Annotated in this window: 34 protein-coding genes and 1 pseudogene; 26 read left to right on the top strand and 9 right to left on the bottom strand. The window is 64.4% G+C overall.

Going from position 1 to position 40,836, the window contains the following annotated elements; translation table 11 throughout:
• The first annotated feature begins 250 nt into the window (after window positions 1-250).
• Both BSIN_RS16620 and BSIN_RS16615 read left to right on the top strand, forming a co-directional pair.
• A complete protein-coding gene (locus BSIN_RS16620; protein ID WP_089341319.1) occupies window positions 251-2,326 on the top strand; it encodes a molybdopterin-containing oxidoreductase family protein in 2,076 nt (691 codons plus the stop codon).
• Window positions 2,327-2,508: 182 nt separating this feature from the next.
• Window positions 2,509-4,182: a long-chain fatty acid--CoA ligase gene (locus tag BSIN_RS16615; protein ID WP_089341318.1), complete on the top strand. Its 1,674-nt coding sequence runs from the start codon at window positions 2,509-2,511 to the stop codon at window positions 4,180-4,182.
• A 174-nt stretch (window positions 4,183-4,356) separates the two neighbouring features.
• Here BSIN_RS16615 and BSIN_RS16610 read toward each other — a convergent pair whose 3' ends face one another.
• On the bottom strand, window positions 4,357-5,517 hold the full coding sequence (locus BSIN_RS16610; protein ID WP_059515748.1) for a porin: 1,161 nt from the start codon (window positions 5,515-5,517) through the stop codon (window positions 4,357-4,359).
• 274 nt (window positions 5,518-5,791) lie between these two features.
• On the opposite strand from BSIN_RS16610, the gene coq7 reads away from it, so the two are divergent.
• The 18 genes and pseudogenes from coq7 to lpxC all read left to right on the top strand — a co-directional run bounded on the left by coq7 (window position 5,792) and on the right by lpxC (window position 26,047).
• On the top strand, window positions 5,792-6,418 hold the full coding sequence (gene coq7 / locus BSIN_RS16605) for a 2-polyprenyl-3-methyl-6-methoxy-1,4-benzoquinone monooxygenase (protein ID WP_059515750.1): 627 nt from the start codon (window positions 5,792-5,794) through the stop codon (window positions 6,416-6,418).
• 387 nt (window positions 6,419-6,805) lie between these two features.
• Window positions 6,806-7,234 carry a division/cell wall cluster transcriptional repressor MraZ gene (mraZ, locus tag BSIN_RS16600; RefSeq protein WP_038754498.1) on the top strand — a complete coding sequence of 143 codons (429 nt, stop codon included), beginning with the start codon at window positions 6,806-6,808 and terminating at the stop codon, window positions 7,232-7,234.
• A gap of 23 nt (window positions 7,235-7,257) precedes the next feature.
• Window positions 7,258-8,199 (top strand): 16S rRNA (cytosine(1402)-N(4))-methyltransferase RsmH, encoded by a 942-nt coding sequence (gene rsmH, locus BSIN_RS16595; protein WP_089341317.1) that lies wholly within the window; start codon window positions 7,258-7,260, stop codon window positions 8,197-8,199.
• A complete protein-coding gene (gene ftsL, locus BSIN_RS16590; RefSeq protein ID WP_089341316.1) occupies window positions 8,196-8,528 on the top strand; it encodes a cell division protein FtsL in 333 nt (110 codons plus the stop codon). The genes rsmH and ftsL overlap by 4 nt, the downstream gene beginning before the upstream one ends.
• Window positions 8,525-10,378 (top strand): peptidoglycan D,D-transpeptidase FtsI family protein, encoded by a 1,854-nt coding sequence (locus tag BSIN_RS16585; RefSeq protein ID WP_089341315.1) that lies wholly within the window; start codon window positions 8,525-8,527, stop codon window positions 10,376-10,378. Before ftsL ends, BSIN_RS16585 begins: the two co-directional genes overlap by 4 nt.
• Window positions 10,375-11,919: a UDP-N-acetylmuramoyl-L-alanyl-D-glutamate--2,6-diaminopimelate ligase gene (locus BSIN_RS16580; RefSeq protein ID WP_089341314.1), complete on the top strand. Its 1,545-nt coding sequence runs from the start codon at window positions 10,375-10,377 to the stop codon at window positions 11,917-11,919. Before BSIN_RS16585 ends, BSIN_RS16580 begins: the two co-directional genes overlap by 4 nt.
• Window positions 11,916-13,322, top strand: coding sequence for a UDP-N-acetylmuramoyl-tripeptide--D-alanyl-D-alanine ligase (locus BSIN_RS16575; protein ID WP_089341313.1), 1,407 nt, complete (start codon window positions 11,916-11,918; stop codon window positions 13,320-13,322). The genes BSIN_RS16580 and BSIN_RS16575 overlap by 4 nt, the downstream gene beginning before the upstream one ends.
• A 17-nt stretch (window positions 13,323-13,339) precedes the next feature.
• Window positions 13,340-14,509 carry a phospho-N-acetylmuramoyl-pentapeptide-transferase gene (mraY, locus tag BSIN_RS16570; protein ID WP_059515762.1) on the top strand — a complete coding sequence of 390 codons (1,170 nt, stop codon included), beginning with the start codon at window positions 13,340-13,342 and terminating at the stop codon, window positions 14,507-14,509.
• Window positions 14,510-14,534: 25 nt separating this feature from the next.
• The gene (gene murD, locus BSIN_RS16565) at window positions 14,535-16,049 is read left to right on the top strand and encodes a UDP-N-acetylmuramoyl-L-alanine--D-glutamate ligase (protein ID WP_089341320.1); all 1,515 of its coding nucleotides are present in this window, start codon (window positions 14,535-14,537) and stop codon (window positions 16,047-16,049) included.
• On the top strand, window positions 16,046-17,335 hold the full coding sequence (ftsW, locus tag BSIN_RS16560; protein ID WP_059515764.1) for a putative lipid II flippase FtsW: 1,290 nt from the start codon (window positions 16,046-16,048) through the stop codon (window positions 17,333-17,335). The genes murD and ftsW overlap by 4 nt, the downstream gene beginning before the upstream one ends.
• Window positions 17,332-18,435: an undecaprenyldiphospho-muramoylpentapeptide beta-N-acetylglucosaminyltransferase gene (gene murG / locus BSIN_RS16555; protein WP_089341312.1), complete on the top strand. Its 1,104-nt coding sequence runs from the start codon at window positions 17,332-17,334 to the stop codon at window positions 18,433-18,435. Before ftsW ends, murG begins: the two co-directional genes overlap by 4 nt.
• Window positions 18,432-19,829: a UDP-N-acetylmuramate--L-alanine ligase gene (gene murC / locus BSIN_RS16550; protein WP_059515768.1), complete on the top strand. Its 1,398-nt coding sequence runs from the start codon at window positions 18,432-18,434 to the stop codon at window positions 19,827-19,829. The genes murG and murC overlap by 4 nt, the downstream gene beginning before the upstream one ends.
• A 1-nt stretch (window position 19,830) precedes the next feature.
• A complete protein-coding gene (locus BSIN_RS16545) occupies window positions 19,831-20,769 on the top strand; it encodes a D-alanine--D-alanine ligase (protein ID WP_089341311.1) in 939 nt (312 codons plus the stop codon).
• Between the two features lie 25 nt (window positions 20,770-20,794).
• Window positions 20,795-21,547 carry a cell division protein FtsQ/DivIB gene (locus BSIN_RS16540; RefSeq protein WP_069233746.1) on the top strand — a complete coding sequence of 251 codons (753 nt, stop codon included), beginning with the start codon at window positions 20,795-20,797 and terminating at the stop codon, window positions 21,545-21,547.
• 26 nt (window positions 21,548-21,573) lie between these two features.
• Window positions 21,574-22,806, top strand: a complete 1,233-nt coding sequence (ftsA, locus tag BSIN_RS16535; protein ID WP_059515773.1) for a cell division protein FtsA — start codon at window positions 21,574-21,576, stop codon at window positions 22,804-22,806.
• Between the two features lie 183 nt (window positions 22,807-22,989).
• Window positions 22,990-24,186 (top strand): cell division protein FtsZ, encoded by a 1,197-nt coding sequence (gene ftsZ, locus BSIN_RS16525; RefSeq protein WP_059516068.1) that lies wholly within the window; start codon window positions 22,990-22,992, stop codon window positions 24,184-24,186.
• 186 nt (window positions 24,187-24,372) lie between these two features.
• Window positions 24,373-24,879 (top strand): annotated as a pseudogene (locus BSIN_RS16520) (peroxiredoxin).
• 250 nt (window positions 24,880-25,129) lie between these two features.
• Window positions 25,130-26,047, top strand: coding sequence for a UDP-3-O-acyl-N-acetylglucosamine deacetylase (gene lpxC, locus BSIN_RS16515; RefSeq protein WP_059569006.1), 918 nt, complete (start codon window positions 25,130-25,132; stop codon window positions 26,045-26,047).
• A 224-nt stretch (window positions 26,048-26,271) separates the two neighbouring features.
• Here the strand turns inward: lpxC and BSIN_RS16510 are convergent, their stop codons facing one another.
• On the bottom strand, window positions 26,272-26,748 hold the full coding sequence (locus tag BSIN_RS16510) for a DciA family protein (RefSeq protein ID WP_089341310.1): 477 nt from the start codon (window positions 26,746-26,748) through the stop codon (window positions 26,272-26,274).
• A gap of 282 nt (window positions 26,749-27,030) precedes the next feature.
• Here BSIN_RS16510 and secA point away from each other — a divergent pair, with 282 nt between their 5' ends.
• From secA to BSIN_RS16490, 4 genes are all read left to right on the top strand, one after another.
• Window positions 27,031-29,826: a preprotein translocase subunit SecA gene (secA, locus tag BSIN_RS16505; protein ID WP_089341309.1), complete on the top strand. Its 2,796-nt coding sequence runs from the start codon at window positions 27,031-27,033 to the stop codon at window positions 29,824-29,826.
• Window positions 29,827-30,050: 224 nt separating this feature from the next.
• On the top strand, window positions 30,051-31,292 hold the full coding sequence (argJ, locus tag BSIN_RS16500; protein WP_089341308.1) for a bifunctional glutamate N-acetyltransferase/amino-acid acetyltransferase ArgJ: 1,242 nt from the start codon (window positions 30,051-30,053) through the stop codon (window positions 31,290-31,292).
• A 25-nt stretch (window positions 31,293-31,317) separates the two neighbouring features.
• Window positions 31,318-32,187 (top strand): ATP-binding protein, encoded by an 870-nt coding sequence (locus BSIN_RS16495; RefSeq protein WP_089341307.1) that lies wholly within the window; start codon window positions 31,318-31,320, stop codon window positions 32,185-32,187.
• Complete coding sequence (locus BSIN_RS16490; protein ID WP_089341306.1) at window positions 32,184-32,630, top strand: NUDIX domain-containing protein; 447 nt, start codon at window positions 32,184-32,186, stop codon at window positions 32,628-32,630. The genes BSIN_RS16495 and BSIN_RS16490 overlap by 4 nt, the downstream gene beginning before the upstream one ends.
• Window positions 32,631-32,830: 200 nt before the next feature.
• Here BSIN_RS16490 and BSIN_RS16485 read toward each other — a convergent pair whose 3' ends face one another.
• From BSIN_RS16485 to BSIN_RS16455, 7 genes are all read right to left on the bottom strand, one after another.
• On the bottom strand, window positions 32,831-33,034 hold the full coding sequence (locus BSIN_RS16485) for a DNA gyrase inhibitor YacG (protein ID WP_059515789.1): 204 nt from the start codon (window positions 33,032-33,034) through the stop codon (window positions 32,831-32,833).
• Between the two features lie 32 nt (window positions 33,035-33,066).
• Entirely contained in the window at window positions 33,067-33,822 is a 756-nt protein-coding gene (zapD, locus tag BSIN_RS16480) for a cell division protein ZapD (protein WP_059515791.1), read from the bottom strand.
• 166 nt (window positions 33,823-33,988) lie between these two features.
• Window positions 33,989-34,594, bottom strand: a complete 606-nt coding sequence (coaE, locus tag BSIN_RS16475) for a dephospho-CoA kinase (protein WP_089341305.1) — start codon at window positions 34,592-34,594, stop codon at window positions 33,989-33,991.
• A gap of 3 nt (window positions 34,595-34,597) precedes the next feature.
• Window positions 34,598-35,509 carry a prepilin peptidase gene (locus BSIN_RS16470; protein ID WP_059516072.1) on the bottom strand — a complete coding sequence of 304 codons (912 nt, stop codon included), beginning with the start codon at window positions 35,507-35,509 and terminating at the stop codon, window positions 34,598-34,600.
• A 44-nt stretch (window positions 35,510-35,553) separates the two neighbouring features.
• Window positions 35,554-36,777, bottom strand: coding sequence for a type II secretion system F family protein (locus BSIN_RS16465; RefSeq protein WP_089341304.1), 1,224 nt, complete (start codon window positions 36,775-36,777; stop codon window positions 35,554-35,556).
• Window positions 36,774-38,078, bottom strand: a complete 1,305-nt coding sequence (locus BSIN_RS16460) for a GspE/PulE family protein (protein ID WP_089341303.1) — start codon at window positions 38,076-38,078, stop codon at window positions 36,774-36,776. The genes BSIN_RS16465 and BSIN_RS16460 overlap by 4 nt, the downstream gene beginning before the upstream one ends.
• 108 nt (window positions 38,079-38,186) lie before the next feature.
• A complete protein-coding gene (locus BSIN_RS16455) occupies window positions 38,187-39,485 on the bottom strand; it encodes an HlyC/CorC family transporter (RefSeq protein ID WP_089341302.1) in 1,299 nt (432 codons plus the stop codon).
• Window positions 39,486-40,040: 555 nt separating this feature from the next.
• On the opposite strand from BSIN_RS16455, the gene BSIN_RS16450 reads away from it, so the two are divergent.
• Window positions 40,041-40,289, top strand: coding sequence for a hypothetical protein (locus BSIN_RS16450; protein WP_089341301.1), 249 nt, complete (start codon window positions 40,041-40,043; stop codon window positions 40,287-40,289).
• Window positions 40,282-40,485 (top strand): hypothetical protein, encoded by a 204-nt coding sequence (locus BSIN_RS25450; RefSeq protein WP_143757477.1) that lies wholly within the window; start codon window positions 40,282-40,284, stop codon window positions 40,483-40,485. The genes BSIN_RS16450 and BSIN_RS25450 overlap by 8 nt, the downstream gene beginning before the upstream one ends.
• Window positions 40,486-40,836: the final 351 nt, after the last annotated feature.

Here is a 40,836-nt window from a genome sequence, read left to right as displayed (position 1 = left end):
TAACCGTGTAGGTCACGGACTCCACCACGCCATCACCATCATGCCTCACGCGCGCGCGAATGGGGGACTGGCCTACCCGAGCCGCTTACCAAGGTCCCGTCTTCTGCTCCGAAACAGAACCTATTCGCTTCTGACTCGAACGGTGCGCTCGCGGGCAGGTCAAGATTTCGCTGCCGCTTACCTGGAACCCGAAATTTAGTAAGTTCAAAGCGTAAAATCGCCGGACCCACAGAAACTGAGTCGATAAAACATGTCCGCCCCAATCCAAATCGCTCAAGCTGTTTGCCCGCATGACTGTCCAGATACCTGTGCAATGCGCGTCACCGTCGAGAACGGTCGAGCGGTCAAGGTTACGGGAGATCCGGATCATGCGCCCACTCAAGGCGCCCTATGCACGAAGGTGAGCCGATACGCGGAGCGCGTTCATCATCCGGAGCGACTGACCGTACCGCTCAAGCGAGTGGGACGGAAAGGAGAAGGGCGCTTTGAGCCGATTAGCTGGGCGGCAGCGAACGAGCTGGCGGCCGAACGGCTCTCGGAAATCGCACGCCGCGCTCCGGAAGCGATCGTACCTTATAGCTATGCCGGAACGATGGGGCTGATTCAAGGCGAAAGTATCGCTCAGCGTTTTTTTAATGTTTTGGGCGCGTCACTGCTCGAACGGACGATCTGCTCGGCTGCGGGTGCCGCAGGACTTCAGTATACCTACGGTGCCAGTATCGGCATGCATGTCGAGTTTTACGAAGAAAGCGAATTGATTTTGATTTGGGGGGCTAACCCGATCGCGTCGAATCTGCATTTTTGGACGCGCGCTCAAGAAGCCAAACGTCGGGGGGCGCAATTGATCGCGATCGATCCGTACCGGTCGCTGACGGCCGAAAAATGCCATCGCCACATCGCGCTGAAACCGGGCACGGACGGCGCGCTTGCGCTTGGCATGATGCACGTGCTGATCAGCGAGGGGCTCCTCGATCATGATTTTATTCGCGATCACACGCTCGGTTTCGACGCATTGAAGGCGCGGGCGATGAGTTACTCCCCGGAGCGAGTCGCGCAGATCTGCGGAATATCTGCGTCGGAAATCATCGAACTGGCTCGTATTTACGGCCGTACGCGCAAGGCCTCCATTCGTCTGAACTACGGCATGCAACGTGCACGGGGTGGTGGCAACGCGGTACGCGCGATCGCTTCGCTGCCCGCGCTCACCGGTGCATGGCGGGAGCGCGCGGGCGGCCTGCTGTTGTCTTCGGCCGAATGGGCGCCGATTAACCATGCGGCGCTCAGACGTCCGGATTTACTGCCTGGTTGGCCGAACAAACTACCACGTTCGATCAATATGAATGCAATTGGCGACGCGTTGTTGCATCCGGGCGGAGAGGATTTCGGTCCGAAGATAGAGGCGATCATCGTCTACAATTCGAACCCGGTGGCGGTGGCGCCCGATTCCGGCAAAGTGGCCGCGGGTTTTGCGCGAGAAGATTTGTTCACGATCGTTCTCGAGCATTTCAAGACAGATACGGCTGACTACGCCGATCTTGTGCTGCCGGCAACGTCGCAGCTCGAACATCTCGATGTCCATAAATCGTATGGCCATACGTATGTGATGGCGAATCTGCCATCGATTGAGCCGGTTGGGGAGGCCCGGCCGAATACCGAGATCTTTCGCGGTATCGCGCGCCGAATGGGACTCGACGAGCCCGCACTGTATGAAGACGATGAAACACTCGCACGCGCATCGCTGCACTGGAATGATCCGTCGCTGCAAAGTGATTGGGATACGCTCAAGCAGGCGCGCTGGATCAAGCTGAAGCTCGCCGATGCGCCGTTTGCGAACGGCGGCTTCCGGACGCCATCCGGGAAATGCGAATTTTACAGCGCACGTCTCGCACAGATGGGGCTCGATCCGGTGCCCGACTATCTGCCACCTTATGAATCGGCAGACGGCGCACCGGAACTGGCAGCCCGCTATCCGCTCGCGATGATTTCCCCGCCGGCCCGTCATTTTCTAAATAGTACGTTCGTCAACGTCGCGAGCTTGCGTTCGGTTGAAGGCGAGCCTTATCTCGACATTCACCCAGCTGATGCTATACGGCGCGGTATCGAAGAAGGCGATATCGTGCGGATCTTCAATGACCGCGGCTCGCTGCAGGCGAAGGCGCGGGTAACCGAGCGCGCGCGCGAAGGGCTCGTCGTCGGCTTATCGATCTGGTGGAAGAAGCTTGCGCCGGATGGACGGAACGCGAATCAGGTGACGAGCCAGGCGTTGACCGATCTCGGGCGTGGCGCGACGTTCTACGATTGCCTGGTTGACGTGGAGCGTGTGTAAAGGGTGGGGGGAAACCGCGGAAAAGGCGCACGGATGAACGAACGACGCCGCACGCCGCGCCCGCCCGGCAGCGTTGGCAAAGTTGGAAAGGAGTGTCTAACTGGATTGTCTCCGAGGGACCGACCGGCTACGATGCAATTTTTAGCACGACCATTCGAAAAATGAGCCTGGAGACGCGTTGCATGGAGAAGATTTGGCTGAAGTCGTATCCCCCCGGCGTGCCAGCCGAAATTGACGCGTCCCCGTATTCGTCCGTTCCTGATCTGCTAGAAGAAAGCTTTCGCCTCTATCGCGAACGGCAAGCCTTTATTTGCATGGGCAAGGCGATCACTTATGGCGAACTCGACGCGCTATCGCAAAAGCTCGGCGCGTGGTTTCAGTCGCGCGGGCTTGCGCCGGGCGCGCGGATCGCGATCATGATGCCGAACGTGCTGCAATACCCGGTGACGATCGCGGCAGTGCTGCGCGCGGGTTATACGGTCGTCAACGTCAATCCGCTCTACACGCCGCGCGAGCTTGAACATCAGCTCAAGGACAGCGGCGCGCAAGCGATCGTGATCCTCGAGAATTTCGCAACGACGCTGCAGGCGGTGATTGCCGGCACGTCGGTCAAGCACGTCGTCGTCGCGGCGATGGGCGATCTGCTCGGTTTCAAGGGCTTGATCGTCAATTATGTCGTGCGCCGCGTGAAGAAGTTGGTGCCGGCGTGGCACCTGCCATCGTTTACGCGCTTCAATGCGGCGCTTGCCGAAGGCGCCAAGCAGAGTTTCAAGCCGGCCAAGCTGAAGCCGGACGACGTCGCGTTCCTGCAGTACACGGGCGGCACGACCGGCGTGGCGAAGGGGGCGACGCTGCTACACCGCAATATCGTCGCGAACGTGTTGCAGGCGCAGGCTTGGCATCAGCCGGCCTACACGCTGCGTCCGGAAGTGGCGCAGTTCAATACCGTGGTTGCGTTGCCGCTCTATCACGTGTTCGCGCTGACCGTTTGCGGGCTGCTGACCTTGCGCACGGGCGGCACCGGCATCCTGATTCCGAATCCGCGCGACATCGCTGGCACGATCAAGGAACTAAAAGGTATCCAGATCATCACGTTTCCGGCCGTCAATACGCTTTATAACGCCCTGTTGAATCACCCGGACTTCGACCAGCTCGATTTCTCGAAGCTCGCGGTCGCCAATGCGGGTGGTATGGCGGTTCAGGAAAGCGTGGCGAAACGCTGGTACGAAAAGACGAAAACGCCGATCGTCGAAGGCTACGGGTTGTCGGAAACGTCGCCCGTCGCAACCTGCAATCCGGTCACGGCAACCGAATACAGCGGCACGATCGGTTTGCCGTTGCCGTCGACCGAAATCGCGATCCGCGACGATGCCGGCGCCGACGTCGCGCTCGGCCAGCCCGGCGAGATCTGCATTCGCGGCCCGCAGGTGATGGCGGGTTACTGGAATCGGCCGGACGAAACCGCGCAGGTAATGATGCCGGACGGCTTCTTCAAGACGGGCGACATCGGTGTGATGGACGAGCGCGGCTACGTGAAGATCGTCGACCGGAAAAAGGACATGATTCTCGTATCGGGCTTCAACGTGTACCCGAACGAGGTGGAGGATGTGGTTGCGTCGCATCCGGGCGTGTTCGAGGTGGCGGCCGTCGGCGTGCCCGACGAGCATTCGGGCGAAGCGGTGAAGCTGTTCGTCGTGAAAAAGGACCCGGCGCTCACGGACAAGGAAATTCTCGCTTACTGCAAGGAGCGCCTGACCGGCTATAAGCGGCCCAAATACGTCGAATTCCGCACTGAGCTGCCGAAGACCAACGTCGGCAAGATTTTGCGCCGCGAGTTACGTGACGGCAAGGCGTGACAAGCGCCGCGTGCCGCGCGTCGTTGAGCGGCTCATTGTGTGCCGCGCGTGTGGGGCGGCGCATTCGTTTTCAGGCACGATCTTTTTCGCGTAGCGGCATCGTCAATAAAAAAGGCGCCCTCGGGCGCCTTTTAAGCAACTGCGGGATATTCATCACCCGCCAATGCGCATATATCAGAACTTGTGGCGGATGCCGACTCGCGCCGTGAACTGATTGCGGTTCGACGACGGCGTGATGCCGTTGATCGCAGCGGTTGCCGGCCCAATGGTATTGCCGTTGGCTTCGATCACGTTGCCCGATGCGTGCTGGTACACGCCGATGACATAGACGTCGGTGCGTTTCGACAGGAAATAATCGACGCCCGCCGAGCCCTGGTGATATTTTGCCGCCGACTGGCCCGCGATCTTGCTGCCTTGCGTGTAGTCATACGCGGCGCCGGCGACGAGGGCCGGGGTCAATTGATACTTGAAGCTGACTTCGCCGTTGTTGAACGTCGCGGTTTGGTTCGGGAACACGGCGCTCGAGAAGTTCATGAACTTGATGTTCGAGTACGTCGCGCCGATCGTGGCAGCGCCGATCGTGTACGCCGCGGCCGCGCCGATCACCTGGTACGTATGCGCGGAAGCGTAGCCGGCATAGACGGGAGACGTCACGGCAGCCGGGGTGCTCGACGTCGTGTTGTTGCCGAACAGGCCGCCCGATGTCGACGGCGTGCGCGCGTTCAAATAGCCGACACCCAGCGAGAGCGGGCCGTTCGTGTAGCCGGCGCCGAGCGACCAAGTCTGGTTGCGGCTGAAATCGCCGGCGATGCCGCCGAGGCTGTACAGGCCGCCGAACGTGAAGCCGCCGTAGTTTGCGCTCGTGAACTTGATTGCGTTGTTCACGCGATAGGCGTTGTTGAAGTTGTCGAGGTCGCCGGGGTGCGCGGCAATGTAGCCGCCCCACTGATCGCCGACGGCGAGCGGGCCGACGAAATCGACGACAGAGTCATATTGGCGGCCGAGCGTGACCGTGCCGAAGCCGCTCGATAGGCCGACATAGGCCTGGCGACCGAATTCAAGGCCGCCTTGATTGATTTGGCCGGTGCTGGCGTTGAAGCCGTTTTCGAGCACGAAGACGGCTTTCAGTCCGCCGCCGAGATCTTCGGTGCCGCGCAGACCCCAGCGGCTACCCTGCATGACGCCGCTCGTCAGGTCGTACTTATGCTTGCCGCCCGCATTCGTATTGATGTTGAAGCCTTCGTCGATGATGCCGTAGAGCGTCACGCTGCTTTGCGCGTGCGCCGCGCCAGCAAACGCGCTCAACGCGACGAGCGCGAAAAGCGATTTCTTCATTGAAAGATCTCCAAATATGAAATTTTTTGTGGCGGCCATCGTATGTATTGAGGTCTCGGGCCTGCTCGAACTTCGACAGAAGCGCTCGTAATTTAGCAAATGGACTAAAGGCGACAAAGGGAAAGCGCGACATGAGATTCCTCATGTTTCCTTTATGCAACAATGGGTAAAATCACGGGTTAACCGCTATTTCCGGCGCTACCGTAATAAGCATAAGCAATTGATTTGTTACGCTTTCCTTACGAAAAGCGGCGCGTCGGCATGGAGAAACGCAATGGTGTTCGACGAGTTGATCAGTGAATTTGACCGGGGCTTGCGCTCGATGACGGGCGTGAGCCGAATGAGCCGGCCGGTGCCCGCGCCTGCCGTTGAGGCGAGCGCCGAACTTACCGCTGCCGAGCGCAAGCATGCGGCGGGATTGATGCGGGTGAATCATGTCGGCGAGGTATGCGCGCAGGCGCTTTATCAGGCGCAGAAGCTCACGACGTCATCGAGTGCGCTCAAGGAAATGTTCGACGAGGCTGCGTGCGAAGAGGAGGATCATCTCGCGTGGACCGCGCACCGCCTGAAGACGCTCGATTCCCGGCCGAGCTTGCTGAATCCGCTGTGGTATGCGGGCGCACTCGCGATCGGCGTCATTGCCGGGCGGTTCGGCGACAAGGTGAGCCTTGGGTTCATGGCTGAAACGGAGCGTCAGGTCGAGAGCCATCTCGACAGCCACTTATCCGCTTTGCCGGCGGCGGACGTCGAGTCGCGCGCGATCGTCGAACAAATGCGCATCGACGAAATCAAGCACGGCAAGACGGCGACCGAAGCGGGTGGAATCGAGCTGCCGCGGCCGGCGCGTATGCTGATGCGCGCCGCGTCGAAAGTGATGACAAGCACTGCCTACTATCTTTAAATAGTCGGTCCGGAACGGCCGTATTCGTGCCGCTCCGGACGCTGACGATCCCCGCCGTTTTTCCTCCGCTGTTTTCCCTTCTGAAATCCCTGCCGCCGCGCCGACCTGGGGCGTGCTTCTCATGTACCACTTTCACAAATTGCACTAGTCCATTCATTTATAACGTTTTTTGGCATGACGGGTGACTTGATGTGATGCGCGTAAGTCCTTGTTCTGAATAACAAAATTCGTCAAAAAATCGGCCGTCTCCCTTGACCGTCCATAGGCCTTCCTCTAAAGTGGGAGACAGTGTGAGAAAGTGTATTTTTGTGTGATTTGCCGGGGTTTTCCGGCTAAATTTTCAGCGTTGGGCGGGTTCTTCGGCGCCCTGATCGGGAGAGCGGAAACGTGTTTCAAGGGGCGTCGGCGCTGACGCTCGATGCGAAAGGACGGATGTCGGTGCCGTCCCGCTATCGCGAGGCGCTGCAAGGACAGGCAGAAGGACGGGTGACTGTGACCAAGCACCCGGACGGCTGCCTGTTGCTGTTTCCGCGTCCTGAATGGGAAGTGTTCCGCGCGAAGATTGCCGCGCTGCCGATGGACGCGCACTGGTGGCGCCGCATTTTTCTGGGCAACGCGATGGATGTCGATCTCGACAGCGCGGGCCGGATTCTCGTGTCTCCCGAGCTGCGGATGGCGGCCGGGCTGGAAAAGGAAGTCATGTTGCTGGGAATGGGAAGTCACTTCGAGCTGTGGGATGCGCAGACCTACATCGCGAAGGAGCAGGCAGCGATGGCGCAGGGCATGCCCGAGGCGCTGAAGAATTTCACGTTCTGATTGCGGTGAGGAAGGCGCCCGCGATGGGAAACGAATTGCAGCATCGCACGGTGCTGTTGGATGAGGCGGTCGATGCGCTCGTGGCGCGGCCCGACGGCATTTATGTCGACGGCACGTTCGGGCGCGGCGGTCATAGCCGCGCGGTGCTCGCGCGGCTCGCGCCGGCAGGCCGGCTGATCGCGTTCGACAAGGATCCGCGTGCGATCGAAACGGCTGCGGGCATCGGAGACGCGCGCTTCGAGATTGTTCACGACAGCTTCGCGTCGCTCGCCGGCGCATTGGCCGAGCGTGGAGTAGGGCGGGTGTCGGGCGTGTTGCTGGATTTGGGCGTGTCGTCGCCACAGGTCGACGATCCGGAGCGCGGCTTCAGCTTTCGGGCGGACGGCCCGCTCGATATGCGGATGGACCCGACGCGTGGTGAATCGGCGGCTGAGTGGCTCGCGCGAGCGTCGGTGCAGGAATTGACGGAGGTGATACGGGATTATGGGGAAGAACGGTTTGCTTTTCAGATTGCAAAGGCGATTGCTGCTCGCCGGGCAGAGTCCGGCCGTCTCGGGCCTCTCGACAGCACGCGCGAGCTTGCCCAAATCGTGGGTCACGTCGTCAAGACCCGTGAGAAGGGCAAGGATCCGGCAACCCGCACCTTTCAAGCTATACGGATTCACGTCAATCAAGAGCTTGCGGACCTGCAAGTCGTTCTAGAGGCAGCATTGACGGCGTTGGAGCAAGGGGGGCGGCTCGTGGTCATCAGCTTTCATTCGCTGGAGGACCGGATCGTCAAGCGATTCATGCAGGCACATGCGAGTGCGCCTGCTGTCGATCGTCGTCTGCCGATCCGCGCCGTCGATCTGCCCAGTCCGCCGCTCAAGCTGCTCGGCCGCAAATTCCCGGGCGACGCGGAAGTTTCCGCCAATCCGCGCGCCCGCTCGGCGGTGATGCGCATCGCGGAGCGCGTCGCGCCATGAGCCGCCTCAATATCTTTCTGCTGATCATCGTGATGGGGTGCGCGCTGTCGGTCGTCAATTCGACGAACCAGCAGCGGCAGATCTTCATTCAGCTGCAACGCGCGCAATCTCAGGAGCATCAGCTTCAGCAGGACTACGCGCAGCTTCAGTATCAGCAAAGCGCATTGTCGAAGACATCGCGCATCGAGCAGCTCGCGACGAGTTCGCTGAAGATGCAGCCGATCTCGACGGGACGCACGCAATATCTGACGGCGCCGTCCGGCGACGCGAAGGCGGCCGATGCGCCGCCGCCGTCCAGCGCCGTCGCGGCTCAGGGAGGCGCGCGATGAAGCCGGCGTCCAAACGTGCGCAAGGTGTGAAATTCGCATCGAGCCCCGTGTTGTCGGTGCACCTGCCGATGTGGCGCTCGAAGTTCGTCGTGTTCCTGCTGTTCATGGCGTTCGTCGCGCTCGCCGCGCGTGCGTTCTGGATTCAGGGGCCCGGCAACGCGTTCTATCAGAAGCAGGGCGAGAACCGTTATCAGCGCACGCTCGAGTTGCCGGCGACGCGCGGCAAGATTCTCGACCGCAATGGCCTCGTGCTCGCGACGAGTTTGCCGGTGCGCGCGATCTGGGCGATTCCGGCCGACGTGCCGGACGATTTCGGCGGCGACAAGCTCGTCGCGCTCGGCAAGCTACTCGGGATGACCACGAAGGAACTGAGGGCGAAGCTGTCGGAGGACAAGACGTTCGTCTACGTGAAGCGTCAGGTGCCGCTCAATGTTGCCGATCAGGTCGCGAAGCTCGACATTCCCGGCATCTATCAGCGTGGCGAATACAAGCGCTTCTACCCGGAAGGCGAGATCACCGCGCATCTGATCGGCTTCACGAATGTCGAGGATGAGGGACAGGAGGGCGTCGAACTCGCGGACCAGAAGCTGCTCGCCGGCGCATCCGGCAGCCGGCGCGTGATCAAGGACCGGATGGGACATATCGTCGAGGATGTCGACGAGCAGCTTCCTCCGCATGACGGGACGGACGTGGGGCTGTCGATCGACAGCAAGATTCAGTACATCACCTATACGAATCTGAAGGCGGCCGTCGAAAAATTTCATGCGAAGGCGGGCGCGGCGGTCGTGGTCGACGTGCGCTCGGGCGAGGTGTTGTCGCTCGTCAATTATCCGACTTACAACCCGAACGACCGCTCGCACCTGACGGGCGAGCAGTTGCGCAATCGCGTGTTGACCGACGTGTTCGAGCCGGGCTCGATCATGAAGCCGCTCACGGTGTCGCTCGCGCTCGATTTGCATCGCGTGACGCCTTCGACGCTCGTCAACACGGGCAATGGTCATTTCGTGCTCGACGGCGCGCCGATTACCGACGATGCGGGGTTCGGCACGCTGACGGTGGGCGGCGTGATCCAGAAATCGAGCAATATCGGCGCGACGAAGATTGCGATGACGATGCGGCCCGAGGAAATGTGGAATATGTATACGAGCATCGGGCTCGGGCAGGCGCCGAAGGTCGGTTTTCCGGGCGCGGCGGCCGGGCGTTTGCGGCCGTGGAAGAGCTGGCGCCGGATCGAGCAGGCGACGATGTCGTATGGCTATGGGTTGTCGGTGTCGCTGTTTCAGCTTGCGCGCGCGTACACGGCAATCGCGCACGACGGCGAACTGATGCCGCTCACGATCTTCAAGACCAGTGACGAGCAGCCGCCAAGCGGCCCGCAGGTTTTCGCGCCGACGACCGCGCGCGAAGTGCGCGCGATGCTCGAAACCGTCGTCGCGCCCGGCGGCACGTCGCCCGATGCGGCGGTGCCCGGCTATCGCGTCGGCGGCAAGAGCGGCACCGCATACAAGCAGGTCGGCCGTGGCTATGATCACAAAAAGTATCGCGCGTCGTTCATTGGCATGGCGCCGATGCCGAATCCGCGCATCGTCGTCGCGGTGTCGGTCGACGAGCCGACGACGGGCAGCCACTTCGGCGGCCAGGTGTCCGGCCCCGTATTTTCGGCGATCGCAGGCGATACGCTGCGCGCGCTGAATGTGCCGCCCAACATGCCGGTCAAGCAGCTCGTCGTGTCCGGCGACGCCGCGAGCGGCGCGAACGCCGCCGCGCCGCACAAGCTGTCTGCCGTGGCGCCGGCCAAGCGCATCACCGTGTCGAGTACGACACATAACCATCCTGGAGTTGTTCGATGAGCGCCGTGCGCAGTTCTCATCCGGCGCATTCCCAAATCGCGGCCGCGCTTGCGTGGCTGTGCGCGCATGCGGCGGCGGGCGCGCAGTTGCACGCCGACACGCGCAGCGTGCAGGCAGGCGACGTGTTTTTCGCGTATGCGGTCGACGGTGCGGACAATCGCCCGTTCATTGCCGACGCGCTCGCGCGTGGCGCGGCCGCTGTGTTGTATCAACCGGAAAATTTCGATGCCGCGAAACTCGATCCGGCGGTGTCTCTCGCCGTTCCCGCGCTCGATGCGCTCGCGGGCGAGATAGCGAGCGGCTGGTATGGCGATCCGAGCGATGCGTTGCTCACGATCGGCGTGACGGGGACGAATGGCAAGACCTCGTGCACGCAGTGGATCGCCGCGGCGCTGTCCGCGCTGCGGCGGCCGTGCGCGGTGATCGGCACGCTCGGCAGCGGGATGCCGGGCCAACTCGCGCATACGGGTTTCACGACGCCCGATGCGCCGCAACTGCAGCGCAGCCTCGCGAAATTGCGCGACGCCGGCGCCCAGGCGGTGGCGATGGAAGTATCGTCGCATGCGCTGCATCAGGGGCGCGTGAACGGCACCGCGTTCGACATCGCGGCCTTCACGAATCTCACGCAAGACCATCTCGACTATCACCGTACATTCGAAGCCTATGAGGCGGTGAAGGCCCGGCTCTTTGCGTGGCCCGGGCTGCGGGCGGCGGTCGTCAATCGCGACGATGCGGCTGGCCGGCGTTTGCTGGCGTCGCTCGCCGGCCGCGTGAACACGCTCGCCTATGGCATCGGCGCAGGTACCGATGCCATAGGCGCGGATCGCGAACTTGTCGCGACCGATATCCGCGCGACGGCGACAGGCACCGCGTTTCGCGTGACGTCGCCGTGGGGCGACGCGGACGTCGAGGCCAGCACGCTCGGCGCGTTCAACGTAAGCAATCTGCTCGCGGTGCTTGGTGCGTTGCTCGCGGCCGATGTGCCGTTCGACACGGCGATTGCCGAACTCGAAGGGCTCGAACCGGTGAACGGCCGGATGCAGCGGCTCGGCGGCCGGCTGCAGAATGACGAGCCGCTCGTCGTCGTCGATTATGCGCATACGCCCGACGCGCTCGAGAAAACGCTCGATGCGCTGCGCCCGATCGCACAGGCGCGCGGCGGCGAACTTGTCTGCATGTTCGGCTGCGGCGGCGATCGCGACCCGACGAAGCGCCCGCTGATGGGCGCGATCGCCGAGCGTCTCGCCGACAAGGTCGTCGTGACGAGCGACAACCCGCGCAGCGAGGATCCGCAAAGGATCATCGAGCAGATCGTCGCCGGGATGCGGGAGCCCGCGCGCGCGCGCCGGCTCGAGGATCGCGCCAGTGCGATCCTGCAGGTGGTGCGCGGCGCCGCGCGCGACGATGTCGTGCTGCTTGCCGGCAAGGGGCACGAGGCGACGCAGGAAATCATGGGCAGGAAGCGCGTGTTTTCCGATCAGGACCATGCGCGTCTCGCGCTGGCCGCACGCACGACGCAGGTGCGCGGAGGCGGCGAATGACGATGCTGACTTTGCGCGAGGCCGCCGCGATGATCCCAGGCGCAACCGTGCTGGGCGACGAGCACGCGTCGTTTGCGCGAGTGTCGACGGACAGCCGCACGGCGGGGCCGGGCGATCTGTTCGTCGCGCTGAAGGGCGAGCGTTTCGATGCGCACGATTTCTTGAACGACGTTGCCGCTCGCGGGGTGAGCGCGGCGCTGGTCTCGCGCAGCCCGGCCGAGTGGCATTTGCCTGCGCTGAAGGTTGCGGATACGCGCGCGGCGCTCGGCGCGCTGGCGCACGGCTGGCGCACGCGCTTCGCGGTGCCGGTCGTCGCGGTGACGGGCAGCAACGGCAAGACGACCGTCAAGGAGATGATCGCGGCGATCTTTTCGGCGGCGGTCGGCGAGCAGGCGCGGCTTGCGACGTCGGGCAATTTGAACAACGACATCGGCCTGCCACTCACGCTGCTGCGTCTGTGCGCCGCGCACCGGCTCGCGGTTGTCGAACTCGGGATGAACCATCCGGGCGAGACCGAAACGCTCGCGCGGATCGCCGCGCCCACGGTCGCGCTCGTCAACAACGCGCAGCGCGAGCATCAGGAATTCATGGCGACGGTCGAAGCGGTCGCGCTCGAGCATGCCTCGGTGATTCACGCGCTCGGGCCGGACGGTGTCGCCGTATTTCCGGCTGACGACGCGTATGCGGGCATTTGGCGCGTCGCCGCGACCGGCAACCGGATCGTCGATTTCGCGCTGCACGGCGCCGTGCCCGCGACGTCCGCCGCCGTGACGGGCACGCTCGACGGCAACCGTTTGGCAATCGAGACGCCGGACGGCAGCATCGACGTGCAATTGCGCGCGCTCGGCGAGCACAACGCGCGCAACGCGCTCGCGGCGACGGCGGCGGCACTCGCGGCAGGCGTGCCGCTTGCCGCGGTCAAGGCCGGGCTCGAGGCATTCGAGCCGGTGAAAGGGCGGTTGCAGGTCAAGCGCGCGACCGCCGGCCTGCTCGCCGGTGCGACGTTGATCGATGACACCTACAACGCGAACCCGGATTCGATGCGCGCCGCGATCGACGTGCTCGCTGCGCAGTCCGCCCCGCGGGTGCTCGTGATCGGCGAGATGGGCGAGGTCGGCGACGAAGGGCCGGCGTTCCATCGCGAGATTGGCGCATACGCGCGCGAGCGCGGAATCGATGCGCTCTTCGCGCTCGGCGCGGCCACGCAGCCGGCATGCGATGCGTATGGCGCCGGCGCGCAGCGTTTCGACGACGCGCAGGCGCTGATTACCGCGCTCGGCGCGGCGGGCTTCGGCGCGCGCGCGACGCTGCTGGTCAAAGGCTCGCGGTATATGAAGATGGAGCGCGTGGTCGACGCGCTCGCGAACGCAACCGCGCCGGGCACTGCGCCCGGCGCACACTGAAGAAAGGAAGTAAGAGCATGCTGCTGGCGTTGGCGCAATGGCTGCAAAGTGACGCAAGCTTTTTGCGCTTGTTCACGTACCTGACGTTCCGGGCGGTGATGGCCACGATCACGGCGCTCGTGATCGGCCTCGTCTGTGGTCCGTGGGTGATTCGCAAGCTCACCGAGATGAAGGTCGGCCAGGCGGTGCGCAAGGACGGTCCGCAAACGCATCTCGTGAAATCGGGCACGCCGACGATGGGCGGCGTGCTGATTCTGATCGGCATCGCGGTCGCGACGCTCCTGTGGGGCGATCTGACGAACCGTTTCATCTGGATCGTGATGCTCGTCACGTTCGGCTTCGGCGTGATCGGCTGGGTCGACGATTACCGGAAGGTCGTCTACAAGGACCCGCGCGGGATGTCGTCGCGCGAGAAGTATTTCTGGCAATCGGTGATCGGCCTCTTCGCGGCCGTTTATCTGGCATTCAGCGTGTCCGAGGCGAATAACGCGCGGGTGTTCGATCTGTTCATCGCGTGGGTGCAAAGCGGGCTGTCGATGGGGCTGCCCGCGCGCGCGGATCTGCTGCTGCCGTTTCTCAAGTCGATCAGCTATCCGCTCGGCGTCTGGGGCTTCATCGCGCTCACGTATTTCGTGATCGTCGGCGCAAGCAACGCGGTGAACCTGACCGACGGCCTCGACGGCCTCGTGATCATGCCGGTCGTGCTGGTCGGCGCGTCGCTCGGCGTGTTCGCCTACGTGATGGGCAGCGCCGTCTATTCGAAATATCTGCTGTTTCCGCACATTCCGGGCGCGGGCGAGCTGCTGATCTTCTGCTCGGCGATGGGGGGCGCGGGGCTTGCGTTCCTCTGGTACAACACGCACCCCGCGCAGGTGTTCATGGGCGACGTCGGCGCGCTCGCGCTGGGCGGCGCGCTCGGCACGGTCGCCGTGATCGTGCGACAGGAAATCGTGCTTTTCATCATGGGCGGCATCTTCGTTGCCGAGACGCTGTCGGTGATGCTGCAGGTCACGTGGTTCAAGTACACGAAGCGCCGTTACGGCGAAGGGCGGCGCATCTTCAAGATGGCGCCGCTGCATCACCATTTCGAGTTGTCGGGCTGGAAGGAAACGCAGGTGGTGGTGCGTTTCTGGATCATCACGTTGATGCTCTGCCTGTTCGGTTTGTCCACCCTCAAGCTGCGGTAAAGGGAAGCTCAGGATGTTTGGCGAGATGTTCGGAGATCGGCAGCGGCCGATGGTGCTCGTGTTGGGGCTCGGCGAATCGGGCCTCGCGATCGCGCGATGGTGCGCGACGCACGGGTGCCGGCTGCGCATTGCCGATACGCGCGAGACCCCGCCCAATCTTGACGCGCTTGCCGCTGCGGGAATCGACGCCGAATTCGTCGGCGGTGCGTTTGCGCCGGCGCTGCTCGACGGCGGGATCGAACTCGTTGCGCTGAGCCCCGGCTTGTCGCCGCTTGCCGATGACGTCGCGCCGCTCGTCGCTGCCGCGCGCGAACGGGGCGTGCCGGTGTGGGGCGAACTCGAATTCTTCGCGCAGGCATTGAAGGCGCTGGGCGCGAGCGGCTACGTACCGAAGGTGATCGCGATTACCGGCACGAACGGCAAGACGACCACGACGAGCCTCACGGGACTGTTGTGCGAACGCGCGGGCAGGAAGGTCGCGGTGGCGGGCAACATCAGCCCGGCGATGCTCGACAAGCTCGCCGAAGCGATCGGCGCGGCCGCGCTGCCGGACGTCTGGGTGCTCGAGCTGTCGAGCTTTCAGCTTGAAACCGCGCATACGTTCGCGCCCGACGCCGCGGCGATTCTCAATATCACGCAGGACCATCTCGACTGGCACGGCGGCTTTGTCGCCTACGCGGCCGCGAAGGGCCGGATCTTCGGGCCGCGCACGGTGCGCGTGCTGAACCGCGACGACGCCGAGGTGATGAAGTTCGCGCCCGCGCCCGCGGCGGCCGATGCGCCGCGCGCCGTCACGTTCGGTTTGAACGAGCCGGGCGCCGACGGCGATTACGGTTTGTCGCGCGACAACGGGATCGCGTGGCTTGTCGAGGCGGTCGACCGCGACGCGGCCGACGCGGGCGCCCCGACGTCGCGGCGCCGCAGACAGGACGCCGCGCGCATGCCGGATATCGGCATGAAGCGCCTGATGCCCGCCGACGCGTTGCGCATCCGTGGGTTGCATAACGCGGCAAACGCGCTCGCCGCCTATGCGCTCGCGCGCGCGATCGATCTGCCGGCCGCGCCGCTGTTGCACGGCTTGCGCGAATACCGGGGCGAGCCGCACCGGGTCGAGGTGATCGCGACGCTCGACGGCATCGATTACGTCGACGACAGCAAGGGCACCAACGTCGGTGCGACCGTCGCCGCGCTCGACGGGCTGGCGCAGCGCGCGGTGCTGATCGCGGGCGGGGATGGCAAGGGTCAGGATTTCGCGCCGCTCGCGGCGCCCGTCGCGCGCTGGTGCCGTGCGGTGATGCTGATCGGCCGCGACGCGGGCGCGATCCGCGCGGCGCTGGCCGATGCCGGCGTGCCGCTTGCCGAGCATGCGACGCTCGAGGCGGCGGTGCGCGCGGCGAGCGCGCTCGCGCAGACGGGCGACGCGGTATTGCTGTCGCCCGCATGCGCGAGCCTCGATATGTTCAGGAATTATGCGCATCGGGCCGACGTGTTCCGTAGCGCGGTCGAAGACATCGCCTTGGAAAAAGGAACGACGTTATGAGCTGGTCCGATCGCTTCGTTTTCCGTTTCAACAACGCGCGCGACGCGGGCGGCGGCGCATCGCGCTCGGCGGCCCGGGGCGCGTCCGGTTCGTCGCGCATCACGACGGGGCTCGCAAGCGTCGTCAACGGCGCGCGCCCGACTCGCTCGCGCATGCTCGATTTCGACTATTCGCTGCTGTGGGTTGCCGTTGCGCTGCTTGGACTCGGGGTCGTGATGGTGTATTCGGCTTCGATCGCGATGCCGGATTCGCCGAAATACGCGTCGTATCACGATTATGCGTTCCTGCTGCGTCACGTCGTGTCGCTCGTCGTCGCGTTCGTCGCGGCGGTGATCGCGTTCCGCGTGCCGGTTTCGACGTGGGATAAATATGCGCCGCATCTGTTCCTGATCGCGCTCGTCGGCCTCGTGATCGTGCTGATTCCGCATGTCGGCAAGGGCGTGAACGGCGCGCGCCGCTGGATTCCGCTGGGCATCACGAACATGCAGCCGTCGGAGATCATGAAGCTCGCGGTGACGATCTATGCGGCGAACTACACGGTTCGCAAGCAGGAATACATGCAAAGCTTCGCGAAAGGCTTCTTGCCGATGGCGTGCGCGGTGGGCCTCGTCGGCGCGCTGCTGCTGCTGGAGCCTGACATGGGCGCGTTCATGGTGATCGCGGCGATCGCGATGGGCGTGCTGTTCCTCGGCGGCGTGAACGGCAAGCTGTTCGGCGGCCTCGTCGCGACCGCGGTCGGCACGTTCACGATGCTGGTCTGGCTTTCGCCGTGGCGGCGCGAGCGGATCTTCGCGTATCTCGATCCGTGGGACGAGCGCTATGCGCAGGGCAAGGCGTATCAGCTCACGCATTCGCTGATCGCGTTCGGGCGCGGCGAGTGGTTCGGCGTCGGCCTCGGCGGCAGCGTCGAGAAGCTCAACTATCTGCCGGAAGCGCATACCGACTTCATTCTCGCGGTGATTGGCGAGGAGTTGGGCTTCATTGGCGTGCTCGTCGTGATCCTGCTTTTTTACTGGATCGTGCGCCGCGCGTTCGAGATCGGCCGTCAGGCGCTTGCGCTCGACCGCACGTTCGCGGGCCTGATGGCAAAGGGCGTCGGCATTTGGTTCGGCGCGCAAGCGTTCATCAATATGGGCGTGAATCTGGGCTTGCTGCCGACCAAAGGCTTGACTTTGCCGCTCGTCAGTTATGGCGGCTCGGGCATTCTGCTCAACTGCGTCGCGCTGGCGGTGCTGTTGCGCGTCGATTATGAAAACAGGGTGCTGATGCGCGGAGGGAAGGTATGAGCGCGGCGCAGCGCACGCTGATGGTGATGGCGGGCGGCACCGGGGGCCACGTGTTTCCGGGGCTTGCGGTCGCGCACCGGATGCAGGCGCAGGGCTGGCGGGTCGTTTGGCTCGGCAATCCGGCCGGCATGGAGGCGACGCTCGTGCCGAAGCACGGCATCCCGATGGAATATGTGAACTTCGGCGGGCTGCGCGGCAAAGGGCTGAAAACGAAGCTCGCGCTGCCGTTCAATCTGCTGCGCGCGTGTGCGCAGAGTTTGGGCGCGCTGTCGCGCGTGAAGCCCGACGTCGTGCTCGGCATGGGTGGCTACATCACGTTTCCGGCCGGTCTGATGGCGACGTTGACGGGGCGTCCGCTCGTGCTGCACGAGCAGAATTCGATCGCGGGACTGACGAACCGGGTGCTCGCGAAGCTTGCGAAGCGCGTGCTCGTAGCGTTTCCCGGCGCGTTGCCGCATGCGCAATGGACGGGTAATCCGATTCGTGCGGAACTTGCGCGCACGGAATCACCCCAAGCACGCTATGCGGCGCGCAGCGGCAAGCTCAAGCTGCTCGTCGTCGGCGGCAGTCTGGGGGCCGCGGCATTGAATGAGGTCGTGCCGCGCGCGCTGGCGCTGCTCGCTGCCGGCGAGCGGCCGCAAGTGGTCCATCAGGCGGGCGCGAAACACATCGATACGCTCAGGGAGAATTACGCGGCAGCCGGGCTCGCGGCCGGCCGCGACGTCGAGCTTGTGCCGTTCATCGACGACATGGCGAGCGCGTATGCGAGCGCCGATCTGGTGATTTGCCGCTCCGGCGCGATGACGGTCGCGGAAATCGCGGCGGTGGGGGTGGCGGCGCTGTTCGTGCCGTTTCCGTATGCGGTCGACGATCATCAGACGACCAACGCCGCGTTCCTGGCCGAACAAGGCGCGGCAGTGCTGGTGCAGCAACGCGACCTGTCGGCCCAACTGCTCGCCGATTGGTTGCGCGGCCAGTCACGGCAGTCGCTTGCGGCGATGGCCGAGCGTTCGCGCTCGCTCGCCAAGCCGGACGCCACCGACGAAGTCGCGCAGGTGTGCGCGGCGGCGGCGGGCGCGAGGCTGGAAGGAAAGCAATGAAACACATCGTCAAACATATTCATTTCGTCGGAATCGGCGGCGCGGGCATGAGCGGCATTGCCGAAGTGCTCGTGAACCTGGGTTACCAGGTGAGCGGCTCCGATCTCGCGCGCAACGCGGTGACCGAGCGCCTCGAGGCGCTCGGCGCGCGCGTGTCGATCGGCCATGACGCGGCGAACATCGAAGGTGCGAATGCGGTGGTCGTGTCGAGCGCGGTGCGCTCGGACAATCCGGAGGTGCTCGCCGCACGCCGTCTGCGCGTGCCGATCGTGCCGCGCGCGGTGATGCTCGCGGAGCTGATGCGCCTGAAGCAGGGGATCGCGATCGCCGGCACGCACGGCAAGACCACCACGACGAGCCTGGTGGCGAGCGTGCTCGCCGCAGGCGGGCTCGATCCGACGTTCGTGATCGGCGGGCGCCTGACGAGCGCGGGCGCGAACGCGCGGCTCGGCACGGGCGATTTCATCGTCGCCGAAGCGGACGAGTCCGACGCGTCGTTCCTGAACCTGTATCCGGTGATCGAGGTGATCACGAACATTGACGCCGATCACATGGATACCTACGGCCACGATTTCGCGCGGCTCAAGCAGGCGTTCATCGAGTTTACGCAGCGGCTGCCGTTCTATGGCAGCGCGGTCGTGTGCGTCGACGATCCGAACGTGCGTCAGATCATTCCGCTGATCTCGAGGCCCGTGGTGCGCTATGGGCTCGCGGCGGACGCGCAGGTGCGCGCGGAGCAGGTCGAGGCCCGCGACGGCCGGATGCATTTCACGGTGCGGCGCGAAGGGCGCGCGCCGCTGCCCGTCGTGTTGAATCTGCCGGGGCTGCACAACGTGCAGAACGCGCTCGCGGCGATCGCGATCGCGACCGATCTCGGCGTCGACGACGCGGCGATCCAGCAGGCGCTTTCGGAATTCACCGGCGTCGGCCGGCGTTTTCAGCGCTACGGCGAAGTGCCGCTCGCGCACGGCGGGGCGTACACGCTGATCGACGATTACGGTCACCATCCGGTCGAGATGGCGGCGACGATCGCCGCCGCGCGCGGCGCGTTTGCCGGCCGCCGGCTCGTGCTCGCGTTCCAGCCGCACCGCTACACGCGCACGCGCGATTGCTTCGACGATTTCGTCAACGTGCTGTCGACGGTCGACGCGCTCGTGCTGACCGAAGTGTACGCGGCGGGCGAAGCGCCGATTCCGACCGCGAACGGCGACGCGCTGTCTCGCGCGCTGCGCGCGGCGGGCAAGGTCGAGCCGGTGTTCGTCGACACGATCGACGCACTGCCCGAGGCGATCGCGCGCATCGCGACGGCGGGCGACGTGGTGATTACGATGGGGGCGGGCTCGATCGGCGGGGTGCCGGGCAAGCTCGCGCGAGACACACAACAGAAGGGATGACATGAGCGGGATCGATCCGAAACGTTTCGGCAAGGTGGCAGTGCTGCTCGGCGGGCAATCCGCCGAGCGCGAGGTGTCACTGAATTCCGGCCGGCTGGTGCTGCAAGGCCTGCGCGACGCGGGCATCGATGCGCATCCGTTCGATCCGGCCGAGCGGCCGCTGTCGGCGCTGAAGGACGAGGGCTTCGCGCGTGCATTCAACGCGCTGCACGGCGGTTATGGCGAGAACGGCCAAATCCAGGGCGCGCTCGATTTTTACGGCATTCGCTATACGGGCAGCGGCGTGCTCGGCTCAGCGCTCGGGCTCGACAAATTCCGCACGAAGCTCGTCTGGCAGCAAACGGGGATTCCGACGCCGCCGTTCGAGACCGTCATGCGCGGCGACGATTACACGGCGCGCGCGAACGACATCGTCGCGAAGCTCGGCTTGCCGCTCTTTGTGAAGCCGGCAAGCGAGGGCTCGAGCGTCGCGGTGCTGAAGGTAAAAAGCGCCGATACGTTGCCTGCCGCGCTGGCGGAGGCGGCGAAACACGACAAGATCGTGATTGTCGAGAAGAGCATCGAAGGCGGAGGCGAGTACACCGCGTGCATTGCCGCGGATCTCGATCTGCCGCTCATCAAGATCGTGCCCGCCGGCGAGTTCTACGACTATCACGCGAAGTATGTCGCGGACGATACGCAGTACCTGATTCCGTGCGGAATCGACGCGGCGAAGGAAGCGGAATTCAAACGCCTCGCGCGCCGCGCGTTCGACGTGCTCGGTTGTACCGATTGGGGCCGCGCGGATTTCATGTTGGATGCCGACGGCAATCCGTACTTCCTCGAAGTCAACACCGCGCCGGGGATGACCGATCACTCGTTGCCGCCGAAGGCGGCGCGCGCGGTCGGCATCAGCTATTCGGAGCTGGTCGTGAAAGTGCTGTCATTGACGCTCGATTGATTGGATGCGGGACCGGATTTGAACCATGTGGAATAACGTTCGCCAACTGAACCTTGCCGCCAGCGCGTTGTACGCGCTGCTGCTGCTCGTGTTGGCGGCGGCCGGCTGCTACTGGCTGATCCAGCGCCCGGCGTTCGCATTGCGCGAGATCCGGATCGACGGCGACACCGAGCACATCAACACGCCGACCGTGCGCGCGGGTGTCGTCGGCCGGCTCAAGGGCAATTTCTTCACCGTCGATCTCGATCTCGCGCGCGCCGCGTTCGAGCAGATGCCGTGGGTGCGCCATGCGAGCGTGAGGCGGGTTTGGCCAAACGCGCTGGCCGTGACACTCGAGGAATACAAGCCGCTCGGCACCTGGGGCCACGATCAGCTCGTGAGCGTAGACGGCGAACTCTTTACCGCGAATCAGGGCGAACTCGAAGACGAATTGCCCGCGTTCGATGGGCCGGAGGGCAGCGCGAAGGAGGTGGTCGCGCATTATCGCGATTTCGTCAAATGGTTTGCGCCGCTCAACGCGACGCCGGAGGAAGTGACGCTGTCGCCGCGTTACGCATGGACGGTGAAGCTGTCCAATGGCATGCAGGTGGAGCTTGGCCGCGAGCGCAACAACGACACGCTGTCGGACCGGGTCCGCCGCCTCGTCTCCGCGTGGCCGTCCGTCACGCGCCGCTGGGGCGGCGATATCGAGTATGCGGATTTGCGCTACCCGAACGGGTTTGCGATCCGGGCGGCCGGCATGCGGTTTCTGAGCGACGCCGACAAAGGCAAGAAGTAACACGACATCACACGCAAGAGCACTCTATGAGCAAAGACTACAAGGATCTGCTGGTTGCCCTCGACATCGGTACGTCGAAGGTGGTGGCCGTCGTCGCCGAGCTGAAGGGCGAGGGTCACTATGAGGTGATCGGCCTCGGCCAGAGCGAGTCGAAGGGGCTGAAGAAAGGCGTGGTGGTGAACATCGAGGCCACCGTGCAATCGATTCAGCGCGCGCTCGAGGAAGCGGAGTTGATGGCCGACTGCAAGATCACGAACGTTTTCACCGGGATCGCCGGCAGCCACATCCGCAGCTTCAATTCGAGCGGGATGGTCGCGATCAAGGAGAAGGAGGTCACGCAGACGGACGTTGCGCGCGTAATCGAGACCGCGAAGGCGATCAACATCCCGACCGACCAGCAGGTGCTGCACATCCTCACGCAGGAATTCATCATCGACGGCCAGGAGGACGTGCGCGAGCCGATCGGCATGAGCGGCATCCGGCTCGAGGTGAAGGTCCATATCGTGACGGGCGCGGTGAGCGCCGCGCAGAACATCGTCAAGTGCGTGCGCCGCTGTGGGCTCGAAGTGAACGATTTGATCCTGCAGCCGCTTGCATCGTCGCTTGCGGTGCTGACCGAGGACGAGAAGGATCTCGGCGTGGTGCTCGTCGATATCGGCGGCGGCACGACCGACATTGCGATCTTCGCCGAAGGCGCGATCCGTCATACCGCGGTGATCCCGATCGCGGGCGATCAGATCACGAGCGATATCGCAATGGCGCTGCGCACGCCGACGCCGGACGCGGAAGACATCAAGGTCGGCTATGGAATCGCGAAGCAGGCGCTCGCCGATCCGGACGAGATGGTCGAAGTGCCGGGCCTGGGCGAGCGCGGGCCGCGCACGCTGTCGCGGCAGGCGCTCGCGGCCGTGATCGAGCCGCGCGTCGAGGAGTTGTTTTCGCTCGTGCAGCAGGTGGTGCGCGAGTCTGGTTACGAAGAGTTACTCAGTTCTGGTGTCGTGCTGACAGGCGGTGCTGCGATGATGCCGGGCATGGTCGAATTGGGCGAGGACATCTTCCTGAAGCCGGTGCGCATCGGCGCGCCGGAATACGCGGGAGGCTTGGCCGACGTCGTGCGCAATCCGCGCTATTCGACAGCGATGGGCCTGCTCGTCGAAGGCAGCGCGCAACGCATGCGCGGGCGCAAGGTCGCGGTGCAATCCGGCTCCGCGGGCCAGATCTTCTCGCGGATGAAGGACTGGTTCCTCAGCAACTTTTAAACACGTTCGGATCGGGCGGCGTGCGCCAGATCCGAAAAGCGGGAAAACCTGGGCGGCCCAGTGTTTTCTTCAAAGCGGTTTCGCAATACGCGCCGGTGCCGGCGGCCGGCGCGCGACGGAAGGTTGCCCGATCTTTCGCCGAATAACGGCCGAATAGCGGTTATTTTCTTGACGGAGGCAATGATGGAATTCGAAATGCTGGAAACCGAGACCAACGGCACGATCATCAAAGTGATCGGCGTTGGCGGCGCGGGCGGTAACGCCGTGCAGCACATGATCAACAAAGGCGTGCAGGGCGTCGATTTTGTCGTGATGAATACCGATGCGCAGGCGCTGTCGCGTTCGCGCGCGCCGTCCGTGATTCAGCTCGGCAACACCGGCCTCGGCGCCGGCGCGAAACCGGAAATGGGCCGCGCGGCGGCCGAGGAGGCGCGCGAGCGCATCGCCGACGCGCTGCGCGGCGCGCACATGGTGTTCATTACGGCCGGCATGGGCGGCGGCACCGGCACCGGCGCGGCGCCCGTCGTCGCGCAGATCGCCAAGGAGATGGGGATTCTGACCGTCGGCGTGGTCAGCAAGCCGTTCGAGTTCGAAGGCGGCAAGCGCATGCGCGTCGCGGAAGCCGGTTCGCAGCAGCTGGAAGATCACGTCGATTCGCTGATCGTCGTGCTGAACGACAAGCTGTTCGAAGTGATGGGCGACGACGCCGAGATGGACAAGTGCTTCCAGTGCGCCGACGACGTGCTCAATAACGCGGTCGCGGGCATTGCCGAGATCATCAATGTCGATGGCCTCGTGAACGTCGACTTCGAAGACGTGAAGACGGTGATGGGCGAGCAGGGCAAGGCGATGATGGGCACGGCGACGGTCGCAGGCGTCGATCGCGCGCGCCTTGCGGCGGAACAGGCGGTGGCGAGCCCGCTGCTCGAAGGCGTCGATCTGTCGGGCGCGCGCGGCGTGCTGGTCAACATCACGTCGAGCCGTTCGCTGCGCCTGTCGGAAACGCGCGAAGTGATGAACACGATCAAGAGCTACGCGGCGGAAGATGCGACGGTGATTTTCGGCGCGGTGTACGACGACGCGATGGGCGACGCGTTGCGCGTGACGGTGGTGGCCACCGGCCTGGGCCGCGCGGTGAAGAAGCAGCAATCGGCGCCGATGACGCTGCTGCGCACCGGTACGGACAACCAGCCGGTCGCCGCGGCACAGCACGGCTACGCAAACTCGCATCACGTGAGCACTGGCGACTACGGCGCGTTCGATACGCCGGCCGTATGGCGCAATTCGCGCGAGACGGCCGCATCGCACGTGCAGGCGCTGCAGGAGAAGGGTGTCGACACCTACGACATTCCGGCTTTCCTGCGCAAGCAGGCCGACTGACGCGCGAGCTGCTTCGCGCCGCGTGATGCACGCGCGGCACGGGCCGACGTGACGGATGAAACGGCTCATCACAGGCCGCGTCGCTTGCGACGCCGGGCCGGGCGCATTGCCCGCTTCGCTCGTGCGAGGCTGGCCGGGCCGCGTCGTCTGTTGCAAATGGCCGTATCGCAAGAGGAAGAACCAGCAATGATTCGAGTGGGCGACACGCTGCCCGACGCGGAACTCTTCGAGTATCTCGACGACGCGCGCGTGGGCTGCACGCTGGGGCCGAACGCCTTCAGCGTGCGCGAGCAGACGGCGGGCAGGCGCGTGGCGATCTTCGGATTGCCGGGCGCGTTCACGCCGACTTGCTCGACGCAGCATGTGCCGGGTTACGTCGAACATGCCGAGCGGTTGCGCGCGGCGGGTATCGACGAGATCTGATGCGTTGCCGTCAACGACGCATTCGTGATGGGCGCTTGGGGACGCGATCTGCACACCGCGGGCAAGGTGCGTATGATGGCGGACGGCAGCACGGCTTTCACTCATGCGCTGGGTCTTACGCAGGATTTGTCCGCGCGCGGCATGGGGACGCGTTCCCGACGCTATGCGATGGTGGTCGATGACGGCGTGGTCAAGACGCTGTTCGTCGATATGCCGGGCAAGTTCGAAGTCAGCGATGCAGCAAGCGTGCTGGCGAGTTTGACGCGCTGAACATGCGCGGTGCCGTTGCCCGCCGTTGTCTTTGAGCAACGCAGCGGCGCGCCGGCTGCGAAGTTGTAACACGGGCCGACGACCGGGAACGCCTCCGTTCCGGGCGCCGGCCCGTCTCGCATTCGTCAGGGTAATGCGTCGAAACAGTTTGAAACGTTGATCGGCACGGCGAGAAATAGGGAATTACGCTATAATCTCATCTATCAAATAAAACTCCTGATTGAAAATCTCAATCAAGAAGACTGTCACCATGTTGAAGCAGCGCACTATCAAATCGATTGTCAAGACCGTCGGCATCGGCGTGCATTCGGGGCGCAAGGTCGAGCTGACGCTGCGTCCCGCCGCGCCCGGCACGGGCATCGTATTCTCGCGCGTCGATCTGCCGACGCCCGTCGACATTCCCGCATCGGCGCTGTCGATCGGCGACACGCGGCTCGCATCCGTGCTGCAAAAGGACGGCGTGCGCGTATCGACGGTCGAGCATCTGATGTCCGCGTGTGCGGGCCTGGGGATCGACAATCTGTATATCGACGTGACCGCCGAGGAAATCCCGATCATGGACGGCAGCGCGGCGTCGTTCGTGTTCCTGATCCAGTCGGCTGGCATCGAAGAGCAGAATGCGCCGAAGCAGTTCATCAAGGTGACGAGGCCCGTCGAGGTCCGCGACGGCGACAAGTTCGCGCGGCTCGAACCGTACTTCGGCTTCAAGTTGAAGTTCACGATCGATTTCCGCCATCCGGCCGTCGATAAGACGGGCCAGGCGCTCGAGGTCGATTTCGCGAATACGTCGTATGTGCGCGAGATCGCGCGTGCGCGCACGTTCGGCTTCGCGCACGAGGTCGAGATGATGCGTGAGCTTGGGCTTGCGCGCGGCGGCAGCATGGACAACGCAATCGTGCTCGACGAATACCGTATCCTGAACAACGACGGCTTGCGTTACGACGACGAATTCGTCAAGCACAAGATGCTCGACGCGATCGGCGATCTCTATGTGGTCGGCCATCCGCTGCTGGCGTCGTATACCGCGTATAAATCGGGCCACGGTCTGAACAACGCGCTGCTGCGCGAGTTGCTTGCGCACGAGGACGCTTACGAGATCGTCACGTTCGACGATCCGAAGGCCGCGCCGAACGGCTTCGGCTTCGATGCGCAAACGGCATTTGCGTGATGTGCTGAGCGCGCTGAAAAGCGCGGCGGAAATCGCAAAGGCGGCCTGCGGGCCGCTTTTCTTTTTGGGGCGCGCCTTGGTTTGGCGCTCGGGCCTGCCCGGCGGAACCGGACGCAGGTTCACTGACGGCGATATGCATCGAGCCGCAACGGGGTGCGCGGGCGGCTGACGGGCTGGGCGCAGCGGCAGCGCGAACCGCCGGCCGGCGGGCGCGCCCGCGCCGGTCATCGCGGTGCTTTTGCGTGACGTGCGACCATTCGTTCGAGCGCCGCTTGCAAAGGTGACGGCTCGAGCGTATCCGCGAGGCGGCGCAGCGCGTCCGCGCCCGCCTGCGACATCCGCGCCTGCTTGATCGGCGGTGGTTCGGGCGCGGGCCGCGGCCGGACCTTGATTTTCAGCGACGCCACGGGCCAGCCGCGCGCCTGCAAGTCTGCGACCAGGCGCGGCTCGACTTGCCGCAACCGCGCGGCGAGCGCGTTGTGCGCGGCGAAGAGCGCGAGCGCGCCGTCCTTGATGAAGCCCGGTTCGACATGGTTGGCCAGGTAATCGGGGAGCAATGCGGCGAGATCCCGCTCGAGCGCGGAGACCTGCTCGACGCCCGCGCGCAACGCGGCGAACGCATCGGTGCGCTTGAGCACGTCGGCGGCCGCTTGCGGCCGCGCCCAGTGGGTGAAATGCTGATGCTTCGGAGGTCGGTTCATGGTGGAGAGCAGGCAGCTCGCGCGCGGCGGCTCGCGCGGCCGGGCGGTGCGGCAATGCGCCGATTGTACCTCGGCGCGCCCGCGCGCCGCCCGGCACGTCTGCGCTCGGTGCCAAGCGCAAATCGTGGCCGCTGCGCCTGCCGCCGAAGTCTCCGGTGCGTAGTAGTGCGCGTGCTAAAATTCGTCGTTTGAATTTACCTCTACGCTCAGCCGCCGAGGCTCAGGTGCCGGGACGACGTCGTTCACAGCTCCGGGGCCTTGCACCGACGCAAACCCGATCCGATGACAACCGGTTTTCTCCAGAAAATTTTTGGCAGCCGCAACCAGCGGCTCGTCAAGCAATACCAAAAGACCGTCGCGGCGATCAATGCGCTCGAAACGCAGATCGAGAAGCTGACGGACGACCAGTTGCGCGGCAAGACAGAGGAGTTCCGTCAGCGCATCGCGGGCGGCGAGACGCTCGATAAGCTGTTGCCCGAAGCGTTTGCCGTGTGCCGAGAGGCGAGCCGCCGCGTGCTGAAAATGCGCCACTTCGACGTGCAATTGATCGGCGGGATGGTGCTGCACTACGGCAAGATCGCCGAAATGCGCACGGGCGAGGGTAAGACGCTCGTCGCGACGCTTGCCGCCTATCTGAATGCGCTTGCCGGCCGCGGCGTGCACGTCGTGACGGTCAACGATTACCTCGCGCAGCGTGACGCCGAGTGGATGGGCCGGCTCTACAATTTCCTCGGGCTGTCCGTCGGCATCAATCTGTCGGGGATGGAGCACGACCAGAAGCAGGCGGCATACGCGGCCGACATCACGTACGGCACGAACAACGAATTCGGCTTCGATTACCTGCGCGACAACATGGTCTACGAGACCGGCGCGCGCGTGCAGCGGCCGCTCAACTTCGCGGTGGTCGACGAAGTCGACTCGATCCTGATCGACGAGGCGCGCACGCCGCTCATCATCTCGGGCCAGGCGGAGGACCACACCGAGCTGTACGTGCGGATGAACGCGCTGCCGCCGCTGCTCGAGCGCCAGATCGGCGAGGAGAAGGCGGACGGTACGGGCATCGAGAAGCCGGGCGACTATACGCTCGACGAAAAGGGCCGCCAGGTGTTCCTGACCGAATCGGGGCACGAGAAGGCCGAGCGGATGCTCGCCGAGTGGGGTCTGATCGGCGATGGCGAAAGCCTCTATGCGCCGCAGAACATCACGCTGATGCACCACGTGTACGCGGCGCTGCGCGCGCATACGCTGTTCCATCGCGATCAGCATTACGTCGTGCAGAACGGCGAGGTGATCATCGTCGACGAATTCACGGGCCGTTTGATGCCGGGCCGCCGCTGGTCCGACGGACTGCACCAGGCGGTCGAGGCGAAGGAGCACGTGAAGATTCAGAGCGAAAACCAGACGCTCGCGTCGATCACGTTCCAGAACTATTTCCGGATGTACGCGAAGCTGTCGGGGATGACCGGTACCGCGGACACCGAAGCCTACGAATTCAACGAGATCTACGGTCTCGAGACGGTCGTGATCCCGACCAACCGGCCGCCGAAGCGTATCGACAAGCAGGATCAGATCTACAAATCCGCGAAAGAGCGCTACGACGCGGTGATCCGCGACATCCGCGAATGCTACGAGCGCGGCCAGCCGGTGCTGGTGGGCACCACGTCGATCGAGAATTCGGAGCTGCTGTCGCATCTGCTCAAGCAGGCGGGGCTGCCGCACGAGGTGCTCAACGCGAAGCAGCACGAGCGCGAGGCGGCGATCGTCGCCGAGGCCGGGCGGCCGAAGCGCATCACGATCGCGACGAACATGGCAGGCCGCGGCACCGACATCGTGCTTGGCGGCAACGCCGAGAAGCAGGCGGCGTTCATCGAGGCCGACGACACGATCCCGGCCGACGAGAAGGCACGCCGCATCCAGCAACTCCACGACGAGTGGGAGACGCTGCACGAGCAGGTCAAGGCGGCGGGCGGCCTGCACATCATCGGCACCGAGCGGCACGAGTCGCGCCGTATCGACAACCAGTTGCGCGGCCGCGCAGGCCGTCAGGGCGATCCGGGCTCCTCGCGCTTCTACTTGTCGCTCGAGGACCCGCTGCTGCGCATCTTCGCGGGCGACCGCGTGCGCGCGATCATGGACCGCCTGAAGATGCCGGAGGGCGAGGCGATCGAAGCGGGCATCGTCACGCGCTCGATCGAATCGGCGCAGCGCAAGGTGGAAGCGCGCAACTTCGATATTCGCAAGCAACTGCTCGAATACGACGACGTCGCGAACGATCAGCGCAAGGTGATCTACCAGCAGCGCAACGAACTGCTCGAGGCGCACGACATCGCCGAGACGATCGGCGCGATGCGTCATGGGGTGATCGCCGATGTGGTCCGGCAGTTCGTGCCGGCGGGCAGCATCGAGGAGCAGTGGGACGTTCCCGAGCTTGAAGAGGCGCTGCGCCAGGACTGGCAACTCGATCTCGCGATCCAGGAAATGGTGAACGAGTCGTCGTCGATCAGCGCCGACGAGATCCTCGACGCTGTCACGACGGCAGCCGACGAACATTACGAGGCGAAGGTCGCTCTCGTCGGCCGCGAGTCGTTCAACGCGTTCGAGCGCTCGATCATGCTGCAAACGCTCGATCGCCTATGGCGCGAGCATCTCGCCGCGCTCGATCATCTGCGCCAGGGGATCCATTTGCGCGGCTATGCGCAAAAGAACCCGAAGCAGGAATACAAGCGCGAGGCATTCGAGCTGTTCGCCGCGATGCTCGATGCGATCAAGCTCGAAGTCACGCGGATCGTGATGAACGTGCAAATCCAGTCGCCCGAGCAGCTCGAGGAGGCGGCCGAGCAGATCGAGGAGCAGGGCGGAGGCCATCTCGATCACGTCGAATATCAGCATGCCGATTTCACCGCGGCTGCCACGGCCACGGCAGCAGGCGCGGCGGTGGCGGAAGCGACGGCCGATATGGCCGGCCATGCGGCGAGTCACGGCGGGCAGGCAGGCGAAGTGCCGAGAGTCGGCCGCAACGATCCGTGTCCGTGCGGTAGCGGCAAGAAGTACAAGCATTGTCACGGCAAACTGACGTGATGGGCAGGCCCGGCGTTGCGTCGAGCGCCGCCGCCTGAAAGGGTGGCCGGTGCGCGCGGCGGCGAGGTGCCGATCGAAGGCGGCGCGCGATGAGCGCGCCGCGTCGTCTGTGCGATAGCGTTTTTTGCGGTCATGGTGTGGGCGGCGCGTAAGCGGCCGCTCGTTCTTCAATCCATCAATGCCGGCGTGCGTGCCGGCATTTTCCTTCGGTGCAGGTGCTTCAGATGGCTGTCAATTTTCCGTCGATTGATTCCGCGCAATTGCATCCCGTCGCCGGCGTCACGCTCGGTTGGGCGGAGGCGCACATTCGCAAACCGAACCGCAAGGACGTGCTCGTCGTCTGCGTCGACGAAGGCGCGAGCGTCTCGGGCGTGTTTACCGAAAACCGCTTCTGCGCCGCGCCCGTCACAGTGTGCCGCGAGCATCTCGCGAAGGCGCGGGCGGGCGGCGCCGGGATTCGCGCGCTCGTCGTCAATACCGGCGTGGCGAACGCGGGCACGGGCGAGCCGGGCCTGATGCACGCGCGCGAAACCTGCGCGGCGCTGGCGCATCTGATCGGAATCCACGCGGACCAGGTGTTGCCGTTCTCGACCGGCGTGATTCTCGAGCCGCTGCCGCTCGACCGGCTGAAGGCGGGCTTGCCCGCCGCGCTCGCGAATCGTGCGGGCGCGCACTGGCTCGAAGCCGCGCAGTCGATCATGACAACCGACACGCAGCCGAAGGCCGCATCGCGCCAAGTGACGATCGAGGGCCATACGGTCACGCTGACGGGCATCAGCAAGGGGGCCGGCATGATCAAGCCGAACATGGCGACGATGCTCGGCTTTCTCGCGTTCGACGCGAAAGTGGCGCAGCCGGTGCTCGACGTGCTGGTGAAGGAAGTGGCGGACCGCTCGTTCAACTGCATCACGGTCGACGGCGATACGTCGACCAACGATTCGTTCATCCTGATCGCATCCGGCCGGGCGAGCCTGCCCGAGATCACGTCGATCGACTCGCCCGCGTATGCGGCGCTGCGCGACGCGGTCACCGAACTTGCGCAGACGCTTGCGCAATTGATCGTTCGCGATGGCGAAGGCGCGACGAAATTCATCACGGTGCAGGTCGAGGGCGGCCGCAGCGCCGACGAGTGCCGCCGGATCGCGTATGCGATCGGCCATTCGCCGCTCGTGAAGACCGCGTTCTACGCATCGGACCCGAATCTCGGACGTATTCTCGCCGCGATCGGCTATGCCGGCGTCGCGGACCTCGACGTCGGCAAGATCGATCTGTATCTCGACGACGTGCTGGTCGCGCATGCGGGAGGCCGCAATCCCGCGTATCTGGAAGAGGAAGGCCAGCGCGTGATGAAGCAAAGCGAGATTACGATCCGCGTGCTGCTCGGCCGCGGCGACGCGCAGGCGACGGTCTGGACCTGCGATTTGTCGCACGAATACGTGAGCATCAACGCCGACTATCGTTCATAAACGACACGCACACGGGGCGAGCCTCATGGACCAGCTCGAACAATTCCTGAATCGCGCCGAAGCGCTGCTCGGGCGCCTCGAAGCGCTGCTGCCGCCGCCGCCCGCGGCGATCGACTGGGCGTCCGCGTCTGCATTCCGTTGGCGCAAGCGCCAGGGGCGCGGCTATCTGCAGCCCGTCGCCGCGCGCTCGACGATCACGCTCGGCGATTTGCAGAACATCGATCGCCAGAAAGCGCTGATCGAGCAGAACACGCGCCAGTTCGTTCTGCGCAAGCCGGCGAACAACGTGCTGCTGACGGGCGCGCGCGGCACCGGCAAGTCGTCGCTGATCAAGGCTTGTCTGAACGCTTTCGCGGCCGACGGATTGCGTCTCATCGAAGTCGACAAGGACGATCTGCACGATCTCGGCGATATCGTCGAGCTGATTTCGGCGCGGCCGGAGCGCTTCATCGTGTTTTGCGACGATCTTTCGTTCGAGGACGGCGAGTCGGGCTACAAGGCGCTCAAGGTCGCGCTCGACGGCTCGATTGCCGCACAGTCCGACAACGTGCTGATCTATGCGACGTCGAACCGCCGGCACCTGCTGCCGGAGTATATGAGCGACAACGAAACGTACAAGCATCTGCCCGACGGCGAGATTCATCCGGGCGAGGTGGTCGAGGAAAAAATTTCGTTATCCGAGCGTTTCGGCCTCTGGGTCAGTTTTTACCCGTTCAAGCAGGATGATTACCTGGCGATCGTCGGCCACTGGCTCAAGCATTTCGGCTGCGATGACGCCGAGATCGACGCGGCGCGCGGCGATGCGCTCGTCTGGGCGCTCGAGCGCGGGTCGCGCTCCGGCCGCGTCGCATGGCAATTTGCGCGCGATCGCGCGGGCCGCAAGGAGAACGTATGAGTTTGGATGTATCGAACGACGCGGCGCGCACGGGCGCCTCGCGCAAGGTGACCGAGGTGGCGGTCGGCGTGCTGGTGCAGCCGGACGGCCGTTATCTGCTCGCGCAACGTCTGCCCGGCAAGCCTTACGAGGGCTATTGGGAGTTTCCGGGCGGCAAGCTCGAGGCGGGCGAGAGCGTCGAGGAGGCGCTCGCCCGGGAGTTGCACGAGGAACTCGGCATCGTCGTGACCGATTGTCATCGCTGGCATACGCTCGAACACGACTACCCGCACGCCTACGTGCGGCTGTATTTCTGCAAGGTGACGGGTTGGACGGGCGAGCCGCATAGTCGCGAAGGCCAAGCGTTTGTCTGGCAGCGCCTGCCCGTCGACGTGGCGCCGTTGCTGCCGGCCGCGCTGCCCGTGCTCGAACTGCTCGCGCAGGAGCAGGGGGGCGCGCGGTAGTAAGCAGCGCGCACGGTTTTCGGTCCGCCGGAGGGCGGCTTATCACGCGCAATGGGTCGCGCGCTTGGCCGTCGGCTCGATAGAGGACGGCGGTGAGCGTCGGGCCGTTTCGGGCCGTCGACAGGCCGGGCTGCCAGATCGATTCGCCGGCGCAAGCGATGCCGGTTCGCTCATGCGCAGTTTTTCTGGGGTCGGTGGATTTACCCGCGGGTTCCCTTCTCCTCGCCGTCTGCGTCGTCGTCCGACAGCGCCTCGTTATCGGCGCCGCCGATCCGGTATTTCTCGGCCGCCCATGCGCCGAGGTCCAATTGCTTGCAACGGGATGAACAGAAGGGACGGAAGCGATTCTCGGGCGTCCAGCGCACTTCCTTGCCGCAGGACGGGCATTTCACGGCGGTAACCATAGCAGCAGATCACATTGCGGCGCGACGCGCCGTTACAGGTTGCAAAGGGTGAGTTGAAACGGCACGTTGATATCGACCGCGCGCGGCCGGACGTCGCCGTCCTGCGTGGTGAAGCGCACCCACAGCATGTATTTGTTCGCGCTCGCTTCGGGGATCACGCGCAGTTCGGGGGCGACGCGCACTTGCATGAGCTGATAGGTGCGCCCGGACAGCATCTGCTGATAGCTGCCCTGCATCGCCATGACCTTCGCCGCCTGTCCCGATTCACGGGCGAGGCGCAGCACGATCGTCGCGGCGTCCCGCAGCGGCAGCAGCGGCATCGCCCATTTCGCGATGTCCTGGCGGCGTTGCTCGGACGGCCACTGCTGCCACGCGTAGTAAGACGGCAGGTCGAATTTGCAGGTGCCGCCCGGGATCACGGCGCGGCTGCGGATGCTCGCGAGCCATTCGTTGTCGATCAGATGCTGGCCGGTCTTGCCTTGCATTTGCGCAAGGTTCGCAAGCGTCTGCTCGATCTCGCCGAGCACCGCTTCGAGCGCATTCTGTTCGATACCGGGATTGCCGCGAAATGGCGCGAGCGTTTGCCGCTGGCGCTCAAGCTCCTTCATCAGATCCGATTTCAGATCCGCGCGGCCCGCGACTTCGGCGATCTCGAACAGCGTCGTCAGCGCGACATGATGTTCTCTCGCGTCTTCCTGGGCGACAAAAAACGTAAAGCGCTCGAACAGATCTTCGAGACGCAGTAGCGTGCGGATTCGCTCGTTGAACGGATACTCGTAAAGAATCAAGCGCGCTCGCCTCTCGCGTTGGGGATGACCGAAATTGCAGGGACATTCTAATGCTCGCGGTCTACCCTAGCAATCGGACCATTGCGGGACGCATGACAATGGGGGCGTTCGTGGCGGCACCCGTGGCGCGGGGCGCCGCCCGCCGCCGGCGCATGTTGGCTGTGCGTCAGCGGGCGGCGGCGCAGCCGAGATAGCGTTGGTGCAGCGCGGCGACTTCGGCTTCGAGTTGCCGATGCGACGCGTGGTCGTTGACGATCACGTCGTCGGCCGCAGCCAGCCTGGCGCTGCGCGACGCCTGCCGAGCGATGATCGCCTCGACCTGCTCGCGCGTGAAGCCGTTGCGGCGCATCACGCGTGCGATTTGCGTGTCCACTGCGCAGTCGACCACGAGCACGCGGTCCACGCGTGCTTTCCATGTGCCGGATTCGACGAGCAGCGGTACGACGAGCACGACGTAAGCGCCTTGCGCCGCGTTTGCCTCGCGTTCGGTTTCGTCGCGAATCAGCGGATGCGTGATCGCTTCGAGGCGCTTGCGCGCCCCTTCGTCGCTGAAGACCAGCGTGCGCATTTTCGCGCGGTCGAGCGAGCCGTCGGCGGCGACGAACGCCGCGCCGAACTCGCGCGCGATGAGCGGCATCGCGGGGCCGTGCGCAGCGGTGATGCGGTGCGCGATGAGGTCAGTGTCGACGATCGATGCGCCGAGCGCGCCGAGCAGATTTGCGACCGTTGTCTTGCCGCTGCCGATTCCACCCGTCAATCCCACCGAGAACATAGGTCAACCTCCAAGCAGCAAGTAGAACGGCGTTCCGTAAAAAAGCGTGGCGGCCCCGCCGACCGCAAGAAACGGGCCGAATGGCAGTGGCTCCTCGAATCGCATGCGGCCGCGCCAAGTCGCGACGACGCCGACCGTTGCGCCGGCCACGGCGGCGATCAATACGACTTGCGGCAGCGCTTCCCAGCCGAGCCACGCGCCGAGCGCGGCAAGGAGCTTCAGATCGCCGTAGCCGATGCCTTCGATGCCGCGCAACAGCTTGAAGAGCCACAGAACGCACCAAAGGAACAGATAGCCCGCGATCGCGCCAATGACAGCGGCGCGCAGGCTGGTGAACGTTCCCCAAAGATTGACGCACAGGCCGGCCCAAAGAAGCGGCAGCGTCAACGAATCGGGCAGGAAGCCGGTTTGCATGTCGATCGCGCTCATCGCGAGCAGCGCCGTGCACAGGCCGAATGCGGCGAGCGCCGCGCCGCTGGGCCCGAAAAGGGCGAGCGCGGCGGCCGCGAGCGCGGCGGCCGCAAGTTCCACCAGTGGATAGCGCAGGCCGATGGCCGCCTGGCAGCGGCTGCAGCGGCCGCGCAGCACGATATAGCTGAGCAGCGGGATGTTTTCCCACGCGCGCAGCACGTGGCCGCAGCTTGGGCAGGCGCTGCGCGGCACGCACAGGTTGTAGCGCGGCGGCAGGCCGTCGGCGGCGGGCGGCTCGCCCGTTGCTTCGGCGATTTCCGCGAGCCACGCGCGTTTCATCATGATCGGCAGCCGGTGCGCGACCACGTTGACGAAACTGCCGACGACAAGACCGAACACGATCGCGAACGCATACTGCGCGCCCGACGGGAGCGCCGCGAATGTGGCGAGCAACCCGAAGGGCGCTTGCGTTGCCGGATCGGGAAGAAGCGGGTTGGACGTGATCAAGGTGGTCGTCATGGTTAATGGAGTCGGATTCGGCTGCGATGCTACACCACGTTACCGAGCTGAACGATCGGCAGATACATCGCGATCACCAGTGAGCCGATGAGCGCGCCCAGCACGACGATCACAACAGGTTCGCACAGGTGCGCGATCATGCCGATCTGGTCGTCGATCCGCCGGTCGCAGAGTGTCGCGATATCGAGCAACATCGTGTCGAGCGTGCCGGATTCTTCGGCGACAGAGATCGGTTGCACGACGTCGTCGGGGAAATAGCCTTCGGCCCGCATCGCCTGAGCGAGCCGTTCACCGCGCTGCAGACGCGCGGCGATTCCGGTTGTTGCGCGATCGAAGAGCACATTGCCGCTTACATGCGACAAAGCGGTGAGCGCATCGGTAAGCGGCGTGCCGGCGGCGAGCAGCGTGCCGAGTGCGCGGCTCCAGCGGGCGGCGGCGAGCGTGCGCAGCAGCGGCCCGGCAAGCGGCATGCGCAGTAGCGCTTGTGCGAGTGCGACGCGCACGGTTTCGGAGCGGCGCGCGGCGTGACGCGTTGCGACGCAGACGAGCACTATGGCGATGCCGACCGGCACACTCATGCGTGTCACGCCGGCCGATAGCGCCAGGATGAAGCGGGTCGGTGCGGGCAGGGCGGCGCCGAAACCGGAGAAAATCTGCTCAAAGGTCGGTACGACCCAGATCAGCAGCGCCGCAGTCAGCGCGAGCGCGAACAGCAGCACGGCGACCGGATAGGCGAGCGCCCCTCTGACTCGCGCATATTGGGCGGCGGCGCGTTCGCGGTCGTCGGCGATCCGTGCGAGTACGGCGGCGAGCGCGCCCGCCGCCTCGCCGACCGCGACGAGCTGGCGCAAGAGCGGATCGAACGGACGCGGATAGCGGCCCAATGCGGTCGAGAATTGCCGCCCTGCGACGATCTCGCGCGCCAACCCCGCTGCGATGCGAGGTATCGCATTGCGTTGCCGCGACGCGTTCGTGCGCGCCAGCAATTCGAGTGACGGTGCGAGTGCCAGCCCGGCGTGCAGGAGTCCTGCGAGCTGGCGCGTGAAGCGCGTGATCTCGTGCGCGCGCACTGCCGGGGGCGGTGCCGTCCCGCGGGCTTCGAGGTGCAGCACGGTAATGCCGGTGCGTTTGAGCACCGTGCGCGCGGCGGCCGAATCGACGGCAATCAGCACGCCGCGTCGGCGTGCGCCGTCCGCCGTTACGCCTACCCAGCGATAACGGGCTTCGCTCGGCGCAGAACGGCGCGTATTCATCCGGAGGCCTCGGTTGCATCAAGCGCTTCGCTCAAGCTTGTGGAGCCGTCGCGCACGCGGATGAGCGCGGCTTCGCGCAAGCTCGCCATGCCTTCGGAACGCGCTTGGCGCGTAAGCTCGGCGCCGCTTGCGCGAGCGACGATCAAATCGCGTTGCTCGGCTGACAGCGGCATCACCTGATGGATGCCCACGCGCCCCTTGTAGCCGATGCCGTGGCACTCGGCGCAGCCTCTCGCGATATACGGCCGCCAACCGGCATCGAGCGACGCCCCGGCAATGCCGGCTGCGCGAAGCGCGTCGCGCGACGTATCGGAGGGCGCGCGGCACGCGGCGCAGAGGCGTCTCACCAGCCGTTGCGCGGTCACGAGTCTCAACGCAGCGGCGAGATTGTATGGTGCGACACCGATGTCGAGCAGCCTCGTGACCGCTGCCGGCGCATCGTTCGTATGCAGTGTCGATAACACCAGATGGCCCGTTTGCGCGGCTTTGAGCGCGACATCGGCGGTTTGCGCATCGCGAATCTCGCCGACCATGATCACGTCGGGATCTTGGCGAAGGAACGCGCGCAGCGCGACCGCAAACGTCAGGCCCGCCTTTTCCCGCACTCCCACCTGATTGATGCCATCGAGTTCGATCTCGGCCGGGTCCTCGACCGTGCAGATATTGCGCGATGCGTCGTTCAATTGCTGAAGGAAGCAATACAGCGACAACGTTTTGCCGCTACCGGTGGGCCCGGTCACCAGAATGAGGCCATGCGGCGCACGGATCGCTGCTTCGACGGTGCGCGCCTGGGCCGTATCGAAGCCGAGCGCGGCGAGCGACAGCGCGGCGGCCAGTGTTTCCAGACGGCGCAGCACGAGCTTTTCGCCATGCAGCGTCGGCAATGAACTGACCCGGTAGTCGCAGCTGAGCCCCGGCGCCGGCGCGAGCCGCAGCCGGCCATCCTGTGGCACGCGGCGCTCGGCGATGTCCATTCGCGCGAGCACCTTGATCCGCGTCACGCACGCATCGCGCAGATGGGCAGGCGGCCGAGCGAGCTCATGCAGCACGCCGTCGATGCGCAGCCGCACACGCCAGCCCGATTCACAGGGCTCGACATGGATGTCCGACGCGTTGCGCTCGTGTGCCGTGCGCAGCATATCGGCGACGGCGCCAATGGCTGGTGCGTCATCGTCGAATCTCGCGGCGCGCGGCTGGGAAGGGGCGGGGGGCGCGGCGGAGGAGGCCGCCGCATACGGTGGCGATGCCGGCGCCGCGCGCTCCGGCCATGCGGAAAAGAAAGGAGAAGACGTGACAGACATTGGCTCCGGCCCCAAAGGCCGCCTGTTCGACGCGATGAGAGAATCATCGCGTGGCGCGTATCAGGTGACCAGTCGGCCGTTCGGCCAAAGCCGGGACGACGGGGCGCGTTACAGGCCCCGTGTGCGCGCTGGGCCGCGCGACATGCGTGGCTGGAACAGTTTGACCGTGCGCACGCCCTGATCGTCGCTGCGCATCACTTCAATCATCACGTCGCCGATCTTCAGGCAGACGTCGCCTTCCGGAATTTCCTCGAGCACTTCGAGAATCAGCCCGTTAAGCGTTTTCGGGCCTGTCGTCGGCAGATCCAGGTGGAGCCAGCGGTTCAGCTCGCGCAACGGCATGCTGCCCGCGACGATGCATTCGCCGTTTTCGTCCCAGCCGCCCTTCGAGCCTTCGCTTTTCGGCATCGTCGTCGTGAATTCGCCGATCAGCTCTTCGATGATGTCCTCCGGCGTGACGAGCCCTTCGAGTTCGCCGTACTCGTTGACGACGAGCGCCGTGCGCTGGCGGCTTTCCTGGAAGTACTGCAATTGCTGGTAGACGGGCGTGCCGGACGGCACATAGTACGGCTCGGTGAGTAGCTCGCGCAGCGTCGCGCGATCGAAATCCTGATTGTGAAGCGCGGCGAGCGTCTTGCGCACGTGCAGCACGCCGAGCACACGCTCGATATCCCCTTCGTAGACCACGAGCCGGTTGTGGTAGCAGGTCTCGAGCTGGTGCAGCACGTCGTCGAGCGGCGCGAGGATGTTCAGCGCTTCGATCTGGCGGCGCGGAATCATCACGTCGTCTACGGTGATGTTTTCCAGATCGAACAGGTTGAGCAGGATGCTGCGGTGCTTGGTCGGCATGAAACTCGCGGATTCGAGCACGAGCGTGCGCAGTTCCTCCGCCGACAGCCGCTGGTCGCGGCCTGCCTTCGTGTTGATGCGCAGCGTGGCGAGGATGGTGCCGGACAACGCGTTGACGAACCACACAAGCGGCATCAGCACCCGCATCAGCGGTGCGATGACGATGCTGGCGGGCAATGCGATCCGCTCGGGGAACGTCGCGCCGACGATTTTCGGCGTGATCTCGGCGAACACGATGATGAGGAACGCGACGATCCCCGTCGCGATCGACAGCACAAGGTTGTCATGGCCGAACGTGCGTAGCGCGATCGACGTCGTTAATACCGGGATGATCGTGTTGAACAGATTGTTGCCGATCAGAACCACGCTGAGGAGTTGATCGGTTCGCGCAAGCAGCCCTTGCGTTGTCTTCGCGCCGAGCGCGCCTTGGGCCGCGAGGTGTTTGAGCCGATGACGGTTGAGCGCCATCATCGCGGTTTCGGAAATGGAGAAGAAGCTGGAGCAGAGAAGAAGCAGGAAGACGGCGCCGATTTGCGCCCATAAGGGAATTTGGTCCACGCGTGGAAAGTCGGTGAATGAACAGGAATGGGGAAGACTATAGCAGAGGGGCGCACGCGATCTGGCGGGGGCGCACGGCGCCGGTTTTGCGCGGCAGCCGGCGACGAACCGGCCGGCGACATCCGGAACGGCGAAAAAAAACCGCGCATTTCATGCGCGGTTTTTTCAAAACCTGGTCGGGGTGAGAGGATTCGAACCCTAAACAGCCAATCACATCAATGAGTTACAATCGCGTATGTAGCCGATGGAACTAATCAGTGTAGCAGACTTGTGCCTGATTTGACCATACCCCAAATTTTGGCTACTGTTGAGGCCGTCACGGAAACACCGTGACCGGGTTTGGCGACCCGATCTTAGGAGGCGGACGAGCCGCCGCATGTGCGACTTTTTCGTCTGCATGCCTTTGCGCATCTATTGATCAATGGGTGGGCCTTGGCGGGGAGACCTTCGGGTCTGCCGGTTGCCTCCTATGCCGGTTCGCCAACCTTGCCATGTGCCCGCCCGCCCATTTGGCGATGGGAGAGCGGGTCTCACTGTTCATAGGAGGCCGCATCCATGCATCACGCTCCCACTCATCCCGAATCTTCGAACCCCACCCTAATCGATATCGCGCTCGTCGGTGTCGATAACCTGTCTGCTTTATCGAGGTTGCTCTCAGACAAGGACGGCGTTGCATTATTTTCCGGCTTGGATTTAGACGAGCAAAAAGCGATTTTCGACCTTTACGGCGTTACGCTCACGGCAGTTCGCAGCACGCTTCATGAACTCAGAGCGGAGAATTGCCCGGAGGTGCGGCATGGCTGAAAAATTTAGCCGAGTGTGGCAACCCGCACCGCCGTCTCGCATTACTCGCATCTTGGGTCAGGTGGCGGCGTTGACCGATTTTATGCGCGGTGACGGGAGCGAAGCATTTGCAATGTTGAGCGACAAGACGAAAGAAGAGTTGCGCACATTGTTTAGCGTGCTCAATACGGATTTGCGGCATGCGATAAATCCATGACAACACTTCGCCGCTATGAGCCAGACCGGCTGTCGGTGGCGGGATAATTGATTGACCCATATGTGGGCTACGCGCGTACACGTGTGCGCGCGCACAACGGAGTTATTCGATTTGTAGGCGAGGGTGACGAAGGATGAATTCGCCGTCATCTTCGTCGGCTACGAAGCCGAGAGCCTTGAGAATGGATGGGGTAGAGACGCAGCAAATCCGGCCACGACTGTATTGCCAGTGGGCGAGATAGCTACCTTCGTTGTTGATTTCCACCGAGTCTTAACCGACCGATTTCATCTAAATCTGCCCCACCCCGAGACAGCGTAGTACATCTATTCCGGTGTGGATAACTCTTCGTTA

Origin of the sequence: Burkholderia singularis (assembly GCF_900176645.1) — a bacterium.
Classification (GTDB): domain Bacteria; phylum Pseudomonadota; class Gammaproteobacteria; order Burkholderiales; family Burkholderiaceae; genus Burkholderia; species Burkholderia singularis.
The sequence above is the reverse complement of the archived record's forward strand: the minus strand, read 5'-3'. Positions and strand labels throughout refer to the sequence as shown.

Bases quoted from the DNA above. Each gene is read 5' to 3' on its own strand.
- BSIN_RS16620 (WP_089341319.1), top strand. From the start codon at position 251: ATGTCCGCCCCAATCCAAATCGCTCAAGCTGTTTGCCCGCATGACTGT.
- BSIN_RS16615 (WP_089341318.1), top strand. From the start codon at position 2,509: ATGGAGAAGATTTGGCTGAAGTCGTATCCCCCCGGCGTGCCAGCCGAA.
- BSIN_RS16610 (WP_059515748.1), bottom strand. From the start codon at position 5,517: ATGAAGAAATCGCTTTTCGCGCTCGTCGCGTTGAGCGCGTTTGCTGGC.
- coq7 (WP_059515750.1), top strand. From the start codon at position 5,792: ATGGTGTTCGACGAGTTGATCAGTGAATTTGACCGGGGCTTGCGCTCG.
- rsmH (WP_089341317.1), top strand. From the start codon at position 7,258: ATGGGAAACGAATTGCAGCATCGCACGGTGCTGTTGGATGAGGCGGTC.
- ftsL (WP_089341316.1), top strand. From the start codon at position 8,196: ATGAGCCGCCTCAATATCTTTCTGCTGATCATCGTGATGGGGTGCGCG.
- BSIN_RS16585 (WP_089341315.1), top strand. From the start codon at position 8,525: ATGAAGCCGGCGTCCAAACGTGCGCAAGGTGTGAAATTCGCATCGAGC.
- BSIN_RS16580 (WP_089341314.1), top strand. From the start codon at position 10,375: ATGAGCGCCGTGCGCAGTTCTCATCCGGCGCATTCCCAAATCGCGGCC.
- BSIN_RS16575 (WP_089341313.1), top strand. From the start codon at position 11,916: ATGACGATGCTGACTTTGCGCGAGGCCGCCGCGATGATCCCAGGCGCA.
- mraY (WP_059515762.1), top strand. From the start codon at position 13,340: ATGCTGCTGGCGTTGGCGCAATGGCTGCAAAGTGACGCAAGCTTTTTG.
- murD (WP_089341320.1), top strand. From the start codon at position 14,535: ATGTTCGGAGATCGGCAGCGGCCGATGGTGCTCGTGTTGGGGCTCGGC.
- ftsW (WP_059515764.1), top strand. From the start codon at position 16,046: ATGAGCTGGTCCGATCGCTTCGTTTTCCGTTTCAACAACGCGCGCGAC.
- murG (WP_089341312.1), top strand. From the start codon at position 17,332: ATGAGCGCGGCGCAGCGCACGCTGATGGTGATGGCGGGCGGCACCGGG.
- murC (WP_059515768.1), top strand. From the start codon at position 18,432: ATGAAACACATCGTCAAACATATTCATTTCGTCGGAATCGGCGGCGCG.
- BSIN_RS16545 (WP_089341311.1), top strand. From the start codon at position 19,831: ATGAGCGGGATCGATCCGAAACGTTTCGGCAAGGTGGCAGTGCTGCTC.
- BSIN_RS16540 (WP_069233746.1), top strand. From the start codon at position 20,795: ATGTGGAATAACGTTCGCCAACTGAACCTTGCCGCCAGCGCGTTGTAC.
- ftsA (WP_059515773.1), top strand. From the start codon at position 21,574: ATGAGCAAAGACTACAAGGATCTGCTGGTTGCCCTCGACATCGGTACG.
- ftsZ (WP_059516068.1), top strand. From the start codon at position 22,990: ATGGAATTCGAAATGCTGGAAACCGAGACCAACGGCACGATCATCAAA.
- lpxC (WP_059569006.1), top strand. From the start codon at position 25,130: ATGTTGAAGCAGCGCACTATCAAATCGATTGTCAAGACCGTCGGCATC.
- BSIN_RS16510 (WP_089341310.1), bottom strand. From the start codon at position 26,748: ATGAACCGACCTCCGAAGCATCAGCATTTCACCCACTGGGCGCGGCCG.
- secA (WP_089341309.1), top strand. From the start codon at position 27,031: ATGACAACCGGTTTTCTCCAGAAAATTTTTGGCAGCCGCAACCAGCGG.
- argJ (WP_089341308.1), top strand. From the start codon at position 30,051: ATGGCTGTCAATTTTCCGTCGATTGATTCCGCGCAATTGCATCCCGTC.
- BSIN_RS16495 (WP_089341307.1), top strand. From the start codon at position 31,318: ATGGACCAGCTCGAACAATTCCTGAATCGCGCCGAAGCGCTGCTCGGG.
- BSIN_RS16490 (WP_089341306.1), top strand. From the start codon at position 32,184: ATGAGTTTGGATGTATCGAACGACGCGGCGCGCACGGGCGCCTCGCGC.
- BSIN_RS16485 (WP_059515789.1), bottom strand. From the start codon at position 33,034: ATGGTTACCGCCGTGAAATGCCCGTCCTGCGGCAAGGAAGTGCGCTGG.
- coaE (WP_089341305.1), bottom strand. From the start codon at position 34,594: ATGTTCTCGGTGGGATTGACGGGTGGAATCGGCAGCGGCAAGACAACG.
- BSIN_RS16465 (WP_089341304.1), bottom strand. From the start codon at position 36,777: ATGAATACGCGCCGTTCTGCGCCGAGCGAAGCCCGTTATCGCTGGGTA.
- BSIN_RS16460 (WP_089341303.1), bottom strand. From the start codon at position 38,078: ATGTCTGTCACGTCTTCTCCTTTCTTTTCCGCATGGCCGGAGCGCGCG.
- BSIN_RS16450 (WP_089341301.1), top strand. From the start codon at position 40,041: ATGCATCACGCTCCCACTCATCCCGAATCTTCGAACCCCACCCTAATC.
- BSIN_RS25450 (WP_143757477.1), top strand. From the start codon at position 40,282: ATGGCTGAAAAATTTAGCCGAGTGTGGCAACCCGCACCGCCGTCTCGC.